At 47.4% G+C, this 57671-nt stretch carries 47 protein-coding genes, 1 pseudogene, 1 riboswitch and 1 other annotated feature (1 of these 50 running past the window's edge); of the genes and pseudogenes, 33 read left to right on the top strand and 15 right to left on the bottom strand.

What is annotated here, in order from left to right:
- Nucleotides 1-600: the 5' portion of a helix-turn-helix transcriptional regulator gene (locus CS562_RS27100; RefSeq protein WP_099858746.1), read on the bottom strand. The gene continues 351 nt to the left of window position 1, outside the view; 600 of the gene's 951 nt are visible here — the first part of the coding sequence; its start codon is at nt 598-600; its stop codon lies beyond the left edge, outside the window.
- Nucleotides 601-683: 83 nt separating this feature from the next.
- Between CS562_RS27100 and CS562_RS27095 the strand changes: the two genes are divergently transcribed.
- The 4 genes and pseudogenes from CS562_RS27095 to CS562_RS27080 all read left to right on the top strand — a co-directional run bounded on the left by CS562_RS27095 (nt 684) and on the right by CS562_RS27080 (nt 4002).
- Complete coding sequence (locus CS562_RS27095) at nt 684-1379, top strand: response regulator transcription factor (RefSeq protein WP_076290482.1); 696 nt, start codon at nt 684-686, stop codon at nt 1377-1379.
- Entirely contained in the window at nt 1372-2460 is a 1089-nt protein-coding gene (locus CS562_RS27090; protein ID WP_099858745.1) for a HAMP domain-containing sensor histidine kinase, read from the top strand. The genes CS562_RS27095 and CS562_RS27090 overlap by 8 nt, the downstream gene beginning before the upstream one ends.
- A gap of 98 nt (nt 2461-2558) precedes the next feature.
- Nucleotides 2559-3219 (top strand): annotated as a pseudogene (locus CS562_RS27085) (M15 family metallopeptidase); the annotation flags it as partial.
- A 231-nt stretch (nt 3220-3450) separates the two neighbouring features.
- A complete protein-coding gene (locus CS562_RS27080) occupies nt 3451-4002 on the top strand; it encodes a VanZ family protein (protein WP_099858744.1) in 552 nt (183 codons plus the stop codon).
- Nucleotides 4003-4096: 94 nt separating this feature from the next.
- Here CS562_RS27080 and acnA read toward each other — a convergent pair whose 3' ends face one another.
- Nucleotides 4097-6811 (bottom strand): aconitate hydratase AcnA, encoded by a 2715-nt coding sequence (gene acnA, locus CS562_RS27075; RefSeq protein ID WP_076290477.1) that lies wholly within the window; start codon nt 6809-6811, stop codon nt 4097-4099.
- 381 nt (nt 6812-7192) lie between these two features.
- Here acnA and CS562_RS27070 point away from each other — a divergent pair, with 381 nt between their 5' ends.
- The 14 genes from CS562_RS27070 (at nt 7193) to CS562_RS27005 (ending at nt 23320) form a co-directional block, all read left to right on the top strand.
- Complete coding sequence (locus CS562_RS27070) at nt 7193-8191, top strand: amidase domain-containing protein (protein ID WP_373561765.1); 999 nt, start codon at nt 7193-7195, stop codon at nt 8189-8191.
- 135 nt (nt 8192-8326) lie between these two features.
- The gene (locus tag CS562_RS27065) at nt 8327-9427 is read left to right on the top strand and encodes a D-alanine--D-alanine ligase (RefSeq protein ID WP_076290475.1); all 1101 of its coding nucleotides are present in this window, start codon (nt 8327-8329) and stop codon (nt 9425-9427) included.
- Between the two features lie 31 nt (nt 9428-9458).
- Entirely contained in the window at nt 9459-9782 is a 324-nt protein-coding gene (locus CS562_RS27060; RefSeq protein WP_053779624.1) for a hypothetical protein, read from the top strand.
- A 154-nt stretch (nt 9783-9936) separates the two neighbouring features.
- Nucleotides 9937-10938: a UV DNA damage repair endonuclease UvsE gene (gene uvsE, locus CS562_RS27055; protein ID WP_099858743.1), complete on the top strand. Its 1002-nt coding sequence runs from the start codon at nt 9937-9939 to the stop codon at nt 10936-10938.
- Nucleotides 10939-11045: 107 nt separating this feature from the next.
- A complete protein-coding gene (locus tag CS562_RS27050) occupies nt 11046-11909 on the top strand; it encodes an inositol monophosphatase family protein (protein ID WP_371129194.1) in 864 nt (287 codons plus the stop codon).
- Nucleotides 11910-11934: 25 nt separating this feature from the next.
- Complete coding sequence (locus CS562_RS27045; RefSeq protein ID WP_099858742.1) at nt 11935-12225, top strand: hypothetical protein; 291 nt, start codon at nt 11935-11937, stop codon at nt 12223-12225.
- A 204-nt stretch (nt 12226-12429) separates the two neighbouring features.
- Nucleotides 12430-13746: an SGNH/GDSL hydrolase family protein gene (locus tag CS562_RS27040; protein WP_099858741.1), complete on the top strand. Its 1317-nt coding sequence runs from the start codon at nt 12430-12432 to the stop codon at nt 13744-13746.
- A 255-nt stretch (nt 13747-14001) separates the two neighbouring features.
- Nucleotides 14002-15789, top strand: a complete 1788-nt coding sequence (locus tag CS562_RS27035) for a cache domain-containing sensor histidine kinase (RefSeq protein WP_076292269.1) — start codon at nt 14002-14004, stop codon at nt 15787-15789.
- Entirely contained in the window at nt 15764-17317 is a 1554-nt protein-coding gene (locus CS562_RS27030; protein ID WP_099858740.1) for a response regulator transcription factor, read from the top strand. Before CS562_RS27035 ends, CS562_RS27030 begins: the two co-directional genes overlap by 26 nt.
- 221 nt (nt 17318-17538) lie before the next feature.
- Entirely contained in the window at nt 17539-18822 is a 1284-nt protein-coding gene (locus CS562_RS27025) for an ABC transporter substrate-binding protein (protein WP_099858739.1), read from the top strand.
- A 141-nt stretch (nt 18823-18963) separates the two neighbouring features.
- A complete protein-coding gene (locus tag CS562_RS27020) occupies nt 18964-19866 on the top strand; it encodes a carbohydrate ABC transporter permease (RefSeq protein WP_099858738.1) in 903 nt (300 codons plus the stop codon).
- Between the two features lie 2 nt (nt 19867-19868).
- Nucleotides 19869-20708 carry a carbohydrate ABC transporter permease gene (locus tag CS562_RS27015; protein WP_024633028.1) on the top strand — a complete coding sequence of 280 codons (840 nt, stop codon included), beginning with the start codon at nt 19869-19871 and terminating at the stop codon, nt 20706-20708.
- Nucleotides 20709-20884: 176 nt separating this feature from the next.
- Complete coding sequence (locus CS562_RS27010; protein WP_373561766.1) at nt 20885-22009, top strand: rhamnogalacturonan acetylesterase; 1125 nt, start codon at nt 20885-20887, stop codon at nt 22007-22009.
- A gap of 900 nt (nt 22010-22909) precedes the next feature.
- Entirely contained in the window at nt 22910-23320 is a 411-nt protein-coding gene (locus CS562_RS27005; protein WP_099858737.1) for a sensory rhodopsin transducer, read from the top strand.
- A gap of 72 nt (nt 23321-23392) precedes the next feature.
- On the opposite strand, the gene CS562_RS27000 is transcribed toward CS562_RS27005, so the two are convergent.
- The 5 genes from CS562_RS27000 to CS562_RS26980 form a co-directional block, all read right to left on the bottom strand.
- Nucleotides 23393-24550: a Ger(x)C family spore germination protein gene (locus CS562_RS27000; protein WP_076292214.1), complete on the bottom strand. Its 1158-nt coding sequence runs from the start codon at nt 24548-24550 to the stop codon at nt 23393-23395.
- Entirely contained in the window at nt 24547-26016 is a 1470-nt protein-coding gene (locus CS562_RS26995) for a spore germination protein (protein ID WP_076292215.1), read from the bottom strand. The genes CS562_RS27000 and CS562_RS26995 overlap by 4 nt, the downstream gene beginning before the upstream one ends.
- Entirely contained in the window at nt 25997-27103 is a 1107-nt protein-coding gene (locus CS562_RS26990) for a GerAB/ArcD/ProY family transporter (protein WP_099858736.1), read from the bottom strand. The genes CS562_RS26995 and CS562_RS26990 overlap by 20 nt, the downstream gene beginning before the upstream one ends.
- Before the next feature lie 69 nt (nt 27104-27172).
- Nucleotides 27173-28165: a tryptophan--tRNA ligase gene (trpS, locus tag CS562_RS26985; RefSeq protein ID WP_076292217.1), complete on the bottom strand. Its 993-nt coding sequence runs from the start codon at nt 28163-28165 to the stop codon at nt 27173-27175.
- Nucleotides 28166-28507: 342 nt separating this feature from the next.
- Nucleotides 28508-28811: a binding site (T-box leader), on the bottom strand.
- A 27-nt stretch (nt 28812-28838) separates the two neighbouring features.
- Entirely contained in the window at nt 28839-29774 is a 936-nt protein-coding gene (locus CS562_RS26980; protein WP_076292218.1) for a DMT family transporter, read from the bottom strand.
- A 177-nt stretch (nt 29775-29951) separates the two neighbouring features.
- Between CS562_RS26980 and CS562_RS26975 the strand changes: the two genes are divergently transcribed.
- Complete coding sequence (locus CS562_RS26975) at nt 29952-31346, top strand: aminotransferase-like domain-containing protein (RefSeq protein WP_099858735.1); 1395 nt, start codon at nt 29952-29954, stop codon at nt 31344-31346.
- An 87-nt stretch (nt 31347-31433) separates the two neighbouring features.
- Here CS562_RS26975 and CS562_RS26970 read toward each other — a convergent pair whose 3' ends face one another.
- Both CS562_RS26970 and CS562_RS26965 read right to left on the bottom strand, forming a co-directional pair.
- Entirely contained in the window at nt 31434-32753 is a 1320-nt protein-coding gene (locus CS562_RS26970) for a glutamate-1-semialdehyde 2,1-aminomutase (protein WP_099858734.1), read from the bottom strand.
- Between the two features lie 80 nt (nt 32754-32833).
- Nucleotides 32834-33877, bottom strand: a complete 1044-nt coding sequence (locus CS562_RS26965) for an LCP family protein (RefSeq protein WP_076292221.1) — start codon at nt 33875-33877, stop codon at nt 32834-32836.
- Between the two features lie 204 nt (nt 33878-34081).
- Here CS562_RS26965 and CS562_RS26960 point away from each other — a divergent pair, with 204 nt between their 5' ends.
- The 4 genes from CS562_RS26960 to bcp are packed head-to-tail and all read left to right on the top strand — an operon-like array spanning nt 34082 to nt 37225.
- A complete protein-coding gene (locus tag CS562_RS26960; protein ID WP_063568167.1) occupies nt 34082-35128 on the top strand; it encodes an ABC transporter ATP-binding protein in 1047 nt (348 codons plus the stop codon).
- Between the two features lies 1 nt (nt 35129).
- Nucleotides 35130-35924 (top strand): ABC transporter permease, encoded by a 795-nt coding sequence (locus tag CS562_RS26955; protein WP_099858733.1) that lies wholly within the window; start codon nt 35130-35132, stop codon nt 35922-35924.
- A 13-nt stretch (nt 35925-35937) separates the two neighbouring features.
- Nucleotides 35938-36714 (top strand): ABC transporter permease, encoded by a 777-nt coding sequence (locus tag CS562_RS26950; RefSeq protein ID WP_180287230.1) that lies wholly within the window; start codon nt 35938-35940, stop codon nt 36712-36714.
- 46 nt (nt 36715-36760) lie between these two features.
- Entirely contained in the window at nt 36761-37225 is a 465-nt protein-coding gene (gene bcp, locus CS562_RS26945) for a thioredoxin-dependent thiol peroxidase (protein WP_099858731.1), read from the top strand.
- Between the two features lie 93 nt (nt 37226-37318).
- Here bcp and CS562_RS26940 read toward each other — a convergent pair whose 3' ends face one another.
- From CS562_RS26940 to CS562_RS26920, 5 genes are read right to left on the bottom strand one after another with little or no spacing between them, the layout of a single operon-like run.
- A complete protein-coding gene (locus CS562_RS26940; RefSeq protein WP_099858730.1) occupies nt 37319-38446 on the bottom strand; it encodes a GerAB/ArcD/ProY family transporter in 1128 nt (375 codons plus the stop codon).
- Nucleotides 38447-38489: 43 nt separating this feature from the next.
- Entirely contained in the window at nt 38490-39596 is a 1107-nt protein-coding gene (locus tag CS562_RS26935; RefSeq protein ID WP_099858729.1) for a GerAB/ArcD/ProY family transporter, read from the bottom strand.
- Nucleotides 39597-39614: 18 nt separating this feature from the next.
- The gene (locus tag CS562_RS26930; protein WP_099858728.1) at nt 39615-39851 is read right to left on the bottom strand and encodes a hypothetical protein; all 237 of its coding nucleotides are present in this window, start codon (nt 39849-39851) and stop codon (nt 39615-39617) included.
- 5 nt (nt 39852-39856) lie between these two features.
- On the bottom strand, nt 39857-41059 hold the full coding sequence (locus CS562_RS26925) for a Ger(x)C family spore germination protein (RefSeq protein ID WP_099858727.1): 1203 nt from the start codon (nt 41057-41059) through the stop codon (nt 39857-39859).
- Nucleotides 41060-41077: 18 nt separating this feature from the next.
- Entirely contained in the window at nt 41078-42589 is a 1512-nt protein-coding gene (locus CS562_RS26920; protein WP_099858726.1) for a spore germination protein, read from the bottom strand.
- Between the two features lie 177 nt (nt 42590-42766).
- Between CS562_RS26920 and CS562_RS26915 the strand changes: the two genes are divergently transcribed.
- Nucleotides 42767-44080: an MFS transporter gene (locus CS562_RS26915; RefSeq protein ID WP_099858725.1), complete on the top strand. Its 1314-nt coding sequence runs from the start codon at nt 42767-42769 to the stop codon at nt 44078-44080.
- A gap of 143 nt (nt 44081-44223) precedes the next feature.
- Here the strand turns inward: CS562_RS26915 and CS562_RS26910 are convergent, their stop codons facing one another.
- Nucleotides 44224-44868: a DedA family protein gene (locus CS562_RS26910; protein WP_076292229.1), complete on the bottom strand. Its 645-nt coding sequence runs from the start codon at nt 44866-44868 to the stop codon at nt 44224-44226.
- A 245-nt stretch (nt 44869-45113) separates the two neighbouring features.
- On the opposite strand from CS562_RS26910, the gene CS562_RS26905 reads away from it, so the two are divergent.
- The 9 genes from CS562_RS26905 (at nt 45114) to CS562_RS26865 (ending at nt 57276) form a co-directional block, all read left to right on the top strand.
- Entirely contained in the window at nt 45114-46382 is a 1269-nt protein-coding gene (locus CS562_RS26905) for a polysaccharide deacetylase family protein (protein WP_099858724.1), read from the top strand.
- 103 nt (nt 46383-46485) lie between these two features.
- Entirely contained in the window at nt 46486-47475 is a 990-nt protein-coding gene (locus CS562_RS26900) for an AAA family ATPase (RefSeq protein WP_099858723.1), read from the top strand.
- Nucleotides 47472-48836, top strand: a complete 1365-nt coding sequence (locus CS562_RS26895) for a DUF58 domain-containing protein (protein ID WP_099858722.1) — start codon at nt 47472-47474, stop codon at nt 48834-48836. Before CS562_RS26900 ends, CS562_RS26895 begins: the two co-directional genes overlap by 4 nt.
- Nucleotides 48823-51186 (top strand): transglutaminase TgpA family protein, encoded by a 2364-nt coding sequence (locus CS562_RS26890; RefSeq protein ID WP_099858721.1) that lies wholly within the window; start codon nt 48823-48825, stop codon nt 51184-51186. Before CS562_RS26895 ends, CS562_RS26890 begins: the two co-directional genes overlap by 14 nt.
- A 317-nt stretch (nt 51187-51503) precedes the next feature.
- The gene (gene guaA, locus CS562_RS26885) at nt 51504-53042 is read left to right on the top strand and encodes a glutamine-hydrolyzing GMP synthase (RefSeq protein ID WP_099858720.1); all 1539 of its coding nucleotides are present in this window, start codon (nt 51504-51506) and stop codon (nt 53040-53042) included.
- Between the two features lie 176 nt (nt 53043-53218).
- Nucleotides 53219-54259: a leucine-rich repeat domain-containing protein gene (locus CS562_RS26880; RefSeq protein ID WP_099858719.1), complete on the top strand. Its 1041-nt coding sequence runs from the start codon at nt 53219-53221 to the stop codon at nt 54257-54259.
- Between the two features lie 96 nt (nt 54260-54355).
- Nucleotides 54356-54607, top strand: a complete 252-nt coding sequence (locus tag CS562_RS26875; protein WP_099858718.1) for a hypothetical protein — start codon at nt 54356-54358, stop codon at nt 54605-54607.
- 378 nt (nt 54608-54985) lie between these two features.
- A riboswitch (purine riboswitch) is annotated at nt 54986-55085 on the top strand.
- 188 nt (nt 55086-55273) lie between these two features.
- Nucleotides 55274-56650 (top strand): NCS2 family permease, encoded by a 1377-nt coding sequence (locus CS562_RS26870; protein WP_099858717.1) that lies wholly within the window; start codon nt 55274-55276, stop codon nt 56648-56650.
- A gap of 236 nt (nt 56651-56886) precedes the next feature.
- Nucleotides 56887-57276 (top strand): hypothetical protein, encoded by a 390-nt coding sequence (locus CS562_RS26865; protein ID WP_090904339.1) that lies wholly within the window; start codon nt 56887-56889, stop codon nt 57274-57276.
- Nucleotides 57277-57671: the final 395 nt, after the last annotated feature.

Genomic DNA, 57671 nt, shown 5'->3' with positions numbered 1-57671 from the left:
CATGCGGACTAGCTTGAACATGCGGAAATTGTTGCGTTCGTGACAGAACGCATAGAGATACCAGGAATGCTTTTTGAGCACAAGGGTATGCGGATCGGTCGTTCTATGAGTTTGAGTACCTTCTGCACTACAATAGGTAAATGTAATGGGCCGCAGTTGATCCATGCCCTGTTCAATGAGTTGAAGTTTCATTTGCAGTTCTTCGGGATGGGTCCACATCGAATAATCTACAATGAAGCGGCTGGTATTGGCCTGGAAATCCTCATTTTTGGCTTCAGGCACGATACTGCTGAGTTTCTCCATTAACAGATCCCGTGCTACATTCGTATGGGAGGTGGAGACACTGCGCAACGCAGTGACAATAGAGGCCAGATCCTTGTCGGTCAGTACGTTTCGATCAAGCCGGTAGCCCTCTGCCAGGCCAATACCACCGCTTGCGCCCTGATAGGTGACGACAGGAATACCTGCCTGGCCCAGCGTGTCTATATCTCGGTAGATAGTACGGATGGATACTTCAAACGTATCAGCCAGATCCTTTGCCTGTACCCGGCCACGATTGATTAACAGCACAACAATGGCTAATAAACGGTCGAGTTTCATATATTGGATTCCCTTCAATCATTTATAAGTTGGATTCAGATATGTTATATTGTTGAGCATCACATATAGGAGTGGAATAAGCAATGAAGCGTATTACGATTTTGATCGCAGATGATGAAGTTGAGATCGCTGATCTGGTTGCATTGCACTTGCAAAAAGAAGGTTATCACATCATCAAGGCATTTGATGGGAAAGCGGCGGTCCAAGCCGTTCAGACACAAGCAATAGATTTGGCCATCTTGGATATTATGATGCCTGGTATGGACGGATATGAGGTAACCCGCAAAATTCGGGAGCAGTATCACCTGCCTATCATTTTTCTAAGCGCCAAAACCTCGGATATGGACAAAATCACCGGGCTCGTGCTGGGCGCAGACGATTACATGACGAAACCATTTAACCCGATGGAGCTGGTTGCGCGGGTCAATTCCCAGCTGCGTCGTTCACTTCAATTCAGCCAGTCTGTACCGATTCAGCGCTCCATTCTGGAGAAAGGCGGGCTCATTATTTCGCCAGATCAACATAGTGTCACTCTTTATGGCAAGCCAGTAGAGTTAACACCGAAGGAGTTTGACATCCTGTATCTGCTCGCAAGTCATCCCAAACAGGTGTTTAGTGCGGAGAGCATCTTTGAACAAGTGTGGGGAGAGGCTTATTATGAGAGCGGCAATACCGTAATGGTTCATATTCGGACCCTTCGCAAGAAACTGGGCGAAGATGTGGGCAAGAACAAGTTTATCAAAACGATCTGGGGTGTGGGGTACACGTTTAATGAATAAACGCAGAAGTTTTCGAACGACCATGATTCTGTTGCTTGGTTTAAGCATGTTGGCATCTGGTGCGATTACCTTTGGAGTATATAAAGTGATGCAATACTATTACACTGGTGTGCGTGCGGAAGATCAGTTAGCGGAATATCGTCACTTTATGAGAAGTATAGGAGATATTTACTTTTTCCTCATCTTGTTTATACCGCTTGCCATCCTGTTTTTCTTCTGGTTTACCAAGCCGTATGTTACCTACTTCAAAAATATCTCCACAGGTATCCGGCAACTCGCAAATGGTGATTTCCAGCACCGTGTGCAAATTTCGACGAAGGACGAGCTGGGCGCGATTGCTGAGGATATCAATCTGGCGAGCCTGAAACTGAGGGAAGCGGTAGAACGGGGAGATTTTGCGGAGAGCAGCAAGGACCAACTGGTTGTAAACCTGGCGCATGATTTACGTACGCCGCTAACATCAGTATTGGGTTATCTGGATCTGTTGATGAAGGATGATCAGCTGACGGAGGAGCAGGTCAGACACTTTACAGCGATTGCTTTTGCCAAATCCCAGCGTCTTGAGAAACTGATCGATGATTTGTTTGAGATTACACGGATGAATTATGGTATGTTGTCGATTGAAAAAAAGAAACTTGATCTTAGTGAACTGCTAAGGCAGATGAACGAAGAGCTGTACCCTGTTTTTGAAAAGAACCACCTGGTCACCCGACTGCATATCGATTCCGAGTTAACCATTTTCGGCGATGGTGAGGTGCTTGCCCGCGTGTTTGAGAACCTGTTGATCAATGCAGCGCGTCATGGTACAGATGGTCTTTATGTGGATATCCATGGGCACCGTGATGCAGGACAGGTTATCATTCAGGTCATGAACTATGGGGGACATATTCATCCGGATGATCTGCCTCATATTTTTGATATGTACTATACCGGAGATCGTGCACGGACACCTCAGGAAGGTGGAACAGGTCTGGGGCTATTTATCGCCAAAAATATTGTGGAGCAGCATGATGGGTCTATTTCGGTCCAAAGTGATATCGTACGGACCGTATTTGAAGTGCGGTTGCCAGCACTAGAATGAAGTAAAAGACTGAATTTAAGAAAAACTTTAGAATTGCCCTGCTTTTTTTTAACTAGTTTTCTCTATCCTTGAATGACGAGGTAAAGGAGGAGCATGGAATGAAAAAGTGGGGATTTTTGATATGTATCATTGTACTGGGATATATCTTTTCCAAGTCACCCGCCCTGTTTGAACAGAAGGAAGAGGCGAATCTAGAAGTTCAGGATACGGGTGAAATTCGTGCAGGCTATACCAAAACAATTCATGTGGATATGCAGAATCAAGTACATAAAGGGAATTTATTGCTCGTCAATTCGGAGTATCCCGTTCATGCGGAGGGGATTAGAACCGATATTGTCAATCTGGCTGAACAACATGAACTAATCCGGGGATACGGATTGCTGGATCAGAATATTATGTTGTCAAAGTACGTAGCGCAAGCGTTCCAGAAGATGGTTGAAGCTGCTGGGAAAGATGACGTACGATACTTCATTATTAGCAGTGGCTATCGGGACTTTACGAAACAGGAGCAACTGTATGAGGAAAAGGGATCGGACTATGCGCTTCCCGCGGGACATAGTGAACATAACCTGGGCTTGTCCATGGATATTGGCTCTACGCTGGCTGCTATGAGTGAAGCACCAGAAGGAGCCTGGCTTGAAAAGAATGCATGGAAATTCGGATTCATCTTGCGTTACCCAAAGGATAAAGTGGACATCACCGGCATCCAATTCGAACCATGGCATTTCCGCTATGTGGGATTGCCGCACAGCGCCATTATGTATCATAATCATCTGGTATTGGAGCAATATTTGGAGCTGCTGCAGCAGAAAAAGAGCATTTCCGCTGAAGTCGGGGGCGAGCATTATTTTATACGTTATTACGATGCATCCAAAGATGAGACCATTAATATACCTGAGCATGGTCAATATGAGATATCGGGAGACAACATGAAGGGAGTTGTCGTGACGGTGGAGGAATAAACAACAAGAAATACGTGGAGGTTCATATATGAATCCAAAAGAGTTCAACATGAAGATGATCTGGGTCGCGGCATTGATCATCTATCTGTATCTGCTAACCAAGCTGATATTATTCAAGGGACACACGGTGGATTGGAACATTGTGAGGGTTCAACTTATGGCGATCGCGCAGCAGCCGGATCTGATTCATACGCGAACTGTTAATCTGACGCCATTTCAGGAAATCTCGAGAGACTGGCATAGCCTGTCGTTACATCGTCCAGGTACCGCGATTCATCTGTTAGGCAATGTCATGGCCTTTATCCCACTGGGTATTTTCATTCCAGTGCTGATGGGGAACAAGCTGTTGTCAGGGGCCAAAGTACTCGTACTTTCCTTGCTCTTAAGTTTTGTTTTTGAAGCGACACAGCTATTGACGGGCATGGGCATATTCGACGTGGATGATCTTATGTTGAACACTGTTGGTGGAATGGTTGGTTATGTCCTATATACCATGCTTATCGGTCTTAAACGTATGATTGTGGGAGGAACAGCAAGTACTGCGAAAAAAGAGTATAATTCCAATCAGAGTCGGGTGTAAGTATATTAATAAAAAAAAAGCTCCCCGTCACCGTGCAGAGCGCACGTGGCGGGGAGCTTTCTGTATAACTTAATTGCATTAAATATCAATGCGATTAAGATTTTTTCATCATTTGACGCAATACGGTTTGCAGGATACCACCGTTATGGTAGTAGTCCACATCAACCATGCTGTCCAGACGAGCGATAACAGGGAAGTCGAACTTGGTGCCGTCCTCACGAGTTACGGTAACCGTCAGTTCTTGTCCTGGTTTCACATCATTGCTCAGACCTGTGATGTCATACGTTTCACGACCGTTCAGACCGAGGCTGGACCAGCCATGACCTTCCTGGAATTGCAATGGCATTACGCCCATGCCCACCAGGTTACTGCGGTGAATACGCTCGAAGCTTTCTGCGATAACGGCTTTGACGCCAAGCAGGAATGTTCCTTTTGCCGCCCAGTCACGCGAGCTTCCTGTACCATACTCTTTACCAGCGATAACGATCAGGTTCTGTCCCTCGTCCTGATACTTCATGGAAGCATCGTAGATGGACATTTCTTCGTCTGTTGGCAGGTATTTCGTAATACCACCCTCAGTACCTGGAGCCACTTGGTTACGAATACGAATGTTTGCAAATGTACCACGCATCATAACTTCATGGTTACCACGACGGGAGCCGTAAGAGTTGAAGTCTTTGCGTTCTACGCCATGTTCTTTCAGGTACAGTCCAGCTGGACTGGATGGTGCGATATTACCCGCTGGCGAGATGTGATCCGTTGTTACGGAGTCAGCAAGCAATGCCATAACACGTGCGGAACGAATATCTGCGATATCAGTCAACTTGTCGCCAAGCTCCTGGAAGAAAGGTGGATTCTGAATGTACGTGGAGTTTGGATCCCACTCATACAATTCGCCTTCCGGTACTGGGATCGTATTCCAACGTTCGTTAGCTGTAAATACGTTCTCGTATTTGTTGCGGAACATCTGTGCATTCAGCGAGCTAGCGATGGTATCCTTGATTTCCTCGGAGCTAGGCCAGAGGTCTTTCAGGAATACAGGTTCGTTGTTGGTATCATAACCGATTGGATCGGTTGCAAAATCAATATTAACGGTACCCGCGAGAGCGTACGCCACAACGAGTGGCGGAGAAGCCAGATAGTTGGCTTTGACCTGCGCGTGCACACGACCTTCAAAGTTACGGTTACCGGACAATACAGCCGCTACCGTCATATCGTTCTCGGCAATTGCTTCACTTACTTCGTCTGGCAGTGGGCCAGAGTTACCGATGCAAGTTGCGCAACCATAGCCGGCAACGTTAAATCCGAGTTTGTCGAGATATTCAATCAGACCTGCTTTTTCCAGATACTCGGTAACAACGAGGGAACCTGGAGTCAAGCTGCTTTTCACGTAGCCAGGTTTAGTCAGACCACGTTCAACAGCTTTTTTCGCAAGCAGACCTGCTCCGACCATAACGCTAGGGTTGGATGTGTTGGTGCAGCTAGTGATTGCCGCGATAACGACAGCACCAGCACTCAGTTCACTAGTTGAACCGTTAGGGTGTTTCACAGGCACTTTCTCAGCGATTTTCTCGTCGCTCAGACCATAGCCACCTTTGTCGATCGGCGTGCGGATAATGCTATTGAATCCTTCTTTCATTTGAGTCAGCTCGATGCGATCCTGTGGACGTTTTGGTCCGGCAAGACTTGGAACAACGGATGCCAGATCCAGTTCGATCACGTCTGTAAACTCAGGATCTACCGTATCCGCAGTACGGAACATGTTTTGAGCTTTGTAATAAGCTTCGACCAGATCCACCTGTTCGTCGGTACGGCCGGTATTACGCATATAGTTCAGTGTTTCGCTGTCAACAGGGAAGAAACCAATTGTTGCGCCGTACTCTGGAGCCATGTTGGCTACCGTTGCACGGTCAGCCAGGCTGATGTTGCCAAGACCAGGTCCGTAGAACTCGACAAATTTACCGACAACGCCTTTTTTACGCAGCATTTGGGTAACTGTGAGTGCCAGATCCGTTGCCGTTGCGCCTTCGCTCAGGCTGCCTGTCAATTTGAAACCGATAACGTCCGGTGTAACAAAATAAAGCGGTTGGCCCAGCATACCTGCTTCAGCCTCGATCCCGCCAACACCCCAACCAACAACGCCGAGTCCGTTAATCATGGTGGTGTGGGAGTCCGTTCCTACGAGGGAATCCGGGAATACAACAGTTTCGCCATCAATGGTTTTGGTTGCAGCCACAGAAGCCAGGTACTCCAAGTTAACTTGGTGAACAATCCCTGTGGATGGTGGAACTGCACGGAAGTTGTTGAATGCCGTTTGCGCCCAGCGCAAGAAACGGTAACGCTCTTCGTTACGCTCGAACTCAACCTTGATGTTGTAGTCAAGTGCATCGTTCGTTCCGAATGCATCAACCATAACGGAGTGGTCGATAACGAGATCGACAGGTACGAGTGGGTTGATCTGTTTTGGATCGCCGCCTGCTTTTTTCACGGTATCGCGCATTGCAGCAAGGTCAACGACCACGGGTACACCGGTGAAATCCTGCAGAACGATACGTGCAGGGATAAATGGAATTTCTTTGTTATTGTCACGGCCTTCTGCCCAGCCGGTCAGTTGTTTTACATGTTCTTCAGTAATAGCACGTCCGTCGAATTGACGAATAGCTGCTTCGAGCAGCACTTTAATGGAGAAAGGAAGCTTGGAAAGGTCGCCGTAGCCGCCTTCCTGAAGAGCATCTAAACTGTAGTAGCGATAAGACTTGCCTCCGACCTCAAGACTGCGGGCCGCGGAGAAATGATTCTTGGCTGACATACATGTACCTCCTTAAAATGTGTCGGTGAGATGAAGAAAACGTTCATTTAGGTGAAGAACAGGCCTTCATCGTTCCGTGTCCTTGTTCGGTAGTTTCATTAGGTGAAACGTAATTTCATAATCGTAACTTTAGTTTTAAGTATAACGTTTTCAGCTCCGTACGTAAAGGGCTTTTTGCCTGTCCAGCCAAGCTATTGAGAGATTGAATGCGTTCTCAATTAATGGGAACGGACGCGATCTCTTCCGTACGCATTATCCCCCATATTAAGGCTTCAAAACAGAACCAGACTCATACAACCGAAATTCTCTCATATAAATAAAAAAGAGTTTTCATGCAATGGATCATTCCGGACAGAACTCATGCCAAAGGGGGACACAGGCTTGGAACGCGAATGGAAGAGCGCCTTATATACCTACGTGAACCAGTATAATCGCTGTGAGATCGACTACCGCCCACAGACAAGCGAACGGATTGTCACCGATCCGGAATTTGTGATGGAACGGGGAGAGCGGATGGCCAGACTGGACCAATGGTACCGCAAGCGGCGGGCCGTGCCTCTTCGCAGTGAGACCAGCGCCAAGCTTGTGCGGACACTTATGGATGGGGCAGATGAATCGATTGTCGATGTACAATTGTACAGCAGGCTGTTCTATGAGAAGAATGGTTTGACCCATCGGGAAGACCGGATTGAACGGGAACGCCTGACCTTTCTTAGGCAAGGTGGAGTTTGGACCATTGCACGTGTAGAACGTGAAGTGCCGGAGCGTCGTCCGGTAGGAGAGGGCCGTCCTTTTCAACAAGCCGATTTTGTACAGGCGATGAATCGGCCGCTGCTTAACCGAGAAGTGTTGGGACAGGGGAGGAGATCGAGGCAGCAGCTGTACCGCAGAGATCTGGCTGTCGCCTACGCGGACCGGTGGTGGAATGCGGGAAACCCGGCATTTGAGGAATTCGAAGTAGATTGCACCAATTATGTGTCCCAATGTCTCTTTGCAGGGGAAGCACCCATCCACTATACTGGTAAAAGAGAAGCAGGATGGTGGTACAAAGGCTATGTAAATGGCTCTGAAATGTGGAGTTACAGTTGGGCCGTGTCCAATAGTTTGGAACGTTATTTATCCGGCAGCAGCTGGGGATTGTCAGCAACCGAAGTGGATCGTCCAGAGCAGTTAATGCTGGGAGATGTAATCCTTTACGACTGGGACGGGGACGGCAGGTTTCAACACAGTACCGTTGTGACCGCTTTTGATGCGGGAGGTATGCCGCTTGTGAACGCACATACAGTCAGCAGTCGCCACCGTTTTTGGGATTACCGGGATTCTTACGCTTGGAACGAGCGGACGGTGTACCGGCTTTTTCACATTGCAGATGAGTTTTGATGGTCAAAGATTTTACGGGATTCGGTGACGTGGACATCCGGTTCCGTGTAAAATAAGTCTAGATAACAGAATAAAAAGTGGTGCTGAACATGACAGACATGGCAGTATCATTGCACAGATAATCGGAGGTTACGCATGAGTATGGATAAATTAACAGTAGGCGTCGTTTACGGCGGAAAGTCAGGCGAGCATGAGGTGTCGCTGCAAACGGCGTTTGCTGTAACGAACGCATTTGATTATGAGAAGTATGAACTGGTTCCGTTTTATATCTCCAAGCAGGGTACGTGGAAAAAAGGATCCGTCATGCACGCGCCATTCGCGCAGATTGAAGATTTGAAGCTGGAGCAGGCGGCGGGCGGAACTCAGGAAGCGCTGAACGCGCTGTTCGGCCGTTTATATGGCGGAGAAGAGGCGATGGACGTCATGTTCCCACTGCTGCACGGTACGTTTGGTGAGGATGGCACGATTCAAGGGATGTTCGAGATGGCGGATATGCCTTATGTTGGCGCAGGTGTACTCGCTTCGGCAGGCGGCATGGACAAAGTGGTCATGAAGAAACTGTTCGCGCAGGCCGGAATCGACCAATGTGCCTTTACGTATTTTAACGCAACTCAATGGAAGCAGACCGAACATGAAATGATCTTGCAGGTGGAAGATCAACTGGGCTATCCGTGTTTCATTAAACCGGCCAATCTCGGTTCCAGCGTAGGGATCTCGAAGGCGCGTAACCGGGATGAACTGAAGAAAGCCGTGGAGTTCGCTCTCCGATACGATACAAAGGTAGTCATTGAGGAGTTTGTAGAGGCACGAGAAGTTGAAGTCAGTGTGCTCGGTAATGACGAACCGATGGCTTCCGTACCAGGAGAAATCGTATCTTCCGGTGAATATTATGACTATGCAGCCAAATACATCGATGGTCAGTCTCAGATGCTGATCCCTGCTCCGCTAGACCCGGAAGCCGCAGATCGCATCCGCGAGGCCGCATTGCAGGCATTCCGTGCGATTGAAGGCAATGGTATTTCCCGTGCAGACTTCTTCATTCGCAAATCGGATGGGGCATTGCTTATTAATGAAGTAAACACCATGCCTGGTTTCACACCATACAGCATGTACCCGCTCTTGTGGCGTGAGACGGGCGTATCGTATGCCGAACTGCTGGATCGTATGATTGAGCTGGCTTTGGAACGCTACAACCGCAAGCAGGCGCTGAACTACGAGAACGGCGTACACGCGTAGCCTAAGGACGACATTATAAGGAGGGGTATGAATGGGATTTCAGACCGAATTCAATTCCGTGTGCAAGTTCAAGAATGAACAAGAGCTGTTCGAATTGCTTGAGTACGGCCGTGGCAAAATGGTCAAACAAGGTTTTCGCGTATTTCCTACCGGACAGAAAGTCATTGCTTACACACCGGATAACGTGGCCGTAGCCATCGTAAAAATCGTAGTCTCCATTGCTGAGATTAACTTCCAGGGTCAAGAAGTGACCGAAGTGGAGATGCAATTGATCCGTAAACTGAACGAGGAAGAATCACGCATTCAGACTGCTCTCGCGGACGAGATGTTCTTTGGTGAACAGGCTCAGGGGTAGTTTGTTACATGTGTACCCGAACGAATGGACGGATTTGTCCAAACACGATTATGGTCACTCTTTTAGGGTAAAACTTGGTTATATAAAGTGAAGGGAAGACTGCCGGCTTCATATGCCGGGAAGGAATCCCGCCCTAATAGAGAGGAAGAAATTCATGCTCGTACGTTTTGGCTATGTGGCAATGTCTGTGCTTGTGGAGAATGCTTCACCTTCCCGGACGATGACTATGTCCAGCTTTAAGAAAATTGATGATAGGGAAGCGGCAATTCGCAAGCTTGAACGGATTGCGGCCGAGAATTTGCATAATACATTACGTTTGCTCAGACACAACAAAGGAAGCCATATTCATGTATATCGTTTCTCTTCCAAATTAATTCCGCTGGCAACGCATGAGGATCTCAGTGATTGGGACCCGTTTCCCGCACTTAAGCAGGATTTTGCCGCGATTGGCGATTTTGTGAAGGAGAACGAGATGCGTGTGTCTTTCCACCCGGATCATTTTACGGTCCTCAGTACGCCTCGGGAGGAAGTGCTGCGGAACTCCATGCGCGACCTTCGTCATCATGTACGTATGCTGGATGCCATGGGGCTGAATGCTACTGCCAAGAACAATATACATATTGGTGGTGCATACGGGGACAAGCCTAGTGCAGCGCTACGTTTTGAAGAAAATTTTCTAAAGCTGGATCGGGATATTCAGGAACGGCTGACGCTCGAAAATGATGACAAAACGTTCAATGCTCCCGAGACCCTTGCGGTATGTCAACGTATGGGGCTGCCCATGGTGCTGGATATCCACCATCAATGGGTGAACAATGAAGGCGAACAGCCATGGGATCTTTGGCCGGATATATTGAAGACATGGGAGTCCCCGCTTGCTCAAGCGGATTCACCGGCAGACAAGCCGTTACCGCCCAAAATTCACGTCTCCAGTCCAAAGAGTGAGAAGGACCTGCGAGGACATGCGGATGGGGTTGAGGTGGAACCATTGCTGGCTTTTTTACGTCATATTGCAGCAGATACGCCTGCCCTTGATGTGATGATTGAGGCCAAACGCAAGGATGAAGCTCTGGTGCAGTTGATGCAGAAACTAGCATTCTATCACGAAGAGGGTGTGGAGTGGGTGGACGAGTCAACGGTTATCATTCATCCGTAGCGCCAAAAGGGGCCTGGGCAACGAGAAACTTTACGACCCTCGGGGCGTATACTTTTAACAAGTATTTTAATTTTTCGTAGATTGATATAGAAAGTAGAGTGAACGCTTTGAATGAGAAGGAAAAAACACCTTATGTCGTGACAAGCAAAAGCTATACTGCCGTCGCCATTAATGCAGCTTCCAAAGCTGGAGAGTGGATCAAGAGTCGTCTCGGTACTGTGGGGGAGCCCGGAACCAAGTATTCGCCGCAGGATCTCGTTACTGAAGTCGATAAAGGTGCGGAACAGATGATCCGCCGCCTGATTCTGACGCATTTTCCCCATCATGCCATTCTGGGTGAAGAAGGCGTGGAACCGGGACCGGAAGCATCAGCGAAGGCACTGAAAGAAGCTGAGGAAGAAGAGTTTCTCTGGATTGTGGACCCGGTGGACGGAACGACGAACTTTGTACATGGTTTTCCGTTCTACTCCGTATCCATTGCCTTGGCCCATAACGGTGAGGTGATTGTGGGGGTAATCTACGATCCTTCCCGTGACGAGATGTTTGTTGCGGAAAAAGGAAAAGGCGCTTACGTGCACGGAAACCGGATGCTTGTATCGGGTGAACAGGAACTGGCACAGAGCCTGATCGCGGTTGGTTTCCCAGCGGATACAACCTACGCGTTGCCGATCAATATGGCCGCTGTTCAGGCGCTTGCACCGCAAGTACGCAGTCTGCGTGCGGGTGGTTCTGCTGCCCTGCATTTGGCATATGTTGCAGCGGGGCGCCTCAGCGCTTATACCGAAGTTGGTTTGAAGCCATGGGATATCGCCGCAGGTGCACTGCTGGTTGAGGAATCCGGCGGCAAGGTTACCGATACCGTGGGAACGCCTTACCAACTGTCCGTGAGTCATGTGGTTGCCAGCAATGGCAAGATTCATGATGCACTGACAGATGTGCTGAAGAAAGCAAACGCAACAGGTTTGGAGTAAAAATTTACTGAAGGAGCGAACAACAATGGATGAATCCAAAGAACTGGAACGACGTTTGAGTGATATGCTGACTGAAGGGGACATGGAGGAGTCCGGCGATGCTGACAAACGTGAACGTCAGCTGATTCCCCCCAAGTACGAGGTGCGCATTCAGACAGAACGGGACCCGATTGTCGAAGAAACGTTGAAGTACCGGGACATGGCACGTGAGGTGGACGATCGCTACGATCAATACCTAGAACGTTCTGCCGGGAACAAACCGGATACCGACCCGAATGGTTCTGATTCTGGAGACGCGAATAAATCAAAGTCTTAACGAGTGGACATCTTGCTTATACTCAACGGATAACAGACTTGCCAAATTTGGGAGTCTGTTTTTCGTGCGGGTAGGGGTGCAGACGACAGCTCCCCGTTAATAATGTTAGAATAGAGTTACACGAACTTCTGTCATCGAAGTGAAGAGTGTAATATGTAATTATATTTTATTATATAGATACGAGAAAAAAGGAGTGTTCTAAGAATGAAGCGTAGACGCATATGGAGAAGTACCGCCGCGGGATTAACGGCAAGTATGCTGGCAGGGATGCTGATTTTGGCATCATCCGCACAGTCTGCTCATGCTGCAGATAGCAATACGTTACCAGCGGGAAGCGTAACATCATCGTTGCCTTTACAGAAAGATGCGGTAGCGGTAACCAAGGATTTCCGCCTCGTCACATTGGGGGATTCCATCACTGTAGGGTATGAGCCGAACCTGAAAGAACTGCCATACGGTTATGTAGAACGGTTGCAGGAACAAGGTCTGCTTCACGGACGTACTCAGGTGGACAACTATGGTATTGCCGGATTGAAGAGCAGTGGTTTGAAAAACTTTGCAGATGCGATTAAAGAAGGGAAAGCGCTCACTTCCGAAGCTATTCAGCCGAGCCTTCCTGATCCAAGAGCGGCACAAGTTGGAGCCAATATTGCTGCCATCCGGGAGAGTGTAGCTGGAGCTAATCTCGTTGCCATCACAATTGGCGGGAACGATGTATCCGAGTTGCTCGGTTCAGCAGATAAGTTGAGTGATGCAGAACTGGAAGCCAAAGTAAAGGAATTGCTATCTTCTTATACAGCCAATGTTAGTGCAGTTATCAATGATATTTATGAGATTAATCCTAATGCCAAAATCGTAATCGCAGACCAGTACCAACCTATGCCTGAAGTAGCTGGCAAAGCGCTCTATGCGAAACTGATGGAAGCTTCCCAAGGGTTTACTGCGACCATTGATGGAATTGCGACTGAATTTTCCGCTAAAGGGATTGATGTAAAAGTAGCTCATGTCGCCAAGGAGTTTATTGGCGGTGAAGGCACGATGACTCATATGATTAAGGACCGCGATTTCCACCCGAATCAGTTCGGATATGAAGCGATTGCCCAAGTATTCGCAGAAACAATCTGGGGCGATTACACCAAACTGACGGCTCCTGCTGCAGGCCAACCGATGAATATCATCGTCAGTGGTAAAACGCTGGATACACCGTACAAACCAATTAACCGCAATGGTAAAAACTTTGTGGCGATCCAGGATATCGTGAATGCCGTTGGCGCAACCACGGTATGGGATAACAAAACCTCAACCGCAACGATTACATACGGAGATCGGAAGGTTGCTGTTAAGATTGGTGCAACGGCTGTTCAGGTGAATGGTGCATCTGTAGCCGTGGATACACCCGCATTCCTGAGCAAGGTGGGTACAGAATCCAAAACGTATGTACCTCTCGCCATGGTAGCCGAGGGTCTTGGCTTTGATGTCCAGTATGTAGCCAAGTTAAAAACGGTATTTGTAAATCCATAACAATAAGTAGTACTTTTATACACTATTTAGCATGATATCGAACAGCCAGATTCCTTGATCCTTTCAGGGAAACTGGCTGTTTTTGCGTCTGTTTTCATGCAAGTACAAAGAGACACACCTTCGAAAATGACCTAAAATGTTGCATAAATATGACTTGTCATCTGACCATGGATGTGTAAATATGAAAATAACTTACAGTAGATCGAAAACAGTTTCGAATGACAGCACCCTTCGCGAGCCAAAGGAGCGCTTTGGATGAGTAGAATTAAAAACGCTTTCACGAAATTACCAATTCATCATAAAACCATTCTCCTCATTGGATTACTGATGATGATCAGCTTCACATTCTATGTATCTGTCTTGGGGTATGTGTTCGGTATTTATGACCGACAAATCTATGAGAAATCTTCACAGGTGCTTAATATGTCTTCGGTGGGCATCGAGAACCAACTGCGTGAGATCTCTAATCTATCCTTCAAGGTTATGTCTGACGAGCCTCTTCAGCAATATCTACTTCAGTTGGATAAGGCTGAATCAGGATATGAGAAAAATGGCTTGCGCAAAAAAATTACCAACAGACTGGTGGCATATGCAGGTTCAGAGAAATACGTCTATTCCATGATCTTTATCGATAATGATAATAATATTATGGCAGCTGGAAACCGTGAAGGGATCTCCGAGAAAAAGCAAAAAGAATTGGTTGCTTTGGGACAGCAATATTCAGGCTCCAATGCCTGGTACACAGGCGGGGACCAACAAGCCAGATTACTGTCGGTTAGACAGGTAAAGTCTTTTACCGGTGGAGCATTCACGCTGGAGAAGCTGGGCACTCTGGTTATTCGTGTACGACTGGATCGAATTGTTCAGGATCAGATGCAGCACCCGGCAGAGGATTCACAGCTATTAATTACAGATGGCCGGGAAGTAATCTACCCAACAGAGTCGACGGTCAGTAAATCTGAAATTGAGTCTGAGCTAAAGCGCACTCAGCCTTATGGGATAGCCATGTTTGAGCAGGGAAGAAATTTCGTCGCCCGTGCGAATTCTCCGTATACCAATTGGGTGTATCTGTACATGACGCCCTTTGACCAAATGTTTAAGCAGATCCAGTTTGTCAAACAGCTGGTGACTGTTATTTTTATCATGATATTCCTGGCGGCGCTTATATTTGGAGCCAAGTTTTCTCGCAGCATTACACAGCCCATCGCCCAGTTGATCAAGAAGATGCGCAATATTGAAAAAGGCGATCTGGATAAGCTGGAGGAAGCAGCGCTGGGCAATGTCCCAGCATCTTCTCAGAACGAGGTGGGGTTGCTGCATCGCACGTTCAAGATGATGGTACAGCGTATACGCGAACTCATTGACGAGAATTATGCGAAGCAACTCGTGATCCGAGAGACCGAATTGAAAGCGCTTCAGGCTCAGATTAATCCACATTTTCTATATAACACACTGGAATCAATCAACTGGCTTGCCAAAGTGCAGAAGCAGCATCAAATCTCCGAAATGGTTGAGGCTCTCGGATTTCTGCTGCGAAGCTCAGTGAACATGTCCGAGAAGTGGATTACTTTGGAAAGGGAACTGGATATTGTCCGCAGTTATGTGACGATCCAGCACACGCGATTCGAGGAAAGACTTGATTTTGACATGGATATTGCGCCTGAAGTGGGCACTGCACGCATTCCGAAGTTAACCCTGCAGCCATTGGTAGAGAACGCCATTCATTATGCATTGGAGCCAAGCATAGAACCTTGCCGTATTCGGATTCGGGCGAGAGCAGACGGAGACAACGTTGTAATTGAGGTGGAGGACGATGGTCCGGGTATGACTCCCGAATTTCTGGAGCAATTGCAAGAGGGACGCGTACAGACGAGGGGACAGGGGATCGGACTGTCGAACATCAAAGAACGGATCAGATTGACCTTCGGCGAAGAAGGCGAAATGATCATGAGCAGCAATCCCGGATCAGGGACCGTAGTATCGATCAGAATACCTTGGATTAGAGAGGACGATGACGATGTACAAAGTGATGCTCGTAGATGATGAACGTGTCATTCTGGAGGGGATTTCGCAAGTCGTGGATTGGGCTGCAGCGGGAACGGAACTGGTGGATACCGCGAGAAACGGAATTGAAGCACTGGATAAAATCGGTCATTCCAAACCGGATATTATCATTACAGATATTTCAATGCCTGGCCTGGATGGTCTTGGACTCATTGAAAAAGCTTCCGAAGCTTATCCTGGACTTCGCTTTATCATGTTGTCTGGATACAAAGAGTTCGAATACGCTCGCCGGGCCATGCAATATGGAGTGAAACATTATCTGCTCAAACCGTGTAACGAGAACCAGATTCACGATGCTTTGTCCGAGTTGCTTCAAGAACACCAGGATGCCCAGGTAAAGGAACATGTCGCCGGAGAGATGAAACAGCGGCTGCAGCGAGTGCTACCACATGTCAAGGAGCAGTTCCTGCTGGAGTTTATGACGAACCAAACCTATGGTCCGGTTGATTTGGAGTATTATCAGGAGCTGTTTGATCTGGAGCTGGAGGATAACGAAGTTCGGCTGCTGCTGTTCCGGATTGCGGATGAACATGATTATAGTCATCTATTTGCAATCAAAAACATTGCCAGTGATCTGCTGCCCCATGTTCTGTTAAGCACTACCATTGAAGGCAAACTATTAATTTTGCTGGGGGATTCTGCCGATCCGGTTGGTCTGAAGGAGAGCATTGAGGAAGTGCGGGCTGCTTTCACCAGATTATATAAATTGGAAGTTACGGCTGCCCTAAGCGAAGCAGATCGAATGATTCAGTCCCGGCGTTTGTTCCGTGAGGCACTGCAATGCCTGAACCACCGCTTCTTTATCGGCGAAGGCAAGCTGATTACCAAAAGTGATCTGGAGCTGGCCGGGGAATGTGATGGGGTACATGTTGAACAAGACGCAGAGCAGCTCTGTCAGTTGATTAAGTCAGGCAATACGGAAGAAGCTGCAGCTGAAGTGGATCGCCTGTTCGAGCTTTTGTCCGGTCAGCAGCTTGAGATTGGGATTACTCGTTCGTATGTGGTGCAATTGTACTCCGCAATGATTCATGTCTGTCCTCCCGAGGAGGCGACGGAATTTACCCAGCGTATGGCAGAACTGCCCCATATCGACACATTGTCTGGCTTAAAATCCTTTGTCGCCAGCAGCGCAGCCCGGTTAACCTCCGGTTACTACAAAAATCATATTAGCCGTCAGTCTTCTGCCGTAGAGAAGATGATGGATATTGTGGATCGCCACTATGGCGAAGCTGATCTCTCTCTTAATGGGGTTGCCCATCAGATGTTATATATGAATCCGGATTATCTCGGCAAGATATTCAAAAAAGTGACGGGAGAAAACTTCTCCAATTATGTGAATCGTTTACGCATTGAGCGTGCCTGCGACCATATTCGTAGAGGTGGAGATGTGAAGGTTTTTGAGCTTGCCGAATTGTTTGGCTTTGGGGGGAACTCACAATATTTTAGTCAGGTGTTCAAGAAGTGGACCGGCATGACACCTACCGAATTCCGCAGAACTGGCTTATAACAATTGACTGACGATCATCTATTCGATATATGAGGGGGACTAACGGTGCCGATAGAGGTGCAGTTGTCCTCCTCTGTTTTTTGAACCAACAAGACGGTTTTGTGTATTCAACTCTGGTCCGACATTTGCGAAAATGACAATATAAAGTTCGTGAAAGCGTTATCAGAAAGTGGAAGATAACTCGTTCACACAACCATTTCAACATAAAAGGGGAGATTGGCATGGTGAAAAAGGCGATATTCCTGATGATGGCGGCATTGCTGGTATTAACAACGGCATGCAGCAGCAGCGGAGGATCGGGCGAATCATCTGGGGATGGTTCGGTAACACTTCGTATCGCATGGTGGGGATCGGATGCACGTCACGAATATACACAGAAGGTCATTGACTTGTACAAAGAGAAAAACCCGAACGTCAAAATTGATGTGGAATATGCTTCATTCGATGACTACTGGAAAAAGCTCGCTCCACAAGCTGCAGCGAACCAACTGCCGGACATTGTTCAGATGGATATTTCCTACATCAGCCAATATGCACAGAATGGACAGCTCGAAGATCTGTCCCCGTACCTCGGAAACCAGATTAAAGTGGACGATGTATCCGAGAACGTTATCAGCACAGGCGTTATCAACAGCAAACAATATGGAGTACCTGCCGGTGTTAACGTACTGGGTTTCCAGTATGATCCGGCTCTGCTCAAAAAAGCGGGTGTGGATGCCATTCCCGAAAATATGACTTGGGAATCGTATGAAGAGCTTGGCAAACAAACGGCTGCCAAAGGACTCTTTTTGGACGGGGGCGTAGCGCCGGATATCTTCTTCCACTATTTCTTGCGTACCAAAGGATTGTCCCTCTACAATGCTGAAGGAACGGGGCTTGGATATGATGACGACAAACTATTCGTTGAGTTCTTCGGACTCATGCGCCGGATGATCGAGCAGGGTGCAGCGCCTTCCCCGGATCTGGCTAACCAGACGAAAGGTATCATCGAGGAATCCGATTTGGTCAAGGAAAAAGGAGTTGGTATTTGGCAATGGTCCAACCAATTCGTAGCCGTACAACAGGTTGCCAATCGTCCACTGGAATTCGCTCCTATGCCTGGACCTGATATGGAAAAAGGACTTTACATGCAACCAAGTATGTACTGGGCTGTTACTTCGAATTCAAAAGTGAAGGAAGAAGCAGCAAAATTCATCGATTTCTGGGTGAACGATGTGGAAGCTAACAAACTGATCAAAGGCGAGCGCGGTGTGCCGATCTCGGGCAAAATTAAGGAAGCTATCGCTCCTGAACTGAGTGATGCAACGAAGCAGGTATTTGAATTCGTAGCGGCCATGGAGCCTAAGGCTTCACCAATGAGCCCGCCTCCACCAGTTGGTTCACCTGAAGTAATCGCATCTCTTGCGGATGTCGTTGAGGAACTGAACTTTGGTAAGGTTACACCGGAACAAGCAGCAGCGACATTCCGCAAAAATGCCGAGGCGGTTCTTGCCAACAATAAATAACAGTTGAATGATCGCTTGCTCATCCCAATACCGGGATGGACGGGAACAGGGCTACTCGCATAACGCGAGGGCCTTTCCCCGTCCAGTAGCCCGAAGTAAGGCTGTGGTAAGCAAGCAGATCAATAAAGGAGGTTCGTTCCGTTGAGGCAATATTCGTCGTTGCGCAGAAACTTAACCGGGTATGCTTTTATTAGTCCTTTCATCATCGGTTTTCTGGGCTTTACGCTGATTCCGATGTTTGTATCCCTATACATGTCGTTTACGAGTTATAACCTGTTCACCTCTCCGCGGTGGATTGGGCTGGACAACTACACCAAAATGTTCTTTGATGATCCGAAGTACTGGAATTCGGTTAAAGTAACGTTCCTGTATGTGTTTATTGGTGTCCCTCTAAGGCTGGTCTTCGCGCTTTTCGTAGCCATGATCCTGAATACGGGATCCCGTATGGTCGGAACGTATCGTACCTTGTACTACCTACCGTCCATTATCGGTGGTAGTGTGGCCGTGTCGATTATGTGGCGTAACCTTTTCAGTAATGAGGGTGTCATCAACAGTGCATTAACAGCAATCGGAGTCGGGCCAATCAGCTGGTTTGGTGACCCGAATGCGTCTCTCGTTATGCTGATTTCGCTGTCTGTTTGGCAGTTTGGATCTTCCATGCTTATTTTTCTCGCCGGTCTGAAAAATATCTCTCCCGAGATGTACGAAGCAGCAGGTGTGGATGGTGCCAACCCGGTACGCAAATTTTTTGGTATCACCTTACCATTGCTCAGTCCAATCATTCTGTTCAACCTGATTATGCAAACGATCGGTGCATTTATGACCTTCGTACCTGCATATATCATCTCTAAAGGCGAGGGTGGTCCAATGGACGGTACGATGCTTTACTCGCTGTATCTGTTCCGTCAGGCGTTTATGTTTAACAACATGGGTTATGCTTCGGCCATGGCCTGGATCATGCTTATTATGATCGGTATACTCACAGTCGCGGTGTTTCTGACATCCAAGTTCTGGGTGTTTTATGAATCCGAAGGAGGGAAGTAACGATGGTTTGGAGAAATGTGAAATGGCCCATCTATCACCTGTTCGTTGCAGCTTTGGCCCTCCTGATGCTTTATCCCGTTCTATGGATGCTTTTCAGCTCATTCAAAGAAAGTCGTACCATCTTCGTAACTGCCGAGTCCTTGTTCCCTACGGAATGGATCTGGAGTAACTATGCGGATGGCTGGAAAGGCGCAGGCGGAAGACCGTTTATGGATTACATCACCAACTCACTTGTTATTGTGGTCATCTCTACGATTGGTGCCGTGTTATCCTCATCGCTGATCGCCTTTGGTTTTGCCAGACTCAACTTCAAAGGACGTAACTTTTGGTTCTCTCTGATGATGTTGACTCTGATGTTGCCGCATGACGTTGTACTTGTACCCCAATATATTATCTTCACGAAGCTTGGCTGGTTGAATACCATTCTGCCGATCGTTGTACCTACGTTCTTCGGGATGCCATTCTTTATCTTCCTGATGGTTCAGTTCATTCGTACAATTCCGAAAGAGTTGGATGAGGCGGCTACCATTGATGGATGTAACAAGTTCAGACTGTATGTACAGATTATTATGCCGCTCATCAAGTCATCACTCGCAACGGCTGCGATCTTCTCCTTCTACTGGAGATGGGAGGATCTGCTCGGTCCAGTACTGTATCTGAACTCGCCGGATAAATATACGGTCTCCATGGCGCTGAAAATGTTCCTGGACAGTGAGTCTGCCTCCAATTGGGGAGCGATGTTCGCGATGTCCATTGTGAGTCTCGTACCTGTTGTAGCCGTGTTCTTTATTTTCCAGAAACAAATTGTACAGGGCATGAGCACCAGTGGACTGAAAGGATAAACGGTATTCATTCTGGATCCAAACCTGGATTAGCATGTTGAACAAGGAGGTTGTTCTTATTGAATAAGGCCCAGGGTAGTCAGGCCGTTGCCACGGAGGTAACGCTAGAGGGCGGTAAAGAGGCCGTTACCCATTGGAAGTTCAATTTTGGACCGGACTCTGGCAGTGCAGGTGAGATTGATGGTTATTTGAAAGTATCTGCCAGCACCGCATATGAAAAACAGGGGGAATACGGTTTTGAATCCGGCTCCCTTGTGTATGAGAAGCAACGGATAAGTGAAGACGAAGTATCGGATACCAGTCGGACTAACAACGGCAAACAAGGGCAGGCAAATGTGTCTGCCCGATTGCGTTCAAGCTTTTGTATTCCACTCAAGGCATCTTTCATCGTTGAAGTCCCCGATGGAACCTATCAGGTTTTGTTAACTGCAGGGGATGACTTGGCGGAGACGATCACCCGAGTCAAAGCCGGAGAGGGAAGATTGATGCTGCCAACCATACGTACACTTCCTGAGCAATGTGCAGAGGTTCGATTCTCGGTTGTGGTTCGTGGCGGGAAGCTCCGACTATCCTTCTCCGGTCCTGCACCACGGATTAATGCATTGGAGATCACGCTTGCCAATCAAACGATGACAGTATTTCTCGCTGGTGATTCTACAGTGACAGATCAGCCGGAAAGTGGATATCCATACTGTGGCTGGGGGCAGCTGTTACCCGCACAGTTCAAACATGATGTTGCTGTGGATAATCATGCCCAGTCAGGACGCAGTTCCCGAAGCTTTATCAATGAAGGCAGATTGGATGCCATTCTGGAGAAGATGAAACCGGAAGATTTTCTGTTTATTCAATTTGGACATAACGATGAGAAGCCGGACCCTGACCGGGGAACGGAGCCTTTCACAACATATAAGGAATATCTGAAAAAGTATATCGATGCCGCCCGCGAAGCTAAGGCTCGTCCGGTGCTCGTGACACCCGTGCATCGGCGCTATTTCGCTGATGACGGAACATTGACCGACACCCATGGCGATTATATCGTCGCCGTGCGTGAGCTGGCACAAGAGGAAGGGGTACCGCTGATCGATCTGGCTGAGCGAAGCCGCATCCTGTTCGAGCAAGCGGGCATTGAAGGCAGCAAGGAGGACTTCATGTGGGTGCTGCCGGGTGAGTATGTAAACTTCCCAGCAGGCGTGGAGGATAACACGCATTTTCAGGAGCGCGGTGCCCGTCGCCTCGCCATGCAGGTAGCGGAAGCCATCCGCGAGCTGCGCCTGCAGCCGCTGCAAATGTATTTGAGGTGAGGGAGCAGCGAAGGAGGGCGGAATCGGAGCAGAGGGAGCGAAGCGTCCGCCTTTGGAGCGGGATTTTCCCTGCTGAGGGGGGAATGAGGAAGAAATCCCGAACCAACAGCGGCCCACAGCCCGATCCGCCCACCGCAGCGCCTGCACGCAAGTTAGCCTTGCTTTTATTAAGTGAGTTAACGAAGTAACGAGCAAAGTTGCTTTTAAGTTGTCCAGCGCATATAGCGAGGCAATAAGCCTATAAAAAGCCAAGGCGAGCGTTGCAGCGGAGGAGGGCGGAATCGGAGCAGAGGGAGCGAAGCGTCCGCCTTTGGAGCGGGATTTCCCCTGCTGAGGGGAAATGAAAAAGAAATCCCGAGCCAACAGAAGCCCACAGCCCGATCCGCCCACCGAAGCGCCTGNGAGCTGCGCCTGCAGCCGCTGCAAATGTATTTGAGGTGAGGGAGCAGCGAAGGAGGGCGGAATCGGAGCAGAGGGAGCGAAGCGTCCGCCTTTGGAGCGGGATTTTCCCTGCTGAGGGGGGAATGAGGAAGAAATCCCGAACCAACAGCGGCCCACAGCCCGATCCGCCCACCGCAGCGCCTGCACGCAAGTTAGCCTTGCTTTTATTAAGTGAGTTAACGAAGTAACGAGCAAAGTTGCTTTTAAGTTGTCCAGCGCATATAGCGAGGCAATAAGCCTATAAAAAGCCAAGGCGAGCGTTGCAGCGGAGGAGGGCGGAATCGGAGCAGAGGGAGCGAAGCGTCCGCCTTTGGAGCGGGATTTCCCCTGCTGAGGGGAAATGAAAAAGAAATCCCGAGCCAACAGAAGCCCACAGCCCGATCCGCCCACCGAAGCGCCTGCCCCGCGAGCCTCCCGTGCGTTTAACTAATTATTGCATTAGCAAAGGAGGAATTATTAATGGCACAGGATCAGACAAACACTTCGGCACATAAAATATCTTCCACTGCGACAGGTCACACCTATTGGGTGATTCCCGATGGTTACATTCCACCGGACAGCTCGGGCTCACTGGAGAGTCACGAGAGCATCTGTGTATTAAATGCAGGCACAGTGGGTGCACAGCTACAAATAACGATCTATTTTGAAGATAGGGAACCGCTCGAAGACATCGTGGTTGAAGTACCTGCGCGGAGAACAAAGCATATTCGGACGGCTTCGTTGAGATCGGGTGAACAACTTGTTCCTCCGGGAGTACCCTATGCCATTACCGTCGCCAGCAATGTTCCTGTTATCGTACAGTACAGTCGTTTGGATACCACTCAGCCTGAACTGGCACTCATGAGTGTTATGGCGTTTCCACTGGGATAACATGTGAATCATAAAATGAAAAGACGATAAGTAACCTTGCATGGACTGCAGGCTACTTATCGTCTTTTTGCGTTACTCATCGTATTTATACGTACTGGCATTGAGGATTTTCACATGAACCTCCACCTTACCGAGTTTAAACCCCTCAAGTGGATTAGTCCTTTTATATACCGCTTGTCTCCATAAAGGGAGATCATGACGATATAGATGTTCCACAAAACCGTAGGAATCAACTTTGCGTGATTTGGTTTTTTCAAACGTATTGCGGATTTCGGACTCAATCTGTTTCTCCGCTGCCTTTTCCATGACATGGGGAGAACGATGAGAGTCATGATCCTCGATGATGGCGCCTTTAACCGAAGTAATCAAGTCAAATGTAACACCGTTTCCTTCTTTCCTCGCCTTAATCTTGGTCTTTGGGTTATTAAGCCTAAGCGTCAGCTCCGGCATTTTGCTCCCGTTGCTGTATACGTACAATGGATATTGATAGACGCGGTCATAATTCACGAATCGTGTGCCATCAGCGTCCTTACCCGTAACCCTGCCTTGATTTTTACCGTTTGAAATGACGTAAAACCCATCCATTCTAATCAGCGGGGGTGTTTCATCCCCGTTATACCAGGTCTGGTTCTGATTGGTAATGGACGGCAAAAGAATAACGGAAGCAGGCTCCCGAAATCCGTCAAGGAGCTGATGTAGCCGGATGGGTTCATAACCGGAATGTTGCTTGTACAGCTTCATAGGTTCAAACAGCTCGATCGTCTGGGCGGATTGGTTCAGCAGGGCAGAGGGAGAGAGTACATCTGTAATGTTATGCTCTGTACCGTAGAGCCAAGGGGTATATCTCAGTTGGCCTGAATGCAACAGTGTATTGAAGACATCCTCCAGTCGTCCATTCAACACATTTTTGGATAAAACAATCGCTTTTACATGGGTCCACAGCGTTTGTTGCTGAGAAGTTTGATATAGGTCATCAATAGCCATACTCAGCGTAGAACCCTCACCCCGTCCGATCCAGATATCACTTGCTTGCCTTGAAGTTGGCCCTTCCTGTTTGGCAATACTGGAGAAATCAATGAGCTGAGCGTAAGCAACGTATTGGTTGTCTACATAATCTATTCCTACAGCCGTGATAAAGTTAATGCTCTGAACCTCTTTGGAATCCCAGCACCCGGTCAACAGGATAAAGCAGCTTATAAGCAAGCTAACCTTAGCCATCCATCTTGTCACGAGCGTTTCCTCCGGCGAGTGGAATCCTGGGTATGGAGTACGGCTGGGCGTTTGGTTCGTTTCATGGAAGGGGGCATGGAGACGGCTTGGGTGAAGTCGCCGGGTATATAAGGAGAGACGGGTGACAGGTATGAGACACCATAACACTCCAAGGATACGAGGTGCACCAGCAGACCAAGCAGTCCAATCATGAAACCGAATAACCCAAGAATGGAAGAAATGACTAGCATCCCAATCCGGACTTGAGCAGTAGCCCCACTGAGCACGGTATTCACCAGAATATAACTGGAGATCACCGAGATAGCGACCGTGACTATGATTGTGGGAGAAGTAATTCCTGCTCGAATAGCTGCATCTCCAATAATAAGTCCACCTACGACGCTGACGGTTTGTCCCAAGGCACGTGGGAGTCGGCGGCCAGCTTCATTAAATAGCTCGAACATAAATATCATTAAAAATGCTTCCAGCGTTACTGGCATGGGTAGACCCATCCGCGTGCCTGAAATGGTTGCCAGCAGGGGCAAGGGGATCTGCTCCACATTGAAACTGGTCAGGCCAATATAAAAGGCAGGAAAGAAACAAGCAATCAATAATCCGGAAATGCGCAAAATTCGCTCAAAAGTAACGATGAAAAAGGGGGTACTCTCGTCTTCCGGCGATTTTAGCTGATTAAACAGAGTGGTTGGAGCGATAATGGCTACCGGTGAACCTTCAATGAGAACCACAAATCGCCCATTTAAAAGAGAGTCCACGACATAATCGGGTCGCTCCGTATTATCCGTGAGTGGGAAGATACTGCGAATTCCCCCCATAATTGCACGTTCCATAATAGAGGTACCAAGAATGCCATCGATTTCAATTTGGTCGAGATTCTTGCGTGCTTCTTTCAGAATATCCGGGTTAATGATGTCTTTGACATACAACAGACCAATAGAGGTCTGGGTACGACCACCTTTAACATATTTCTCATAACACATGGAAGAGGTTTTCATTCGTTTGCGAATGAGGCCGATATTTACGGACAGCTCTTCAGTAAATCCGTCCCGAGGTCCTTTAATTGATGACTCGATTGCTGACTCCTCAGGGTTTCTTCCTGGTATACTCGCGATATCTAGACTGCAGGACTGATCACCATTTCCGAAAATAAGCAGTAATTGTCCGCTAAAAATCAGCAGATTTAAATTCTCTGTATCTGTAAGATCTTCTATTGGATTCAAGGTTAATCCCAATTCTTTGGGGTGTGCTTCTTCTATGAACAGAGAATGCTGTTCCAGCCGTGGGATAATAAACTGGTTGATTTGTTTACCGTCCACCAAACCATCGCAATAGAGCATAATTACCGACATATCGGTTTCATCTTTGGCTGGAAAGGTCTGAATAACAACATCTGCGCAGGGATCAAACTGCTCTTCGAAAGAGGCAAGCAGTGTTTCATGGGACGTGGTGTCAATCGTTTGGTGCTCCATGATGTTTCCTCCTCTGATGGCGTGAACTGATGTATGCAACTGCTGTTGCAACTACCGCTAGTCCGCTCAGATACATGAGATTGAACGGGAATATGTACTGGACAAGCAGCTTTTCGAATGTCATATCATCCAGAGGATACAGCATGGAAAGAATAAATAAAACGCCAAGAGTGGCACAACATATGATCCTTCTGGAGGCGCTCTTAATATTCCAAATTTCTACTACAATATACATGGCCAGACTAATCCGGGTGAAAGAACCGGCGAGCCATTGGTAAATGGAAAAGAAATCAGTCTGGGCAATATATTTGCCCAAGGAGGCAATTCGCCATTCTTCAAAGGCCGGATAACGCATTTTGGCAGCTTCGAAAGGGTCGAATTCCACGATTGCCCCAATAAGTGGGCCAAGGGTTAGACCAAGAATAATTGATGCGAGCATCAGGTATTGCCATACACGTATCCGCTTGGAGAGGTGGGGCTGCAAGTACCAGATGAACAGCAACTCAAACATGCCTGAAAGGCTGTAGACTGTGCCATGAAATACGGGATGCCAGCCATGTTCAAGCACAGGCAACAGACGACTGTAATCCTTGTATTGTGTATTAACGATAGCGACATAGAAGCCAAGCAACACAACCAAAGGCAGGATCAAGCCTGCTGTAAATGCCAGAGAGCGTACTCCTTTATAGGCCGCATAGGCACAGAGAGACATCAGGGCAATGCTTGTAACCAATATTGGCGTCTCCGTCAGATAATTGGTTTTGGCCCAAGTGGTGGTATCATGCAGAGTGAAGTAGATCACGGACAGAAAAAAGAGGCTGTTTCCCACCCGAAACAGCATGCCAAGAGGCTTGCCAAGATGGGAAGTCAGCCATTCATGCAGGGTTTGGTGCTGGAGAAAACGAGAAACATACGCAAGCATTAGAGTGAATATAAGATAAGGTCCTGCAGACAACAGAACGGATATCCATGCATCCCTTTTGGCTGAAGACAAAAGGGCAGGGATGATCAGGACGTGGCTGATCAGGCCGACAGATAACATCATTAACATCATGGCTTGCAAAAAAGAAGGCTGTGTTGGTTTCATGCTGAGGGGACCTCTTTTCCCAATATACTGTTCTCAGCAGTGTTAACGTGAACAAGCCTTCTCATACCGTCAGTCGAAATAACGTATTCCCATCGCTTCACGAACCTCTAGCATTGTCTCACGTGCAGCTTGACGGGCCTGACGTGTACCTTCCACGAGGATTTCTTTCACTTCATGCCCACGGTGTTCATAGTAATTTCGCCGTTCACGGAAAGGGGAGAGCAGTTCGTTAATTGCAGTACCTGCAATCTTTTTGCAATCCTTGCAACCAATGGTGCCGTTACTACAGTTCGCATGAATCTCAGCAGCCTCATCCTTTCGAAACAGCTGGTGATAGGCAAACACCGGACAAATATCTGGATGTCCCGGATCAGAACGATGAATGCGTGCAGGGTCAGTTTTCGCCTTGGACAGCTTGGCATATACATCATCAGGATGAGCATTCAACGAGATGGCGTTGCCCATACTTTTGCTCATTTTGCCCACGCCATCCAGTCCGCCCAGCCGTTCTCCGGTCAGAATACGTGGTTCAGGCAGAACTGGGGAATATAATTCATTGAACCTCCGTACCAGTTTCCGCGCTGTTTCGATATGTGGGATCTGGTCTTCTCCCGCTGGAACAAGGGTTGCTTTGCAGAACGCAATATCCGCAGCTTGGCTGACGGGATATCCAAGAAATCCGTAATAGAGATCCTTATAACCACGGTCACGCGCCTCGTTTTTTATCGTAGGATTATGCCGAAGACTGTTCACCGTGACAAACATGGAGAAAATGACAGTTAGCTCGGCAATTTCCGGAATCATCGACTGGATGAACAGAGTGGCTTTATTGGGATCGATACCTACGGCAAGATAATCAAGTGTCACTTGATGCACGCTGTCTGCAATCAGCCCCGGTTGGTCATAGTGGGTCGTGAGCGCCTGTACATCAGCCAGTAAAATATACGTTTTGTACTCATCCTGCAATTGCACCCGACTGCGCAGGCTGCCCACGTAATGGCCGAGATGAAGCTGTCCGGTTGTTCGGTCGCCGGTTAAAATAATGTCTTTGTTCTTGTTCATGGTTTATTCTCCTTTGATGTTGTGATTTTGCGATCCATAATTGCTGACGCCACCAGCCGTCTTCCACGACCATCACCTCCTTTCAGCCTGCATCTTTCTCAGTCGAACTAAAGATTATTTACACTTGTCACTTCGATGACAGAACAACCTTCCGATCGCTGTTATCCCCTGATTTTTTGATACACTTTTACAAAGGTGAAATCTGGGGATAAAGGCGAACACTCCGCTTCTTCAGGTTATTTCTGTCCTCTCCGTTCTTGTGTAAATGTTGAGTTGTACTAATAAAGAAATTAAATCAAAAAAAGCCTCGTCCTTCATCCTGTTTCCCAGACGGGAACAGAATAGAAGGACGAAGCTTATGCTTCGCGGTGCCACCTTAATTGGCCGCTGGTTGCGGCCCACTTGAGGGATACGGATAAATATATGCGGAAAGCTCACATATGCCTTATCGATATCCTGTCCATGGATAACGGCTGAACATGCCGCCTTGCCTACTGACGATCCGCGCTCCTGAGTACAGGTGGCAGAACGGGTTCAACTCGGAACTCCGAAGCCCATTTCCACATGACCGATACACCTGCTCACACCATCCGCCGGCTCTCTGAGGTATCCTGTCCTGTGTACTTCTCTTCATCATTGTTGATAACGTCCGTTTACAATTTTTCACATTGTATCATGCTTTATCTGGATTGACCAGCCCACGTTTTCTTCCGCTCATATTGGTGCCAAGTACACCAGCGATGATCAGCAGGGCTCCAACAAAGTGGTATCCATACACTGGTTCATGCAATATCCAGGCTCCGCCAGCAATCGAAATGAGCGTGGACAAATTACTGAATACACTCATTTTGGAAGCTTCCAGATGAGTCAGGGCATAACTCGCCAACAGCGTGGAGAACATGGTGGAGAGGACGGCCAGATAGGCCAGTGCTCCTAGGTAAGATGCATCTCCGAGTGGCTTCACATAATCCACCATGGTTCCGCTCGACGCGTGACGAATCAGGGAAGCTGCGTTGAAGACGATAAATCCAACCATCAGGGTCACCCAGGTCAATTCCATCGGTTTATATTTCTGCGCCAAGGGTCTTGCCAATACACCATAACCTGCAAAACACACTGTGGAGAGCAGCAATAAAGCAATACCTTTAAAATTGCCTGCCGACATCCCGCTTCCTTTCATCAAGAAAATAAAGATCACACCCGCCACGGACAACAGTAGAAACAGTTTTTGCAAAAGGGATGTACGTTCTTTTAGAAAGATAGAGGCCAACACAAGTGTGAAAACGGGGGCCATCGCCTGGATAATCCCTGCTTCCGATGAGTTGGACGAGACTAACCCGAATGCCTGAAAGGCAAAAAACAAAACAGGAGAGAGCAGCCCGAGCGGAATGATACGCCACAGATCACGAAGGGTTAGCTTGATCTTGATCCATCCAAAAATAACAGGAATGCTGACTACAAGTAACGACAAGGCAAAACGGTGTGCCAATACATCAATTGGATGTGCGACACTTACCGTCATTTTAACGAATAAAAAGGATAAACCAATAATGGCTGCATATAAAACAGCTGCTACATATGCATATGTTCTAGTCTGGCTATTGTTCATAGGGTTTCCTCCAATAATACGGTTTTTCTTTATTACTTCAACGGCGCATATGTTGCTGCGTACGCTGTCTGACCTTATTCAATATACTGCCAGACCAATAGTGGTACAATAGACAAAAACGTATACTGTACCGGTACACTTAAAGTAATGCTGAAGTCGGAGGAGAGGCAGAATCCAATGAGAAAATACGAAATTATTGCTGAATCACTTAAGCAATGGATTCAGGACCAATTGCGCCAGCAGAACAGTGGACAATGGCAGGATAAAGGCATCAAACTGCCGGCTGTGCGTGTTCTGGCTGAGCAATATCAATGTAGCGTAAGTACAGCCATACGCGCGTACGAGTGGCTGGAAGAACGCCATCTGGTCTACGCGGTGCCTCAGTCCGGATATTATGCGGTACAGAATGGAGCCGAAGTGGAGGATGGGGAATGGCAGGGTCCAATGGATTTTGCCTCCGCCGCTCCTGATCCGCGAGTATTCCCTTATTCCGATTTTCGCCATTGTGTGGATCAGGCAATGGAGAAGAAACAGGCGGATTTGTTTTTGTATGGAACTGAGAGAGGCTTACCTTCATTAATTGATCTGCTGCAGAAGCAATTCGCCGATTATCAGGTATTTGCCCGGAATGAGCAGTTCTTTATTACGTCAGGGGTGCAGCAGGCCCTTGCTGTGCTGGCGCTAATGCCTTTTCCGAATGGGAAAAAGCAGGTGATGCTGGAACTGCCTGGTTATCATAATATGCCTTCGCTTCTACAAGGTCTGAATGTACCGATTGCTGGGGTCAGACGCTCTCTGGGTGGCCTAGATTGGGACACGCTCGAACGACAGTTTCGCGAAGGAGACATCAAATTTTTTTATGTTATGCCGCGTTTTCACAACCCGATTGGGACTTCCCTGACGTCAGCTGAGAAGAAAAAATTGATCAGGTTGGCGCAGCGTTATGATGTCTATCTGGTAGAGGATGATTTCTTGGCTGATCTGGAAGAGAACACGAAGCAGGACCCGTTATGGTCATATGATACGGAAGGGCGAGTCATTTATCTGAAAAGTTACTCCAAAATCCTGTTTCCCGGCCTGCGGATTGGCGTGGCTATTTTGCCTGCAAGTCTTACTGCATCGTTTAGTAAATACAAAAAAATGCTCGACATTGACACCGCGGTACTATCCCAGGCAGCACTTGAGGTCTATATCCGTAACGGGATGTTTGCCCACCATGGCAAAGTCATCCGCAGCCGCTATGCTGCCCGGATGAACAAATTGTATCAACAACTTAATGCCTTCCCAGACTTCGGCCCATTTGCGAATGCACCGCGTACTGGAGGGGAGCATACGGTTCTGCCGCTGCCTAAGGATATGCCGCTCAGGGTCTTGCTGTCCCGGTTGGACCAACGGGGAGTCATTGCCGATACAACAGAACGATATTATCCGGAAGGTGCACAGGAAATATATCAGGATAAAATGCTGCGGTTAAATATATCCAACGTTCCAAAGCAGCGGATCAAGGAAGGGCTGCGGATTATCCGTGAGGAAATAGTGAAACTGCAAAAGGCGTCCACACAAGCGGATTAATCGCTTGTGGGACGCCTTTATTTCATGTGAATGTGATTAATTTCAGTAACATGCTATGCTGCGACGTGTGAATTGTTAGATAACGGTCTACGCCTGAGCCATAGCTTTGAAGGAAGCTTCTGCGGCTTCGAGTGTTTCCGCAACATCCTTGTCCGTATGTGCAGTAGTCAGGAACCAGGCTTCATATTTGGAAGGAGCCAGATTAATGCCACGGTTCAGCATATGACGGAAGAAGGAAGCGAACTGTTCACCGTCGGTATCCTGGGCTTGATCATAGTTCGTAATCGGGTGGTCACAGAAGTGGGTGGAAAATGCACCACGAATTCGGTTAATGGTTAATGCAATGCCATGACGATCCGCAGAAGTCTGAAGGCCTGTTGTCAGATCAATCGCAAGACGTTCCATCTCCGCATATACACCTTCGCCTTGCAGGACTTCCAGACAAGCGATACCCGCAGAGATAGACGCAGGGTTACCAGCCATCGTTCCGGCTTGATAGGCAGGGCCGAGTGGAGCAACCTGCTCCATAACCTGTTTACGACCGCCGTAAGCACCGATTGGCAGACCGCCGCCGATAATTTTACCAAGTGCAGTCAGATCCGGTTCGATCTCCGCATGATTGTCCAGTCCAGCGTAAGTCTGTGTAGAGCCATAGTGGAAACGGAAGGCTGTAATGACCTCATCGTAAATGACGAGCGAGCCGTTGTCCCGAGTCATGGCACAGAGTCCTTCCAGGAAGCCAGGTTCTGGCATAACCATACCGAAGTTGCCGACAATCGGTTCAACCATGACTGCGGCGACATCATCGCCCCAACGCTCCAGAGCTGCTTTCAGGCTGTCCAGATCGTTGAAAGGTACCGTGATGACTTCGTGCGCAATGCTCGTTGGAATGCCTGCACTGTCGGGAATACCCAGCGTGGAAGGCCCCGAACCTGCTGCCACAAGGACCAAGTCAGAGTGACCGTGGTAACATCCAGCAAATTTCACAATTTTATTACGTTTGGTGTAGGCGCGGGCAACCCGGATGGTAGTCATGACTGCTTCTGTACCGGAGTTTACAAAACGAACCTTGTCCATTGAAGGAATGGCTTCTTTCAGCATTTTAGCGAGCTTGATCTCAAGTTCCGTAGGCGTACCGTACAGCACACCATTTGCTGCTGCCTCGGTAATCGCCTGGGTAATATGAGGGTGAGCATGTCCTGTAACAATCGGGCCGTAGGCCGCGAGATAATCAATATATCGGTTGTCGTCGACATCCCAGAAGTGAGCTCCTTGCGCCTTTTTCATAAAGACAGGTGCACCGCCACCAACTGCTTTGAATGAACGGGAGGGGCTGTTGACACCTCCGACAATATGTTGAAGTGCTTCTTCGTATAAAAGCTCGGAACGGGAACGTGATGGATTCATAAGATAACTTCCTTTCATATTAGATAAACAAAACACAGCGAGAGGGCAGCATATGGGCTGCCCTCTTCGTGTGCACTTCATTATTGTGCAGGTTGCTTGGAATCTTGTTCGTCACCACTTGCCGTTTTGTCTTCGGCTCCGGTAGTACTGTCTTCTTCTTGAACAGGAGGGTGAATGATATCTTGAATATATTGCTTGAGTTTTTCCTCATTGGTTACCGACAGCACTTCAGCTCCGCCTGGGGTACGTTCTTCCTTGAGCATTTTCATTGGCGGAATTTGCTCGCTGCCGTTCATGCTACTCTGGTATCCAAGTCCGCCCAGCTTCCACATGTCGGAGAGGGTCAGATTGGTATCTACATAAGGATTTACTTCTTCCAGAATGGAAGGTAGTTTGGCAATCGTTGTTGTTGACTGCATTTTCGCTGCTACTGCTTTCAGGAATTCGCGCTGCCGTTCGGAACGGGCATAATCCGACATGGCATCATGACGGAAACGAACGTACATTAGAGCTGTATTGCCATCCAAATGCTGGTAGCCTTTTTTCAAATCAATATCGTACTCATTATTGTCTGCTTTACTTGTATAGTGCATGTCCTTCTCTACGTCAAAATCCACACCGCCAACGGCATCCACCAATTTGATGAATCCTTGGAAATCGGTATACACATAATACTGTACAGGGATACCCAAGAGGTCTCCGGCAGCTTTCATTGCCACGTTGGGACCATGGGTAATAGCAGTATTGATGCGTTCCTTGCCATACCCGTCAATGTTGACGTATGTGTCGCGCAGAATGGAGAATAGATTGATTTTTTTGGTAAGTGGGTCTAGCGAAACGACCATCATGCTGTCAGAACGAGGAACTTCCCCCTTCTCCAGCCCGCGGGCATCAACACCCATAACGAGAATATTTACCGTTTCGGTGCCTTCCCATTTCGGAGGATCCGGTGTACTTACTTTTTCAACATTTTCGATACCGGCAAACGGCGATTCATCGCCTTCCTTTTGCAAGCCATTCAACTGATTGAGAATAGAACCGAAATAAAATGCCGCAGCGCCTCCAACAATCAGCACGAAGGCGGCAAGAGAAATCCATATGGTTCTCTTCGTCTTTCTGGTCATGCTAGCTCTCCTTTGTATTCAAAATAAATGAAGATGAGTCCAATTTGATCTAGCCTAGGCTTTCCGTACACGACATATCTGTGAGATGCAACAGAGGACGCGGCCTCAGACTATTTTTTAAAGCTTGCTGAATTTTGACTGATACTATTATAATTTCTTTTTGGGCTACAAGCAATTTCAACAAAATCCAAGTGAGGTATAATCATGCTGGCGATTGATGTCAAAGATTTACGCAAGTCGTTTAGCGTCCAGAAAAGTCGAGGAGGACTTAAGGGCGCATTCCAGGATCTGTTTGCACGTCAATACCAGGAGGTCTTGGCTGTAAATGATATTTCATTTCAAATTCCGCAAGGCGAAATATGCGGATATATTGGGGAGAACGGTGCCGGTAAATCAACAACGATTAAGATGTTGACCGGCATTTTGGTGCCTACATCAGGGCAAATATCGGTTGGTGGCTATGTTCCGTATCAGGAACGTGAGAAGTTTGTACAGAATATTGGTGTCGTTTTTGGTCAACGCAGCCAACTCTGGTGGGATATCGGTGTCATTGAGTCCTTCCATCTGTTGCGCAAGGTGTATCGAGTAGGTGAGGTCGATTTCCGCAAACGTCTAGATGAATTGGTTGAGCGGTTACAGCTTCAGGATCTGCTGAACCGTCCGGTACGCAAGCTCAGTCTTGGACAGCGTATGCGCTGTGAGCTGGTTGCTGCGCTGCTCCATAATCCGGATATTGTGTTTCTGGATGAGCCAACCATAGGTCTGGATATTGTTGTGAAATCGGAAATCCGCGAATTCCTGAAAGACATGAATAAGGAACACGGGACAACCATTTTGCTGACAACCCACGATCTGCAGGACATCGAAGCTTTATGTTCAAGAGTTATTATGCTCGATGCGGGCAATATCATCTATGATGGCGGGTTGGATCATCTAAAATCCCAGTGGGGTAAAGAACGGGAAATCCGGTTCAAGTTTGGTACGGCTCACCCCATGGAACAAATGCTGGAATGGACAGCTGCTCTTCCCGTTCGCTGGACGGTGGAGAACGAACTGTCCGCTTCGGTCTGGATTCCACTTGAACTCAACGTATCGGATGTGCTGGGACGTGTCGTTGGACAGGCAGATATTACCGATATTCAGATTATTGAGATTAACACGGATGAGATCGTGCGCAGTATTTACCAATCCGGTTCAGCCGAGCGTCCCGAGATTGTGGGAGCAAAGAATGAAGCGGTGGGTGTATCCTAACATGAATAGTGCATTTTTTGATTTTATGCGCATCCGGTTCCTGACGATGCTTGCATACCGGGTGAATTATTATTCCGGCATTTTGATATATACGCTGAATATCGGCGTGTATTACTTTACGTGGCAAGCCATTTACGGCAGTAGTGGTGAATTGGGTGGTTTTACGGCAGCTCAGATGACGACATATGTGGCTGTATCGTGGATGGCGCGTGCGTTTTATTTTAACAACCTGGACCGGGAAATAGCCGCAGACATTCGGGATGGCTCCATTGCCATTCAATTCATAAGACCGATCAACTATGTCATGGTCAAAATGATGCAGGGGCTGGGCGAAGGTATTTTCCGTTTCCTGCTGCTCATGATTCCTGGAATGCTCATTGCCATTCTGTTGTTTCCGGTTGAACTGCCTACGGCGCCGTCCGCGTGGATTGGCTTTCTGGTTATGCTGTTCTTCAGTTTCCTCATTAACTCCCAGATTAATGTCATTACGGGACTGGCCGCATTTTTTGTGGAAAACAATGAAGGTATGATGCGCATGAAACGCGTTGTGGTTGATCTGTTTTCAGGTCTGATCATTCCAATCAGCCTCTATCCGGGCTGGATGTCTTCAGTAATGAAAGTATTGCCTTTTCAGGCCATTACGTATCTGCCCGGTTCGGTTTTCACCGGAAGAGTGGAAGGCACAGGCATCTGGAGCGTACTCGGTATTCAGGTGTTCTGGTTTGCCATACTGCTCATTCCGATGATGCTGATCTGGCGTCAGGCGCGCAAGCGTCTGTTCGTGCAAGGAGGATAACAGAGTGTACTATATGGGTCTGATCTGGGAATATTTAAAAAATTATATGAAAACACGTCTCACGTACCGCGCCGACTTTTGGATCGAAATCCTTTCGGATTTGCTGTTCCAGGCGACCAATCTGATTTTTATCTTTGTGGTTTTCCGACATACGGATAATTTGGGTGGCTGGAGTGAGAGTGAAGTCCTTTTTGTTTATGGATATTTTATGGTGCCTTACGGCATTTTCAGTTGTTTTATCAATCTGTGGGGGTTCAGTGAACGGTATATTGTCAAAGGCGAGATGGATCGCATATTAACGCGACCTGCGCATAACCTGTTCCAAATTTTACTCGAAAATGTGGACCCGCCTGCACTCGTTGGTTCGTTTATCGGTCTGATCATTATGGTCATCAGTGGTGCAGAGATGGGACTTGTGCTGGAGTGGTGGCATATTCCGGCCCTCATTATTCTTACACTTAGCTCAGTGCTAATCTATGCAGGAATCTATATCACTTTGACGTCGTTGTCTTTCTATTCGGACGCGCCTACAGGCATCCTGCCATTAATGTACAACATTCAGGGATATGGACGTTATCCGGTAACTATCTATAACCGTGCGATTCAGGTCCTGTTAACGTGGGTCATTCCATTTGCCTTCGTTGGCATTTATCCGGCAGCCCTGTTCCTGGAACGATCCGAGATGCATCGTATGGCGATGCTAACACCTGTGATGGGATTGGTGTTTGGCTCTATCGGCCTTCTGCTATGGAATTATGGCGTGAAGAAATATCGCGGAGCAGGATCATAACAGAAGTCCGTTGTGAAGGGATAGACGAGATAAAGGAGGAAATGAGATGACATTAACCGAAGGCAAGCTGGCACCAGACTTTGAACTTCCGTCCAGTACGGGAGAGACGGTGAAGCTCTCGAATTATCGCGGACAGCGGGTGTTGATATATTTTTACCCGAAGGATATGACCTCTTCCTGTACACAGCAGGCATGCGATTTCCGTGATCGTCATGAGGAGTTTAAGGGGTTAAATACAGTTATTCTGGGGATTAGTATTGATCCGATGAAGCAACACGACAAATTCATAGCCAAATACGGCTTGCCATTCATCCTGTTATCCGACGAAGAACATAAGGTTGCCGAGCAATACGGCGTATGGCAGCTCAAAAAGATGTATGGCAAGGAATACATGGGGATGGTACGCTCCACATTTCTCATTGATGAAGAGGGTGTACTTCTGAAGTCGTGGTTGAAAGTGCGGGTTAAAGGCCATATTGAAGCAGCACTTGAGGCTGTACAGCAACTTTAGGAAGTTAACTCGTCTGTTCTCTACACATCGAAAAAATGTTTACTTCATAAATAAAGGCTGTGTTCGCGGTTTATACCGTGAATCACAGCCTTTTTATGTGGGCAAGCGTTCTGGAGGGGGCTGATTTTTCCGGTTCTTTCCAAAGCGAATGCGATGAACAAGTAAAAGCAGCAAAGGAATAATAAAACTGCAAGTAATGTCCCAATCCACCCATGCAGGCATAATGGTTTCGATATAAAAAATGACATTGGGGGAGATCAGGATGGCCAATGCAAACATGAGCAAGGATGAAGGGAGAATGAGCGGTTTGTAGGTTTTCAACTGAAACAGCTGGGCTAGTCCGATAACAAAAGCGAACATGTACAGCAGGCTTTTGAAATAGGTCGCAATTAACCAGGCAGTAGCCATGAAGGCTTCAATACGCTCAAAGAAGTTACCGATATTAATTTTTTGAGACAGGGTATACGAAATAAAAATGTTATGTTGGGTTAGGAAAGGACCCACAACCATAAGGGAAAACAATAACAGTATACACAGGAGCAGACCTCCGCAGAAAGTGGCAAGTAACAGGTCTCGTTTAAGGTGCGGCCCTGACACTACATAAGGAAGAATCATCGTAAGCACGAGCAACTCCCCGAAGGATGTAAATGCTCCACGTACAACGGTTTCAATCAAATGAACCCGGCTGATGTTAAAGATAGGCTGCAGATGTGAAACTTTTATGTTGGGCAGCAACCCGACGAACAGGAGAGCCATGAAGACAACAACAATAGGGGTCAATAGTTCACTGGTTGCTCCCATGGTTTGCAATCCTTTCATTAGGCCCCAGATCAGTGAACACATGAGCATAATCAAAATGACACGGATGGGGGTCTCGAGGTAGATTTGAGTCGTCATGAAGTCTCCAACCTCACGGATACAAATGGCAGCGCCTATTGCAAAATAGAATAGGTAACCTGCAGACAAGACCGACCCAAACCATGGACCAAGCAATTTCTTGCAAAGTTCTATTAAAGATAGTTCAGGGAAGGTTTGGTGCAGTTTATAAAAGATCCAAATGATAAATAGACCGATGGGCTGACTGAGGAATGAGCATATCCATGCATCCTGTTTACCCAAGGTTGTGACTGACGAAGGATAGATCAAAATCATATCCCCAACCATGACAAGAAAGGTAAGCAGGGCAAATTGCCGAATTGTTATTTTTTCTCTGATTGGCATGGTTTCCGTACTCCTTCCTGACTAGTAGAACTTCAGCATTTCCTTATCCCGAAGGTTTGTTTTTCCCGCGCATTTTGAACATGTGCACCAACAGTAACAGTCCCGGCAAAATAATGCTTAATGTGGTGTCCCAATCTATCCAATATGGGACGACCGTAATGACGATGAAGGTCAAATTGGGTGAAACCAGATTGGCAAGGCCAAATATAAGCAATGATGCAGGCAGGATGAGTATCCGATACTGCTTGAGCTTAAATAGTTCGGCGCATCCAACGATAAATGCATACATATAAACCATTGCTTTAACATACGTAGATATCAGCCAAGAAGAAGCCATAATGGCTTCAATACGTTCAAAGAAACCACCGATATTAATCTTCTGAGATAGAATAAATGATGCATAGATGTTGTGCTGTGTAAGGAAAGTGCCCAGAACAAGCAGAGAGATCGTAACCAATATAGCCAGCAACAAGTTGCCAAGTCCTGCCGCCATAAGAACATCCCGAGTTCGGTGAGCCTGTTTAAGCGTGTAGGGAATAATCATCATAATGGGGACCAGTTCACCTACCGGATATATGATACTGATGAGAATACCCTGTAGGATGGGAACAACACCGGTATCCGTAACAGGCTTAAAATTGCTGGGATCAACCTGAGGGAGTAGACAGAATGCAAGCACAAGAATAAACACGATAAGGATAGGCATTAGCAATTCACTGCTTCTCCCCATCGTCTCCAGACCATGATATAACCCCCAACCAACCGTAATGACAAACATTAGAATGATGACTCGAATCGGGGTGTACTGAAAAATTTCGGAGGTAAGGAAATCTCCAACCTCTCGGGTATGTGTTGAGGCACCTATAACAAAAAAGAAAAGATAAAATCCGGATACCAGAGTGCCTGGCCAAAATCCTAGAATGCTTCGTGCAATCTGTATCAGATTTTTCTCAGGATACAGATTGCACAGCTTTAGAAACATAAGGGTGAGGGCCGTCCCCAGTGGAACCCCGATAAGAGCACATATCCAGGCATCTTGTTTGGCATAGGATGTGATGACCGAGGGATAGATGAGCATCATATCCCCGACCACCATCATGAAAATGAGGATGGACAATTGTCTTGTTCCGATGCGACCCTTCTCAAGCATAATGTCCCCTCCTTTTTCCTAAGTTCCAGTCAAATGTGCCAGAAATTGATTTACAGGTTCATAGATCCATATGATGAGATAAAGTGGGCTTGGGATTTCCCACAGGTTGGCCGCAAAGACACTGAGAATGGTAGCCAAGAGCAGTAAGACACTGTAAACAGCCGTTTCTTTCCATTCCTTGCGACGTATGAGCCCAGGCAGATCGTACCATCCAATGAGCCCTGCAGTCACAACTACACTAAGTGTAAGTAACACCTGTCTCACTCCCTAATTTGATCTCTGAATGAATCATCCAACGTGCCTACACGTTTGATTTGCACATTAACTTTGTAATCGACATCCAGATCTTCTAGATAGTGATCCCAATCCTTCTCCACCTTTTTGAAGAACTTGGGATCAGCGTGATAGACCTCCTGCCCGAATCCGAAAATATCGACGTGAAATTTTCGCTGTACTGACTTGACGGATGTTTGCATCAGATTTACGAGCCGTTCCTCACTGTCTCGTTCCAATTGCTTGAGTACTTCCATTGATCCTATTTTGATTCTACATTCCACTGCACCTATAGATGATACGTTTTTCATTTTGATGTTGATTACAGGATGTCCGGCAACGACTTTTGCACTCCGTTTGGTCGTTGTGCGGAGTGCTTTAAAGGTCACATATCCGTCTTTGCGACAAGGCAGATGACTGATGGTGGATACTACATTGTTTCGAATGTAGTTATACCCCTTGGATTCATCCTCCGTTAGCCAGCCAATCAGCTTATCTCCTCTGAATACAGACAGCCCGGTGGAATTCAGTCGGGCAGGAGCCTTAATAGTTGCAATATTTTCTTGATTTCCGCTTTTCTCCGGATTGCCAACAACCTCTACACCGGTAATCACAGGCTGTATTCCGGGAGACAAAATATATTCCATTAACTGATCGCCGGTTACAGTTGTTGTCGGTGACCAAGTCTTGGTGGAGACATCCAATGAATTGAACATTTTCTCCGCAGGTAAGTTTTCAAGAGGTGTCATCACGTCAAGCACTTTGGAAGCCGTTGTATTTCTGGCCACCATGACGTAATAGTCAGGCCGAACTGTAGGTTCCCGCATTAGAGCTTCGGTCACATCATAAATCCCGACTTTGCGGGCGTATTCTTCGCCATATACGAGAATTCGTATGTGCGCCATAAAGATACGACGTGGGCTTGACTCTGTCAGTTTCTGAATGGCTTCAAACAGCGTTGGGGCAGAAGCCTGATACTGAGTCACAGGGGTTCCCTTGCCTCCCCCAGATTTGGAGGATACTTCACTAGGGACAACCACTTGAGCACTCACTTTAATCATGTCACCATCCTTGTCCACACCCAGTCCCAGCATAATACCGAGTTCATTGAGTTCCTGGCGATCCCAGCATCCGGTAAGGAGAGGGAGCAGAACGGCAAAGGACAGAATTAATTGTAGGCATTTGTTCATACACGTTCTCCTTACCGATTATCGCTTCGTTTTTTTGTCAGCTTGTCTGGTTTCATTCGCAGTCCCGGTAGAAAGCGGACGTGTCTTCATCCGGGCCCAAGGCACGCGGAAGATGGTATCTTTGAGATCTTTCCCAATGTAAGGTGCGAATGGGGACATATAAGACACACCGAAAGATCTTAAACTGCATAAATGGGTTACCGTAATCAGCAGAACCATCAGAATTCCGTAGAAACCAAAGGCGGCAGCCAGAATCATCAGGACAAATCGCAGAATCCGTACAGAAATGGATAATCCATTTTCTGGAATAACATAACTAGATATCGCTGTAATGGATACGATAATAACCATGGCAGCCGATACAACGCCTGCATCTACCGCCGCTTGACCAATAACAAGGGTACCCACAATGGAAACAGCCTGACCGACCGTTTTCGGAATCCGTATGCCAGCTTCCCGCAAAATTTCATAGGTCAACTCCATTAAGATGGCTTCAATAAATGCCGGGAATGGAACGCCTTCACGCTGCGCTGCCAAACTGATAAGTAGGTTGGTAGGCAGCATCTCTTGATGAAAGGTTGTAATGGCAATATAAAAGGATGGAGCGAGCAGCGCGATAAAGAAGGCCAAGTAACGAATCATTCGAATTAATGAGCTAATATCGGCCCGCTGGTAGTAGTCTTCGGGAGACTGAAAGAAATGAACAAACAGGGCTGGGACAAGCAGTACGAATGGAGTACCGTCTATAATGATTGCTACCCGACCTTCAAGCAGTGCAGCACATACGGTGTCCGGTCGCTCGCTGTTATAGACCGTAGGGAAGATCGTACCTGTTTTGTCTTGCACAAGTTCTTCGATATATCCGCTTTCCAGAATAGCGTCAATATCAATCTCATCAAGTCTGCGCCGCAGTTCTTTTACAACCTCTTGATCGACGATATGCTCCAGATATACTACGGCAACCCTAGTGTTGGAAACTCGGCCAATCTCCCTTTCTTCAATCCAAAGATGGGGGTCTCGAATTCGTTTGCGTATCAAGCCTGTATTCGTACGCAAATTTTCATTAAAGCCTTCCATAGGTCCTCGAACAACCGTCTGGGAAATCGGTTCACCGACGGCACGATCTTCCCATCCTGCTGCTGCAATTTTCAGGCCTTGATTGGAGCCTTCTAGGAGTACAACGGCAAAGCCCGCCAGAAGGGCATCAAGAACGTCTTTTATCTCATTGATTAGTACTACATTGCTGGCGACCAAGACATCATTCTGGAGATAGCTCAAATGCTCGTTATCCGCCGAAAAGTCAGGCAGTTCACGGGTCTGTAACAAGGGTTCGAGGATGGAATGATTCACAATCTGCACGTCTACCATCCCATCGATGTACAACATGACAGAAGGCCATTTGTGCAAACACTGCAGAGGACGAATCATCAAGTCTTTGCTGTTCCCCATTACTTTCTTGCAATAATCCGTATTCTCCGTAAGATTCGGAGATATTCTCTGACCCTGGCTGCTCTGCGTTGCAGTACTCATTCCTTCACCCCTTATACACCCTATATTTGCAAATTAGTATGACCTGGATGAATCAGGATTATCACAAAAGCGTTATTGAATATCCCAAAAAATAAAAAAAGAATATTGTTAATTCTTTTATATTAGAATATTATCTAATTAGATTAATATCTAATGTAAAAGAAAAGAGGATTTGTCATGTTGTTTAGATCGTCCATTCTGATTTTGCTACAAAAAGAATCGGAGTACCGCAAGTTCTTTGTTGCGGGATTAGTGAACGGCATAGGTGACCGTTTCTGTCAGGTAGCCATGCTTTCGTTAATTCTCAGCACAACAGGATCTGGACTTGCTGTAGGACTGGCCCTTGGTCTGCGTGTGCTTCCATTTCTGTTGCTTGCTCCTGCAGGCGGCTTGTTAATCATGCGTTTCTCACGGCGGAAGATTATGCTGTTTACCAATTTGATAAGGGTGCCTCTTGCTCTGAGCTATTTACTCGTAGATAGTGCAGATGATTTGTGGATTCTATATACCGCGAGTACTTTACTAGCCTGTGCTGAGGCTCTCTATGCGCCGGTACGCAAATCAGGTATACCACTGCTTGTACAGCCGGAACATTTGCTCAAAATTAACGGACTTGAACAGGTAATGAATGGTACGGTGCTGATCGTAGGTGCCTTTCTTGGGGGAATCACCTCATCAGTCATGGGGCCGCAGGCTGCGTTTATAACCAATGCGGTGTGCTTTTTGATGGCTGCTGTTTTGATCCGAAAAGTCTCGTTTCCATCCAGAATGGGTACGGAATCAAATGAGATATCACTTGAAAGTATGGAGAGATCAGCCACAGCAGCTTCTGGTAAATCTTCAGTGATTACTCGTACCAAAGGTGCAGATCATGTTCCTTCGGTGATATGGAGGCTGGTTCGATCCTCTGTAGCATTACAGATTATCATCCTATTCGAGTTATGGGTACCTGTCATCAACGGGATTGATAATGTATTGATCAGTGTTTATGCAATTGAAGTATTTTCCCTTGGGGATTGGGGTGTAGGTCTGTTCTATGCGGCGCTTGGGACAGGGCTGGTATTAAGCAACTGGTACTCTCGTTATTTTCAGCATTGGCTGCTTCCGGGAGTAGTCCTGTGTCTACTTGTGGAAGGGGGATTACTTATGCTGCTTAGTGTGGTGACTCTGCCAGTGATCGCAGTGCTAATTTATATTCTGCTGGCCCTTATGTCAGGAGTAGGCAATGCTTGTCTGGATACATTGCTGATGAATGAAACACCTGAGAAATACCGAGGGCTCATCTATGGCTTGGTGACGGCTTGCAGTAGTACCATGCTGGGGTTATCCATGTTTGGTGCGGGTTTGTTATTAGAAGTGGTGGAGCCACGGAAGCTTGGTTTTGCAGGCGGATTGGGTTTTGCGGTCATTGCTGTTTTGCTTACAACCTATGGATGGTTAAGGGCGCGTGAGGTTTTTAACATTAGACGTATAAGCAAAAGAAGAACATAAAAAAGGAGCCGCGATATGCAGCTCCTTGCTATTATCAGAAACAGAAAATATAACCTGAGGTTCCACACGGCACAAAAATCTCTGAGCTAAATGTGTCTGAATCCAACCATTGATATCATCGATTAATATGTGAGTGCTGTCGTTTATTTTTGTCTTTGCCGAATAGCGGCAGGTTTGCGCAACGATCGAGCTACCCACGCTTTTCGATAACGGTACAGTACGGCTGCAATCAGCAGCAGTCCGATCCCCGCCACGATGTATGGTGCATATTGATGAACAAGCTGAAACACAGCGTTCCATTGCGGTCCAAATATTTTGCCGATGCCTAGGAACAGCATGACCCAGAACAGTGCGCCTGAATAGGCATAGAGAGCGAATTTACGAAAGGGAACAGCAGCTATACCCGCGAAATATCCGGTGAAATGTCTCACTCCCGGAATGAAATAACCGATGAAGATCAGGGCATTACCGTACTTAGCAAACCACTTTTGCGTTTTATCCAGCTTGTCCTGTTTCATCAGAAACCATTTGCCATATCGTGTAATGAACGGTAGACCTGCTTTGGCCCCAATAAAATAAGTGATCGTCATGCCAATCGTCGTTCCCAGAAAAGCAAGGATGGCAAGTATTCCAAAGTCCAGATGACCCTTGTAGGACAGAAATCCTGCATAAGCCATAGTCGTTTCTCCCGGGAAGGGAAGGGCGATGAATTCCAGCAATAAACCAAAAAACAAAACGCTGTATCCGTAGGATCCAAACAGATGCTGGACCTTCTCAAGCAATTCCAATAGACTTCACTCTCCTGCAGACAGGGTGGGAGGAGATGCTTACTCTCCAAGGAGTTTTGTTCACGATCCTACCTGTCCATTATGCTACCTAATCCGAAGCCAAGAATCAATCGCGAGCCATCCCCAATTGTGAAAAATTATAAAACAAAATCGCGTCTTTTTTCAGTGCGTCCTCCATATAATTCTAACAAATCTGCTGAAGTCTATCAGCAAATTCACTAGAGACGTTGGAGGTCGATTCGTACATGTTAACGCCAATACATACATTATTATCTGGAAAATGGTCTGTACTAATACTTCGCATAGTTGTACTGCTGTGTGTATTCGCTGCATCGGCAGGCACAACTTACGCTTCCTCTGTATCGGGGTCTGATGCACCGGCCTCCAAAGAAGAGAATCCTCAAGATAAGGTAGTCTATTTGAGTTTTGACGATGGACCGGGTAACCATACCCGTGAAGTATTGGATATTTTGCGCAAGGAACAGGTTTTGGCTACATTTTTTGTGCTCGGAGAGCAGGCAGAACGTTATCCTGAGATGATCCGTGCGGTTGTGGAAGATGGACATGCATTGGGCAATCATACGTTTAATCATAATTATGAACAGCTATATAGTGATTTCAAAGTGTTCTGGAAGCAGATCAAACAGACAGAGTCAGTCGTAGAACGAATTACCGGATTTAGACCGAATCTGGTCCGGGCACCGGGCGGTACCTACGGACATTTTGATAAGAGTTATTTTGATCTGCTGAAATTGGGCGGGTACACCGTTATGGACTGGAACGTAGACAGTGGTGATTCCAAACGGAAGGGTGTTCCAGCCAAAGAAATCTTACGCAATGCGACCAAGGTGCCTGCCGGAGCACGTTCGGTCATTGTATTGATGCATGATGGAGGAGCTCATGCCGAGACGGTAAAAGCACTACCTGGCATTATCAAGTATTACAGCGATCAGGGATTTCGTTTTGAAACGATGAAGGCCTCGGATGAGCCTGTTCAATTCCGAACCGATTCCAATGGTAAATACAAGTCTCGCAAAGCCCCGAGTAAGGAATGGATCGCAGAAAATGTACAAGAGAACAGCAACCTGTGGTTGGCCGGCAAGGAACTGAAGGTGGAAATTGGATTGGCAGCAGCCACATTGAAGCAAGGAGAATTTCGCGTGGAAGATCAGCGGATCATGGTGCCTCTGCGGACCTTTATGAAAAAGTTCGGTGGTAGCGCTCGTTGGAATGCAGAGACCCGAACAGCCACAGCCGTATGGAAAGACCGAACCATCCATGCAGACAGTGTCAGCGGAGATCTGACAACGAAACGTTCAGACCAGTTGAATGACAGAACAACAGAGGGAGTCGTGCAGAGTCAGGGGGGAACGATCTGGGTTCCGCTGCGTGAATTGATGGAGCATATGGGAGTAACCGTTGATTCACTAAAGGCGAATGAAAAGGAATGGATGGTTAAAGCCAGCGTTCCTCTAGCAGCAGCTAACAGCATGTATTTGGATAAATTGATCTGAATAAAGTCGTTCGTACAGGACTATTCTCTCTACTTCCGGGCAACACTGAATCATAGATTAGTATGGTTCAGGAATGCCGATGGATGGAAGGAGATTAGAAGATATGTCTTATATCCGAATGGAACATGAACATGCTGTAGAATTGCTGAATAGAGTTATGAAGCGAGTTGAAAGTGTGATCATAGGCAAAAAACAAGAGATTCGTTATGTGTTAACTGCAATGCTGAGTGGAGGTCATGTACTTCTGGAAGATGTACCGGGTACCGGCAAAACGATGCTGGTTCGCGCCGTCGCTTCTGCACTGGATTGCTCCATGGGACGAATTCAGTTCACGTCGGATGTGATGCCGGCAGATGTGACGGGCACGTCGATGTATCATCCGCATACGGGAGAATTTAAGTTTCGACCAGGACCCGTCATGTCCAATATTGTGCTGGCCGATGAAATCAATCGCGCTTCCCCCCGCACTCAGTCAGCACTTCTGGAAGCGATGGAGGAACGGCGCGTTACGGTGGATGGCACAACCTATGCTTTGCCGCGCCCATTCTTTTTGCTGGCGACGCAGAATCCGTTGCAGTTTGAGGGCACTTATCGTTTGCCTGAAGCGCAGCTGGATCGTTTTATCATGAAGATTGGACTGGGGTATCCTGATCCGGAGCAGGAAGTCGAACTGTTAACCCGGATGCAAAGCAGAGAACTGCTTGATGAACTTCGCCCTGTCATGCTTGCTGAAGAAGTCGTAGCCATGCAGCGTGAAGTAAAACATGTACATGTGGACTCTGTTGTCAAACAGTATCTGGTTGCTGTTGCCGTTGCCTCCAGAACTCACCCTGCGGTAAGACTGGGTATCAGCCCGCGCGGAACATTGGCCTGGATGGCCGCTGCACAATCGTTTGCTTACCTGCAAGGACGCAGTTATGTCATTCCCGATGATGTGAAAGAGATGGCTGTGCCTGTCCTATCCCATCGCGTTCAATTGAAATCCCAGAACAGAGCTGAAATCTGGGCACAGGCGCAGGTGATTCAGGAAGCTCTGTCATCGGTTCCTGTACCTGTACAGATGGCGGCACAGGGAAGGGGACGGCGTCAATGACTGCGCTGGGTCAACGGATGTTGGGTGCTGTCCTGGTCATAGTTTTTGCCTCTTTGTATGTATGGCATGGCGGCAAGGCCGCGCTTTTTCTATCCATTATGGCAGCCTTGATGCTCGCAAGCGCACTGATTATCCATTTTCTCGGTCCGCGCAATATTAACATTCGGCGGCAAATGCATGCGAATCGGGTTGTGGCAGGCGAAAGAACGCGAGTGGCCGTGGAACTGAAATTCGACTGCCCGATTCCACTGTTATGGATCATTCTGTGTGAGAATACACCTGCCGGTGTACACCGTAAGTTACTATTTCCGGGAACCCGTCGCCAGTTTACGTATCAATATGAATTATCGGGTTTGCGCAGAGGTGTATACAGATGGGAATCAAGCAGATTGTACTGGGGTGATGTTTTCGGATGGAATACGGTCTCCGCAGAGACTGTGAATCATACCTCGCTCATTGTTGTTCCCCAAGCAGCGGAATGGGGTGAGAATAATCCCGGAGAATACTCGGCAGTGGGAGAAGATGCACTGTCTGAGCGAAGAAGCAGTCAAGGGAATCGCAGTCCTGAGTTCCGGGAATATCAGCAAGGAGACCCGCTGGGGCGTGTTCATTGGAAAAGCACAGCCAAAACGGGTCGACTTCAGACTTTTTTGCCTGAAACCTCTGATTCTGTCTCGCTGGGTATACTGGTGTATGAAGGCGCATCCGGTTATGAAGTGCGGCAGTCAGAGAAGAGGGATATGCCCGCTTTTGAACGTGTAGTCCGTGCAGCTGCCCGTTGGATTCATACCGCTGAACGTGACAACATTCCTTATCAACTGTGGACCGAAGGTGGTGGGTCAGGATATGCTCATCAGGAGAAATGGCAGCAAGAACTCCTGCACTCGCCTGAAAATCATGCGCTGGACAAGCTGGCTCAGGCGCGAATTTCCGCGCCTCAAGCTGTATCTCCATCGCTTCGTACAGAGATGTTGGATAGAATGGCGATCGGCTCACGAATTGTGATCCTCACTGGCAAAATGGATGACGCTTTGGTGGAGTGGGTAATGTGTGCAATCGGGTTGGGATACAGGGTAGAGGTTCAGTTAACGGAGTTCATAGCAGGAGAAGGTTCATTACCTATATCGCGAGCGGAATCACTCAGCAGCCATATGGCTCAGAAGCGAGGACATCATGTTGATGCGGCAGATACCTCTGTAGCTGTAGCAACAGCACAGTCCATTGCAACAGATCAAACTATTCGTGAAATGGACAATGAAAGTGTGGAACAACTTCGTCAAAGTGGAGTACAGATCCATTGGATTACAGACGGCTCTTTACCTTCAATGAGAAAGGCGGAGGTAACGGATGTGGGAGCATAATGGAAACTCTCAAGCGAATTCCACTGTGGCTGACCGGAGGCACACCGCAAGTTTGGGGTTAGAGTCTGTGCATTCCATATATAAAGCTGAAACCAGGACATCTGGAGTAGATTTAAAGAGTCCTGGCTACAGTTCGGAGCCTCTCCTTTACAGAATCGGTCTTTCTGCCATTTTGCTTATATTGTCCATGGAGTGGATTTATCCGGTTACGTCAACGGGTCAGCAGGGCAGTGAACGATTCTTATCCGTGATGGCAGGATTAACGGGGGCCTTGCTGCTCGCGGGGTTGCTTCGTACGGGTTGGATTACGGGAATACTGATTAGACTCTTCATTGCTCTAGCCGCATTATGTTGCATGTATGGAGGTAATGACCTTGCTGGATGGGCAGTTACCTATCCGACCACTCTTTCTGCCGATATGGGCAGTTTCATGAGTACGTGGCGTTTTCACTCGATTAGTGTGGAGACAAGAGGTCTGCTCATGATGTGCGGTTGGAGCATGCTGATGGCTTCCGTGCAGTCACTGGTACTGCTGCGACGAAGTGTGATGCTTTTTGGCAGTGCAACATTGGTCTATCTACTGCTGCTTGAATCCTTTGCCGGGCTGGATGTATATGCTTCCGTGATACGTTCTGTGTTGTGGATTCTACTCATTCAGGCCATGTTACAGTTGCTTCGCCTTAATGGCGGGGTCACCACACCGATCTTTAAGCAGAGTCCCTATGGCCGTTGGTCTGCGGTAACGCTTGCGGTGTCGACAGGCATGGTACTTTTCTCAGCAATCCCTGGTCAGCTTGCCACTATTCCTCCACCGGAACGTATTTCACTTGAGCAGATGGGTGAGCGTTTGGCCCGCTGGGCAGGCTATACACAGCACGGAAGTATTCCTGCAACAACTGCCGTCACAGGATACAGTACAGCTGATGCACCAATGGGCGCACCTTTGGTGCAGGGAGACACGATTTTTTTCACGGCAAAAAGTCCGGAAGTTACGTATTGGCGGGGCGAGACCCGTTCATATTATAACGGAAGCACCTGGAGTGATCCTGTGCAGAGCTTTGAGACGACAAGTCCATCCGGATTGGTGCGTACCGACGGTTGGGAGTACCCAGCCTATTGGCAACGTATTCGTCAAACGGTAACGATGAAGCGAGAGTGGAGAGGACCCAATCCCCTCTTCACAGGTGGAATGCCACTCAATCTGTCGTTCCAGGATAAGAATAGTGATAATCAGAAGAATAGACGTTTACTGCTATCAAATGAAGACTCCGCAACGTTATGGCTCGCGGCTAATTATGACAATCAAACTGTCAAAAGTTATACGGCAGATGTCATGATTCCCGTGGCAACACCTGAACAACTTCGCCTTCTGGGAAAGATGTCCAACATGAAAGATCCGGCGGCAATTCGCAGAACGTATCTGCAGCTACCAACTACGCTTCCAGGACGCGTGCAGGCTCTTGCCAAGGATATCATTCAGGGGAGTGAGACCCGTTATGATGCCGTGCAGGCTGTAAAAACTTACCTTGCCGACCACGCCGAATATACGCTGGATACCCGTATGCCGCCACGCGGAACTGATTTTGTAGATGATTTTCTATTCGTTACACGGCAGGGATACTGCAATCATTTCTCGACAGCTATGATTGTGCTGCTACGTGCAGAGGGCATTCCGGCACGCTGGGTTAAGGGATTCGGACCCGGGGAAGCCGATGCGGACGTCTCGGGGCAATACATTGTGACCCAGGGAGATGCACACTCCTGGGTAGAAGTGTATTTTCCAGGCGCGGGTTGGATGCCGTTCGAGGCTACGCCAGGCTTCACCATGACGCAGGGTGAAGGCCAAGACGCCGCTGCGCTCAGCGGGCAGCAGCCCGTTGCCGTAACCCCGCCGCAGACGGACGGCGGGGTGGCTCACGCGGGCGCATGGCTACTCGCCCGCGCTCGGGCCATTGCGGCGCACCCATGGCTCGCGGCAGCCCTTGCGGCAGCGGCGCTGCTGTGCGCCGCCGGGGCCATCCGCATGCGGCGGCTTCGCCCCGCGCTGCGGCTAAGGCTGCTGCTGGCGTGGCCGCGCAGCAGCTTTCCGGACCGCGAGCGGCTGCTCAGCGCCGCCGCTCCGGTCTGGGCCGCGCTCGCGCGCCGTTACGGCCCGCGGCCGCCGGGAATGACGCTGCGTGAATATGCAGCGTCTCCCGCCGTGGCCGCAGGCACGGACGGCGCGGACATCGCGCGGTTCGCAGCCGACTGGGAACGGCTGCTGTACGGGCCGGACCGTCCGCTGCGCGCGGACAGTCTGGACTTCCTGCGCCGGGCACTTCATCTGGCCCGGCGCATGCAGGCGCTGTAACACGAAGTACAGCGCAGCGCTAAACATAGGACGCCTTTCTCGCCCCTAAAGCGAACGAGGCGTCTTTCCACGATCATATACTATGAGCTTCCATGCAGAAGATCTCTTTTATGCTGAAAATAATGTATTAACCCTTTTCTTATATTTCCGATCGGAAAATATATAGAATAGAGGCGAGAACATTCGACCGAATACCGTAATCTCAGGCGTTGAAAATGCCATGTTTTGAGATGTCGAAAAAAGGAGTTTCGCCTTTCCTTGACGGTATGTTTTGTCGTTGCGTATAATTAGTTTCATTAATTGAGGGAGGCTCGGTAATGAATAAGCAAAATGAAATAGTGGTTGTCCTTGACTTTGGGGGCCAATACAACCAGTTAATCGCCAGAAGAATCCGGGATCTGGGCGTATACAGCGAGCTTTTGCCGTATAACACACCGGCTGAGAAAATCGCAGAATTATCACCAAAGGGAATCGTGTTCTCGGGTGGACCATCTAGTGTTTACGCAGAAAATGCACCACACGTAGATCCGGCCGTTTATGATCTGGGATTGCCAATCTTCGGAATTTGTTATGGAATGCAGCTTATGGCGCAACAGCTTGATGGTAAAGTGGAGCGTTCTGAGAAGCGTGAGTACGGTAAAGCGGATATTGAGTTTGCACCAGGTGCTGCTCTTGCACAAGGTATCGAAGGTGAACATACGGTATGGATGAGTCATGGTGACCACGTGGTTGCTCTTCCTGCTGGATTCAAACTGGATGCAGGCACGGAAAGTGCGCCAATCGCAGCAATGAGTAACGATGAGCGCAAATTGTATGCTGTTCAGTTCCATCCAGAAGTACGCCACTCTGTTCGCGGTAATGAAATGATCAAAAACTTCCTGTACGAAATCTGTGGTTGTGAAGGCAACTGGAGCATGGAGACGTTCATCGAAGATACGATCAAAGATATTCGTGAAAAAGTGGGCGACGGTAAAGTATTGTGCGCACTTAGCGGCGGTGTAGATTCTTCCGTTGTGGCTGCATTGCTTCACAAAGCCATCGGTGACCAACTGACATGTATGTTTATCGACCATGGTCTGCTGCGCAAAGGCGAAGCGGAGAGCGTAATGGAGACGTTCGTCGGCAAATTCGACATGAAAGTTGTCAAAATTGATGCACAAGAGCGTTTCCTGTCCAAATTGGCAGGAGTGGATGATCCGGAACAAAAACGTAAAATCATCGGTAACGAGTTTATTTACGTATTTGACGAAGAGTCCAAGCAGTTTGATGATTTTGAATTCCTGGCGCAAGGTACACTGTACACGGATATCGTGGAAAGTGGCACAGCGACAGCTCAAACCATCAAATCCCACCACAATGTGGGCGGATTGCCTGAGGACATGAACTTCAAGCTGATTGAACCACTGAGTGCTTTGTTCAAAGACGAAGTGCGTAAAGTCGGCGAAGAGTGCGGTCTGCCAGAAGCAATCGTATGGCGTCAGCCATTCCCAGGTCCGGGTCTTGCTATCCGTGTACTTGGCGAAGTGACTGAGGACAAGCTCAAAATCGTTCGTGATTCGGACTACATCCTGCGCGAGGAGATTGCCAAAGCCGGTCTTGATCGTGAAATTTGGCAATACTTTACAGCCTTGCCTAACATGAAGAGTGTTGGGGTTATGGGTGACGCGCGTACGTATTCCTACACTGTAGGTATCCGTGCCGTAACGTCCATCGATGGTATGACAGCTGACTGGGCGCGTATCCCTTGGGACGTATTGGAGAAAATCTCCGTGCGGATCGTTAACGAAGTGGACAACGTAAACCGTATCGTGTATGACGTAACTTCCAAACCACCAGCAACGATTGAGTGGGAATAGAAGTTATCTATACAGATTTAATAATAAGAGATCGGAGTTTCCGTCAAAGGAGCTTCGGTCTCTTTTTTTTCATTTTGTGTTTGCACCAGACGTTATTTATACTTTGATTTATGATAATGATGGACCATCCAATAGATTAACGAAGAAGAACACTCTGTAAGGAGGAACTATAGCGGATGAAGGAAAGAATCGAACTCAACCCAGGATGGACTCATGAAGAGGTTGCTGCACTTGCGGCTCGTCCTGTACTAAAGATTGTTCAATACAGCGAACACAATATCCCGGATGTAAACCTGATGCAGACATTGAATGAGGAGCTGTTTGCAAACAGACCAGATGTTACTTTTCGTATATATGGCTTTTATTCGCAATCTGGCGACTTGTCTGTTTTAAAATATATGAACCATGTAGAAAAGCTTGTAATTGACTGCAATAGACGTGTTCACGGGATTGAGGCCTTAGGTGCATTACCAGGGCTGAAAGAGTTTGCTTTTGACGTATTTGAAGCGGAGTCTCTTGATGTATTGGCGCTTGTACCTACCACTGTACAGCAGCTCCGCATCGGTAAAACCAAAACGAAGAAAACGGATTTGTCCGTACTTAACCGCTTTACTGAGCTTGAAACGCTGAGTGTGAATGGTCATACAACTAACATCGAAACGATCGGAACGTTGTCATCACTCCGGTCCCTCTATATTTCGGGAATGCCATTAAAGGAATTGGGATACTTAAAAGATGTAACGGATTTGAGCGAACTTCATCTCAGTTTTGGTGGAGCAGAGAATCTGGATAGCCTTGCGGAAGTGAAATCCTTGCAATTGTTGAAGCTCCTAAGGGTGAAAGGATTATCAGATCTATCCGTATTGCCTGAACTGAAGGGATTGCGCTTATTAGGGATAGAGGACCAGCCGCATCTAACGAGTCTGCCTTCTCTTGAAAATCTGACTGAATTACAGCGTGTTTTCCTGAACAATGTGAATGTAGAGAGTATCGATTGGGCAAAGACTTCCAAAAGCCTGAAAGAGCTCGCTCTTTTGCAAATGAAACATATTACCGCCGAAGATATCGAATCCCTGATTCATCATAAATCATTGGAAAGAATGATCGTTCATTTGAAAAGTGCCAAACAGCAAAAAGTGGCGAAGCAGGCGATAATGGCAGCAGGCATGTGGGATGAGAGTGGATGGTGGTATAACGATAAATCTTTGAATATTTAATTCCTTTTTTAGGTTCATTTCAGATTGTTTTCATGTGAGGCTTGTACACTGAGTACAGAATACGGCTATATGGCAACTGAAAGGAGAATTGAATGTATGCGTAAAACCGACAATATGAGCAAATGGAAGATGGGCATTGGAAGTGCGTTTCTGATGGTGATGCTGGCAGGATGCGGCTCGGGTATGCAGGACTTGGCTCTTGGTGCGGGGGATTCTTCATTTGTGAATTTAGAGGCAGCAGATTCGTCTTCCGATCAAGCCCAGAATCAGGATTTGTCTGAAGGGTCAACGGCTAATACCGATCAGGAACAACAGCAGGTAAGGGGTGGACTTCAGACAGAAATGTAAGGACGTAGGACTTATCGTGTAAAAAATGATCTGGTGATCGTCGCAGCTTGCCCGTATACCTAAGCTAATGGATATTAAGAAACGTTATTCTCACCACATAACCATCTTCTAGAAGACCGATCAAGCTACCATAATCAAAGGGCATGTGCTTTGATTATGGTAGCTTTTTTAATGTTGTAGATGAAGAGAAAACTTGTGGCAAGATCGACATATACACATGAAAACGTAGTGTAAAACCAATTTTAATTTGGGTTGTAAACCGCTGAACTGGTTCATTTTGTTAAATAATACGAACGATTTATAAGTTGACTGAGGGTAATATTCGTTTTTATCATTGACAAACTAGAGGCATCCCTCCTAAAATAGTGATGGGAAACACACAAAAAACGCATACTACTTCGTATAATCCCGGGGATTGGCCTGGGAGTCTCTACGAGATCACCCTAATGATCTGGCTACGAAGAGGATAAGGCTGAGCACATGAATTCTACATGATTGCGTCGGGCATGACATCTCGCACATTAGAATTTTTTTGTTCTCCGCAATTGGCACCGTGCCACTCCTCGTTAGCTAAAACCCTGGGTGATATATTTCATCTTCAGGGGTATTTGTCGTTTTGTTGGTTTTTATATGGCTTCAACATCTCTAAGGGGGAGTTAGTGAATTATGGATCGTTTCTTTAAACTAAAAGAAAACGGAACGAACGTTAGAACGGAGATTGTTGCGGGTCTTACTACCTTTATGACAATGGCGTACATTCTTTTCGTAAACACGTTGTTCTTGGGATCGGCCGGAGCCGGTATGTCGGACAATGCAGTATTTTTTGCAACAGCCGTAGGTGCTGGTTTGATGACCATCATTATGGGATTGTTCGTTAACATTCCGATCGCCCTAGCACCAGGTATGGGTTTGAATGCTTACTTCATGACTGTAGTTCTGAGCTCCAACGGTGCGATTTCCTGGCAGGCAGCTCTGGGAGCTGTGTTCCTTTCAGGTATCGTGTTCATTATTCTGACTGTGACCAAAATCCGTCAAATGCTGCTCGTTGCAGTTCCAGACTCATTAAAAATGGCAATCACAGTTGGTATTGGTCTCTTTATTACCATTGTAGGTTTCAAACTGGCTAATCTGGTCGCTGTAACAGTTAATGTTGCACCTGATGCAGATCTGAGCCAACCGATTCCCGGCAGCAGTTTTAATCTGTCTTTGGGTAATTTCATCTCGCATCATGATGCATTACTGGCTCTGATTGGACTGTTCATTATCGCTATACTGATGGTTATGCGCGTCAAAGGTGCACTGCTAATCGGTATCATTGCCACAACGTTGATTGGTATCCCGATGGGAGTTACGAATCTCAGCGGTTTGTCCGGTGCAAGCTGGTTGCCTAACTTCAGCGATCTGGCGGTCGGACAACTGGACTTGAAGGGTGCAATTAGCCTTGGACTGTTTGAGATCATCTTCATCTTCACCTTTGTAGAGCTGTTTGACACATTCGGAACAATGGTGGGCACAGCAACACGAATGGGGATTATGAAGGATAAGAAAAAAGGCGAAAAAACAGTTGGTAAAGCAATGCTCGTCGATGCAGTGGGTGTAAGTGCAGGGGCTGCACTGGGTACAAGTACAATTACCGCTTTTGTTGAAAGTGCTTCTGGCGTCGAAGCTGGTGGACGTACAGGTTTAACCTCTGTAACGACAGGTATCCTGTTCATCCTGGCCTTGTTTATTGCTCCGCTGGCATTGGTTGTCCCGTCAGCTGCAACAGCTCCGGCATTGATCATCGTGGGTGTCTTGATGATGAGTCAGGTTCGCAGCATTGAATGGGATGACTTCCTGCAAGCTTTCCCGGCGTTCCTTACCATTGTATTGATGCCTTTCACTGGAGGGATTGCAAACGGGATTTCCGCAGGGATTGTATCCTATGTAATCTTGGCCGTGTTCGGTAATCTGGTTACGGAGCGCAAAGTAAAGGTCCACTGGCTTATGTGGATATTAGCTATCATTGTTATATGCCGATATGTATTTATCGGTGGAGAATAAAAGTTTGACTGAATGAATTGGGTCAAAGACTTATAATGTATTTCTTATTTATACAAATGAAAGAAGCGGAAGCCTTGGTACTTTAACGGGGCTTTCGCTTTTTTTGTTTCTTATATATGTAGCATGAAAATTAAAAGAAGGGACAGGAGACACTTTGAAATGTTCTACGTAGGGGATATTCTTGATCTGTGGGGGATCGGAATTGACTTTCTTCTATATATAAAGGAGGAACATACATGAGTTATGATTTAATGGTTTTTGATCCAGCCAAAGCTCCAGTTGATAAAACGTCGTTTATGAGATGGTATGGTGAGCAGACAAAATGGTCAGAGGACCATTCCTATTCAGACATTAAGGTGAGCTCAGAGCAGCTTCAACGCTTTTACGAAGAACTCATTCTTATATTTCCTTCCATGAATGTAGACGACGATGTGTTTGAAGCGATGGAAGAAGCGGGAACAGATAATCGATTAACAGAATACTCGCTAGGAAAAGAAGTGATTTATGCTGCATTCGCATGGTCTGTTGCGGAGGACGCCTATATAATGATGCGTGAGTTGGCAAGGAAGCATAACGTTGGTTTCTTTGATGTAAGCGGCTCGGATGGTGAGATCATCAGACCCTGATGTGTATACTTAAATAGCAAACTTGAAAAGATGCACTATGAGGATTACGTAGCAACATCTACATTTTATGAAAACGGGAGCGGAAATAACCGATCCTGTTTTTTAGTTCTATAAATGATTATGAATTGGACAAATAGGCATATCTGAGCGGATTGAAGTGAGTTAACAGCAAGCTGGATATAACCGGTTTGAAAGATATTCTACTATATATAATAGAAACTATTGTAATGTGAGAGAGTTGCTATTCTCCCGAGTTTGGAAAGGTAGTTGCTGCTGCGGGATGAGTATCTTGTAAAGTATAATGGGAGTAGGGAGGAAGAAGTAAAGCAATTATTAATAATTTAAAAATAAAGCTTGCATTCGAAATCTATACATGGTATATTCTAATTCCGGCC

Origin of the sequence: Paenibacillus sp. LK1, from assembly GCF_002750415.1 — a bacterium.
GTDB lineage: Bacteria > Bacillota > Bacilli > Paenibacillales > Paenibacillaceae > Paenibacillus > Paenibacillus taichungensis.
Note: the sequence above shows the minus strand (reverse complement) of the source record. Positions and strands in the feature narration are given on the sequence as shown.

What these genes read in the sequence shown, in the direction of transcription:
- CS562_RS26900 (WP_099858723.1), top strand. Translation starts at nt 46,486, where the DNA reads ATGTCTTATATCCGAATGGAACATGAACATGCTGTAGAATTGCTGAAT.
- uvsE (WP_099858743.1), top strand. Translation starts at nt 9,937, where the DNA reads ATGCTCGTACGTTTTGGCTATGTGGCAATGTCTGTGCTTGTGGAGAAT.
- CS562_RS26905 (WP_099858724.1), top strand. Translation starts at nt 45,114, where the DNA reads ATGTTAACGCCAATACATACATTATTATCTGGAAAATGGTCTGTACTA.
- CS562_RS26940 (WP_099858730.1), bottom strand. Translation starts at nt 38,446, where the DNA reads ATGCCAATCAGAGAAAAAATAACAATTCGGCAATTTGCCCTGCTTACC.
- CS562_RS26950 (WP_180287230.1), top strand. Translation starts at nt 35,938, where the DNA reads ATGGGTCTGATCTGGGAATATTTAAAAAATTATATGAAAACACGTCTC.
- CS562_RS27090 (WP_099858745.1), top strand. Translation starts at nt 1,372, where the DNA reads ATGAATAAACGCAGAAGTTTTCGAACGACCATGATTCTGTTGCTTGGT.
- guaA (WP_099858720.1), top strand. Translation starts at nt 51,504, where the DNA reads ATGAATAAGCAAAATGAAATAGTGGTTGTCCTTGACTTTGGGGGCCAA.
- CS562_RS27035 (WP_076292269.1), top strand. Translation starts at nt 14,002, where the DNA reads ATGAGTAGAATTAAAAACGCTTTCACGAAATTACCAATTCATCATAAA.
- CS562_RS26965 (WP_076292221.1), bottom strand. Translation starts at nt 33,877, where the DNA reads ATGACCAGAAAGACGAAGAGAACCATATGGATTTCTCTTGCCGCCTTC.
- CS562_RS27095 (WP_076290482.1), top strand. Translation starts at nt 684, where the DNA reads ATGAAGCGTATTACGATTTTGATCGCAGATGATGAAGTTGAGATCGCT.
- CS562_RS27005 (WP_099858737.1), top strand. Translation starts at nt 22,910, where the DNA reads ATGGCACAGGATCAGACAAACACTTCGGCACATAAAATATCTTCCACT.
- CS562_RS26870 (WP_099858717.1), top strand. Translation starts at nt 55,274, where the DNA reads ATGGATCGTTTCTTTAAACTAAAAGAAAACGGAACGAACGTTAGAACG.
- acnA (WP_076290477.1), bottom strand. Translation starts at nt 6,811, where the DNA reads ATGTCAGCCAAGAATCATTTCTCCGCGGCCCGCAGTCTTGAGGTCGGA.
- CS562_RS27060 (WP_053779624.1), top strand. Translation starts at nt 9,459, where the DNA reads ATGGGATTTCAGACCGAATTCAATTCCGTGTGCAAGTTCAAGAATGAA.
- CS562_RS27080 (WP_099858744.1), top strand. Translation starts at nt 3,451, where the DNA reads ATGAATCCAAAAGAGTTCAACATGAAGATGATCTGGGTCGCGGCATTG.
- CS562_RS27040 (WP_099858741.1), top strand. Translation starts at nt 12,430, where the DNA reads ATGAAGCGTAGACGCATATGGAGAAGTACCGCCGCGGGATTAACGGCA.
- bcp (WP_099858731.1), top strand. Translation starts at nt 36,761, where the DNA reads ATGACATTAACCGAAGGCAAGCTGGCACCAGACTTTGAACTTCCGTCC.
- CS562_RS26880 (WP_099858719.1), top strand. Translation starts at nt 53,219, where the DNA reads ATGAAGGAAAGAATCGAACTCAACCCAGGATGGACTCATGAAGAGGTT.
- CS562_RS27015 (WP_024633028.1), top strand. Translation starts at nt 19,869, where the DNA reads ATGGTTTGGAGAAATGTGAAATGGCCCATCTATCACCTGTTCGTTGCA.
- CS562_RS26915 (WP_099858725.1), top strand. Translation starts at nt 42,767, where the DNA reads ATGTTGTTTAGATCGTCCATTCTGATTTTGCTACAAAAAGAATCGGAG.
- CS562_RS26875 (WP_099858718.1), top strand. Translation starts at nt 54,356, where the DNA reads ATGCGTAAAACCGACAATATGAGCAAATGGAAGATGGGCATTGGAAGT.
- CS562_RS27065 (WP_076290475.1), top strand. Translation starts at nt 8,327, where the DNA reads ATGAGTATGGATAAATTAACAGTAGGCGTCGTTTACGGCGGAAAGTCA.
- CS562_RS26895 (WP_099858722.1), top strand. Translation starts at nt 47,472, where the DNA reads ATGACTGCGCTGGGTCAACGGATGTTGGGTGCTGTCCTGGTCATAGTT.
- CS562_RS26865 (WP_090904339.1), top strand. Translation starts at nt 56,887, where the DNA reads ATGAGTTATGATTTAATGGTTTTTGATCCAGCCAAAGCTCCAGTTGAT.
- CS562_RS26935 (WP_099858729.1), bottom strand. Translation starts at nt 39,596, where the DNA reads ATGCTTGAGAAGGGTCGCATCGGAACAAGACAATTGTCCATCCTCATT.
- CS562_RS26955 (WP_099858733.1), top strand. Translation starts at nt 35,130, where the DNA reads ATGAATAGTGCATTTTTTGATTTTATGCGCATCCGGTTCCTGACGATG.
- CS562_RS26890 (WP_099858721.1), top strand. Translation starts at nt 48,823, where the DNA reads ATGTGGGAGCATAATGGAAACTCTCAAGCGAATTCCACTGTGGCTGAC.
- CS562_RS26970 (WP_099858734.1), bottom strand. Translation starts at nt 32,753, where the DNA reads ATGAATCCATCACGTTCCCGTTCCGAGCTTTTATACGAAGAAGCACTT.
- CS562_RS26925 (WP_099858727.1), bottom strand. Translation starts at nt 41,059, where the DNA reads ATGAACAAATGCCTACAATTAATTCTGTCCTTTGCCGTTCTGCTCCCT.
- trpS (WP_076292217.1), bottom strand. Translation starts at nt 28,165, where the DNA reads ATGAACAAGAACAAAGACATTATTTTAACCGGCGACCGAACAACCGGA.
- CS562_RS26960 (WP_063568167.1), top strand. Translation starts at nt 34,082, where the DNA reads ATGCTGGCGATTGATGTCAAAGATTTACGCAAGTCGTTTAGCGTCCAG.
- CS562_RS27025 (WP_099858739.1), top strand. Translation starts at nt 17,539, where the DNA reads ATGGTGAAAAAGGCGATATTCCTGATGATGGCGGCATTGCTGGTATTA.
- CS562_RS26920 (WP_099858726.1), bottom strand. Translation starts at nt 42,589, where the DNA reads ATGAGTACTGCAACGCAGAGCAGCCAGGGTCAGAGAATATCTCCGAAT.
- CS562_RS26990 (WP_099858736.1), bottom strand. Translation starts at nt 27,103, where the DNA reads ATGAAACCAACACAGCCTTCTTTTTTGCAAGCCATGATGTTAATGATG.
- CS562_RS27030 (WP_099858740.1), top strand. Translation starts at nt 15,764, where the DNA reads ATGTACAAAGTGATGCTCGTAGATGATGAACGTGTCATTCTGGAGGGG.
- CS562_RS26975 (WP_099858735.1), top strand. Translation starts at nt 29,952, where the DNA reads ATGAGAAAATACGAAATTATTGCTGAATCACTTAAGCAATGGATTCAG.
- CS562_RS26995 (WP_076292215.1), bottom strand. Translation starts at nt 26,016, where the DNA reads ATGGAGCACCAAACGATTGACACCACGTCCCATGAAACACTGCTTGCC.
- CS562_RS27045 (WP_099858742.1), top strand. Translation starts at nt 11,935, where the DNA reads ATGGATGAATCCAAAGAACTGGAACGACGTTTGAGTGATATGCTGACT.
- CS562_RS26980 (WP_076292218.1), bottom strand. Translation starts at nt 29,774, where the DNA reads ATGAACAATAGCCAGACTAGAACATATGCATATGTAGCAGCTGTTTTA.